This is a genomic window from Eubacterium ramulus ATCC 29099, assembly GCF_000469345.1.
Taxonomy (GTDB): domain Bacteria; phylum Bacillota; class Clostridia; order Lachnospirales; family Lachnospiraceae; genus Eubacterium_I; species Eubacterium_I ramulus.
In genome coordinates this window covers 103,798-146,950 of sequence record NZ_KI271108.1, presented here as the reverse complement: position 1 = coordinate 146,950, position 43,153 = coordinate 103,798, and the positions used below count along the sequence as shown (strand labels likewise).

Here is a 43,153-nt window from a genome sequence, read left to right as displayed (position 1 = left end):
GCGGTAACGAAAATCAACCTACCGTCTTGTCTCGGATTTCTGCTTCAGATTTGCTCCATTTACTTGACGGCACCGTATGCAACGCATGCCACAAGCTGATGACATAATATTCGTTATGTCGCATGCGCAAATTTATATAGAGTGAAGAATAACATACCTAATTGTAAATCTGCGCATGCAACACAATAGAGACTATGCTCTCAGCTTATATGCATGCGTGGCACGCAGTGCGTCGTGTGAATGGCTGATTATTTCACTGTGTAAATACAGAAAATGAAGCATCCTGTCAGGGAAAGCGATTAAGCAAACGACCGAGTTTCACGAGTTTTTGCGCGAGTGGAAACGACCTCTTTTTCAGGCGTGGGAACGAGCGCGATGAAAACGACGTGAAACGAGGGTAGTGAGCGTCTAGCGTCCTGACAGGATGCTTCGTTTTCGTATTAAAAATTAAATTTCAGCCAACAACAAGGCAAACAAGAATTTTATTTGCAGAGTTCTTCTGCCATAGCATCAAGTTCTTTCTCATTTTCTTCACTGAGAGAAGACATGATCTTCACAGAATGCTCAAGCCATGTAATATCTTTGCTCTTCTCGAACATACCGGTCATTACGCGGGCAGCTGTCGGAGCCCAGGAACCATTCTCGATGAGACCAAGCGTACGTTTCTGATAATTACGCTCGGTCAGATGCTCGATAAAAATCTTCATGAACGGGAATACATCTGCATTATAAGTTACACTTGCAAGAACCAGTTTTCCGTAACGGAATGCATCTTCTACTGCCTCTGCCATATCCTCACGGGCAAGATCACATACCACTACTTTCGGGCAGCCTTTTTCCTGCAATTTCTTAGCCAGAAGCTCTGCTGCTTTCTTTGTATTGCCATATACAGATGCATATGCGATCATAACACCTTCAGACTCCACACCATAAGAAGACCAGATATTGTACTTCTCGATATAATGTCCAAGATTCTCTGTAAGAACCGGTCCATGTAATGGGCAGATAATCTGAATATCCAGTGTTGCAGCTGCTTTCAGAAGATTCTGTACCTGTGCACCATATTTTCCGACAATTCCAATATAATAACGACGTGCTTCGCAATCCCAGTCTTCTTCCACATCCAATGCACCAAATTTTCCAAATCCATCTGCGGAAAACAGGACTTTATCTGAACTGTCGTATGTTACCATTACTTCCGGCCAGTGAACCATCGGAGCAAATACAAAGGTCAGCTCATGTTTTCCAAGATTTAATGTCTCACCATTTTTTACCTCTACGGTTTTTCCATCCAGCTCTAACCCATGGAAAAAGTTTTTCATCATGGTAAATGTCTTTGCATTGCCAACAATCTGGGCACTTGGATATTTTTCTGCAAACACCTGAATATTTGCTGCATGGTCCGGTTCCATATGCTGAACGATCAGATAATCCGGTGTTGCACCATCCAGCGCTTTCTCGATATTCGCCAGCCACTCTTCTGCAAACCTGCCATCTACGGTATCCATAACCGCGATTTTTTCATCACGGATCACATAAGAATTGTATGCCATGCCATTCGGAACAATATACTGCCCCTCAAACAGATCCACGTCATGATCATTTACGCCTACATAAATAATGTCCTCTGTAATTTTCATTGTAATACACTCCATATATCTTGTTCTTTTCGAACCGCTCACGTTCATCTCAGTTTTGTTATTCACCGCCTGTATAATATAAACAGGATTTCTCTCATATCTGGTGTACATGATTAGTTCTCACTACTACGGGTTGCTCCTCACATTATAGCCACAAATACTAATCATGGCAACCTCTTTTGTTCCATTCACGCTTCCTATTTTTCTATCCCAAAACGATATACGTTGCTTCAGGCATTCAACTCAAGTTCCGTAAAGAGTTGTCTGACCACCAGACGGTAATCACTCAGATGCTGCGCCTTCCGGATCTTTTTCTCATATTTCTCTGAATTTTCAAAGGACCATGCCAAATAAAACCAAAGTTCTTTCATTTTAAACAATACATTTCGTTCCCCGGACATTTCCTGGGAATAGTCTGCCAGCAACCGTTCATGAAACTCCCACAAACGCTCTTTGGTAAGTGCCTGGGTGCCCCGGATTTCACCAAACAGCGCCGGGTTTGCCAACACACCTCGTCCAAGCATGACTGCGGATAACTGCTTTCCTTTACCGGATTCCAGCACAGTATTCCGGTTGCTTTCCGGAAAAGATGTCTTAACTGCTTCCGTCCTATTTTCTGCATGAGTGACAGTGGTAGTGAAAATCTGTGCCAGCTTTTGTTTGTACAAATCTTCGGTAAAAATATCTCCGTTGTAAACCACCGGATTTTTAGATATTTCCAGTGCCTTGAGAAAATATTCCATGCGCGGTTTGTTTTTATAATAATCTGTCTGTACCCTTGGATGAATGATCAGCTCCGTCACCGGAAACTTATTGTATATCTCCAGCAGATGTTCGAATTCATCCTCATCTTCCATCCCAAGCCTTGTTTTCAGGGAAAGACGAATATTGATCCTACCATATACTTCTTCCAGGAACTGTTCCAGGGCATCCGGTTTTGCCAGAAAACCTGCCCCCCGGTACTTTGTCACCACCGTCCGGGACGGGCAGCCCAGATTCAGATTCACTTCCTGATATCCGAGCTGTTCCAGCTCCTGCACTGCCTTCAGAAACACTTCTGCATTATTCGCCATAATCTGTGGAACCAGATAGATTCCTTCATTATGTTCCGGTGCAATGTCCTTATACTCCTTCGGACTGATACTCCGGTTCTGGTTCGGTGCCAGAAACGGCGAAAAATATTTATCTGCTTTTTCAAAATAATCTGCCTGTGCATTTCGGTAAATATATCCGCCGATCCCCTCCAGCGGTGCAAAATATAAATTCATGCTATCGTTTTTCCTCTGTTGTCATATTTTTTATGATGATGCCAGGGGCAAAAGCCTGAAACCACGATGTGCTTGCACAGGAGTGGTTTTATGGCTTAATGACCCGCCCTGATATGAGCATAAAAGTGGAGCGTCAGCTTCACGATATGCGAATATTGGGTAGAATTGTGGGAGTACGAAGTACGGAACAATTCGTATGGCATCTTTTGACCCCGATATCTTATGATCGGAATGCTATATTCCATTTCAAGAATGCCGGAGGCTATATCAGATGGGAGTTGAATCCTGCCACTGATATAATCTTGTTGCTCACCACCTGCAGAGGTGGGAATCATCTCACATCTGATATACTTTTGTCTCATACGGTTCCAGTGTGATCATACCTTCACTGTATGATGTTGTATATAAATCAATCATACGTGTTTTCAATGTAATATCCTGTTTTTCACTGCTGTAATTCAGCACAAAAATGTATTTTGCATCATTTTTCTCACGAACAGCGATCTCACAGTCTGCCGGCAATTCGATCAATTCTTTCCACGGATCAATGATACCGGTATAAGTCAGAAATTCTGTTACGTTCTGACGGGTAAAGGTTCCGCCAAAATGCAGGGTATATCCCTGGTGTGTATTTGTGCGGATCAGTGCCGGACGGCCAGCATAATAGTTTGATGTGTATTTTGCAAGCACTTCCACATTCTCGCCGGCGGCGGCCAGAATATCATTAAAGATTCCGGTCTCGATTTCTTTACCATTCCAGTCCATAGATACCGGATCATCTGCCGGTCCCACAAATGTAAATTCTTTTACATCCGTATGGCTGACATTGGTCAGTAATCCCGGCATCGGTTCCATAACACAGTGACCATGTTTGTCTTTCTGTCCCGTCCGGGCACCGATGATGAGTTTTCCACCGGCCTTTACATACTCATTCAGCACTTTCGCACGTTTCTTGGTCAGGATCAGTGGATGCGGATAGATCAGAACCGGATATTTCTTCAGTTCTTCCACTTCCGTACTGTCTTTTAAATAAAATACATCCATCGGAGTGTGGCTGAGTTGAGCTGCCACAAAAATCTCTTTTTCGCTCTTTTTCATAAGGCGCTCATGCCATACATCCAGCTGCGCGTCCCACACATTATCATAATCTTTTACCAGTGCAAACGCAGCCTTATACTCTGCGCCGGTTACATTTTCAATGGCCTCTACCCGATGCCAGATACGGTTTACTTCTGCCAGCTTGCGGTTATAACGATTGTCGTAGTCCAGAATGCCATGCCAGTAAATTTCTGTTCCCACGGTAGCGGTACGCCAACGGAAAAAGCTGACATAATCAGCACCATGTGCGATGCTCTGCATTGTCCACAATGTCATCTGTCCCGGTTTTGGAGCCGGTGCTTCCATCCGTGTATTCCATCCGTTTGCGCCGGACTGCTGCTCCATAATGCCAAAATGCGGGCAGATGGAACGGACTTCCGTCAGATTTTTGCTCCATTTTCGATCATTGAGATCATCGGAATGTTTCGGGTCTTCGATCAGACAGTATGCAAAATTCGGATAGGAATCATATGTCAGCACATCCAGACACTCATCTTCCATCTTGTGATTGTCCACATTGCCAAAAATACCATTTGTTGTGATAAAATCCTCCGGCTTTTTATATTTGCGGATGATATCACTCTGCATCTTGCAGAAACGCAGTGTGCTATCGGAAATAAAACGATAGTAATCCAGTACCTGGTGCGGATTTGTGGAATCATGCACCGTTGTCCGTGGCACATAAATTTCTTTCCAGTTCGTGTAAGTCTGGTTCCATACAATAGTTCCCCAGGCCTCATTCAACGCATCCAGCGTTTTGTACTTTTTCTTCAGGAATTCGCGAAATGCAAGGGTATCACTCACAGAATAGAACTCATCCACTTCACAGTTTAACTCATTGTCAATCTGCCAGCCCACAATACATGGACGCTTTCCATAATGCTTTGCTACTTTTTTTACGATTCTTGCTGACAGTTCCTGATATATCGGAGAATTATAATTATAATGACGACGCATTCCATGATAAAATGGTGTACCATCCAGGCGGCAATTCAGCACTTCCGGATATTTCTCTGTCAGCCAGACCGGTGGTGTCGCAGTCGGCGTACCGAAGATGACTTTCATCTGTTCTTCTTCTGCCACATCCAGAAACTCATCAAAAAATTCGTACGTAAATTCCCCTTCGGCCGGCTCAATCTTATTCCATGCAAACTCCGCAATACGAACTGTAAAAATGCCATTTTCTTTCATCCGGCGAAGATCATCCCTCCAGAGGCTTTTGTCCCAGTGTTCCGGATAATAACAAGTACCCAATGAAAGTTTCTCCCATTTAAAATTCTGCTCCGCTCTCATAATAATAACGTCTCCTTTTTTATGCATTACAAATGTTTCCTGTACCCGCCTGTACCTTATTGTAACCATCACGGTCAGTTATTATCATAATAGCATTTCATTTTTTAGAATACAATAAAAAACCGGAACATCTGAATTTCTTCAAATGCTCCGGCGCCCCTGCCAAGAGTCGATGCGACAGGATTTGAACCTGCGACCTCTGCGTCCCGAACGCAGCGCTCTACCAAACTGAGCCACGCATCGATTTTTATTTTTCTTTCGTAGCACCGCCGCGCTACTTGACATATATTACAGGAAAAGGTGTTGTTTGTCAACACCTTTTTTCAACTTTTTTTATTTTCCTGTTTTCAACCGATTTTATCTTCCATAGTATGCATTGATTCCATGAAGTAAACCTTCTGCCTGTATGTTCAATGTTTCATCACTATGGTTGGAACATGCATTACCAAGTTCCATGTCAACGGATGGTATCGTACTATACGAAGTCTGTGTCAGATCAATGCTCATGCTTCCACCACCATTAATCTTGCAGCCCTGTGCACGCAGACCATCCACCAGAGATGCCCCCAGTGCATTATGCTGTGTCCAGTGGGACGCTACTGGTTCCATTCCTTTCACACCATCCGGTACTGAAATATAAAAGCTGCCTTTATCGTAATTCAGACCATCGCCATCCCAGTGTAATGAGATATGGCAATCTGCCACATTATTACAAATAACTGTTCTTGCCACATTATCCAACTGAACATCTGAGCCATCACGCACCATTAGTACATCATAACCTGCTGCCAGCAGTTTGTCTCTCAAAATCTGTGCCATGCGTAACGTCACACTACTCTCGGATGCACCATCCGCAAATGTCATTCCTCCGGAAACGGCAGTCGCTTTCGTGGCTCCTGCTGCTGTGCTGCCTCCGGTAGTTTTTGCAGAACCGTCCGGATGGCACAGTGTCTTTACACTGCTTCCCCCTGATGTCCCATGCCCCGCATTTACGCCAATCACGATGCCATTGCGGTTTTCGGATGCCTTACATTACTGCACATCCGGAATGGATTGCTGAATGATCTGCATATTGCCAGCTGCTATCCAGATATATTTCCTGACGATCTGCATAATTTACGGTTCCACGTTCAACAGTCTGTGACTGTTCCGACTGTTGATTACCTTCTGGCTGCGTAACGTTCTGTTCTGGTTGCGGTTCCTCAGTGCCATCCTGTATCTGTTCCACTGCCCCTGTTATTTCTTCGTCATCCTGCGGCAATTCAGGTTCCGCTTCTGATAATTCTTCCGGCTCCTGCGCAGACACACTGCTTTCCGCTGACACAACATGACTCCCCTCTATCTGATGTTTTGCTGCTTCCTGCGATTTTCCACATGCCGACATAGAAAATACCAGAATGCCTGCACATGCCAATAATATAACCCTTCTCACCATACAAACATTTCTCCTATTTTTCCTGACATCCCGGACACTGTCTTGACATATGTTCATCAATCAACTGTTTTAACGATACACTGTCTACATAATCAGAAATCACTTTGTACATTCCTTCCCAAAATCCTACTGTAGCACAATCATGATATCGTTCACATTCATTTTCCGGTGTTTCCAGGCAGGCAATTGGAGCAAAACTGCCCTCAATCGCACGCAGGATTTCCCCTGCGGTATACTTATCTGCTTTTCTGCTGAGGCGATATCCCCCCTGCGCACCACGCACACTGCGTACCAGTCCTGCACGATGCAGCGGCGTTACAATCTGTTCCAGATATTTAATAGAAATATTCTGTCTTGCAGAGATATCCTTCAGCGAAATATACTTATCTTCTCCACCATTCACACCCAGGTCAACCATAAGACGTAAAGCGTATCTTCCTTTTGTTGATACTTTCATATTATTCCCTCCTTGTAACATCTATGAACTATGAAAAACTCTTTTTGCAAGTTTCTCCGCAATTCCTATATATAATATAGTATTTTAATATAATTTCACATTTGTTGCAAGGCAGGATTGACGGAAAATATTCAGAACATTACCTGACCATTTTGCTTTTTAACACAAATTCCTCCGTGGCAAAGATCAGGCGATCTCCTTCCTGTAATGGCATCCGGGTATTCATTGGAATCAGATGACCATTCAGATAAGTTCCATTTGTAGAATTATGATCCTCCAGAAAAAGTGTATCATTTTCCTGTAAAATTCGTGCATGCACGCGACTTACCGTCTGTGCAAGCAAAATTCCATCTACCAGACTGCTGTTTTTTCCAATTATATATGGAAATCTATCTAATACCAGATTCTTTTCTATCCCATCCCCCATGTATACCAATTCCCAGATGCTATGAAAAGAAGATTCTGAAAAGCAGACAGTTTCTCCGGCATTAAAATCCGGCATAGATTCTGCTACCACAGCTGTTGCTTCTTCTTTTTCCGGACCATAATAATCCATATCCAATGTATGTTTCTTTCTCTTTCCCCTTCGTAAAAAAGAAGAACGCCACCCAGTTTCCTGTTTTTCCCTGCCCTCTTTTGTTTCCTTACTTTCTGCTTTCCTTTTATCTGTTCCAGCCTCTTTTCTTTTTGTATCAGTAATCTGTTCCGATGTCAGATACTCTCTGTTCCAGTTTATATCCCCCTTCTTCCAAGCATTTGGATGATTCTCTCTCTGATTATTCTGAGAATCCACGGATATCATAAATCTCTCGTTTTTATCTAAGTTTGCATTACAAACTGCATCTGTCTGATTGGCATTTCCATATAAAATTTCCAGATAATCTTCCAGAACCGGTTCAGCCAATGCACAGATTTCATATATTCCATATGTCATGCGCACAGCTTCCTGATCTGTATGATTCAACCGCTGCATCAGTTCTTCAAATAGTTTGCGGATCCCCGGATAATCTCCGCAATGATATCCCGGGATATAACAAAACTGAATCCGATTTCCGGTTCGGTTGCGAAAAATCATTCCCATGGTATACGGAATATCCTTGTCATCCAACAGATATTCCTCCAACTCCATCTTCACACTACAGATACTTTCCAGTAACAGTTTTATCATTTCCCGATCCGCATCAGCTACTGAAAGTTCCTGTTCCAATGTTTTCATACCAGTCACATCAAACCAATATTCCACTTTGCCATCTGCCACAAGTACCTGCATGGGAACCAGATTTTTCAGATCATTCTGCAATACCATTTCCAATTCATAAGATTCAAATTCAAAATCTGCATCCTTTACAATCATATAACTGTTTTTCGCTGTCCGCAGATACTCAGTTTTCATACACATTATCCTCCTGCAATCCCGCTTTCTCTTTTATTTCTTCCGTTACCCGTTGTGCTAAAACTATCTTCCAAAACATCTTTGATGTATCTGGTTCTTCCACAGATATGATTCCCTGTGCTGCCTGATCTGTCTGCTGATAATACGTAATCGTCTTCTGTAACAAAAACATCAGCAGAAAAATCAGTATCGGATATAAAAGAGCCGCCTCTACTGTAATAGAAGCCCGATATATCCGAAAAGGTTCACGCTTCCGGCTTTGCGCTTTTTCCATTCTATTTCTTTCCTTTTTCATTCCCAGTTGTCTCATATCTTTCTATTTATTCCAGTCGAATGCATGTGATACTTGTTGCGCCTTTTCATTCATTTCAGGTACAACAGCACGACTTCTGCTGCCAACACAAAAGGAGCCAGCGCAACATGATCTGTTTTCTGATACTTTTTCAGCAATACTCCGAGCAGGCAATAAATGCCACTCAAAAACATTGCAATGCACAATATCGCCAGATTTTGTCTGCCCCCCAAAAACAGCCCTGTCACCACAAACATCCATCCGTCTCCTTCCCCAAGCCAATCCGGACTACATCTGGAAACTAAGATTACCATGCCACCCAACCCTGCTCCTGCCATCATACTCTGCACAGACATCGTATCTGCTGCCAGCGTATAGACCAGTCCTGCACACCCAAATATCCCTATTTTATGTACCGTCAATGCCTTATATCTATAATCTTCCCGGCTGCACAGATATAGAAATATCAGGCATAAAATTTCACTCACATCGTATTTTGTCATTTTATGTTCCTTTTTTACGCAGGGATTTACACTCCTGTTCACATCATTTTGGGCAAACAGATTTCTACCATACGCCTGCTCTACTTCTCTATTCTCTGACACTCACATCATTATTTTGCATAAGTTGTACACTTATTGCACGGATGACGGGAACCAGTTTCTGACCTGAAAATTTTTGACACACTCCTCTTTAACCTGTAACATCCCGGATTTTCATGATAAAATGTCCCATAATCAGTCACATAAACGTTACTGTTTTTATGTTTCACACAGCTGCACGGATAGTAAATACCACCGTCTTTATTACGCAATGATTTCACCCCTGCCTCCGATACACTTTTGACAGACAGATCCAGATAAGGGCAGCTCAAACTGACATGATATGCGGTTCCATATGGTGTAACAAAGACATACTCACTATCTCCTGTTCCACTGCCATGCTCTTTTCTCCCTGTCCATTTTTTACATACCACCTGGTGTTTCACCGGCAGATGCCCCCATTGCCCAAAAGAAACCGGCATACAGATCTGATAAGAAACACATGCAATTATTTCGTCTCCGGAGAAATTACTGTCCCGAAAAGATATTTCTGATATCATTCCGGAATTTTCTTCCTCTTTCCATCCCATTCCGCGTAATTCTTTCTGCACCAGATAACGCAGGCGTATATGTGAAACGATGTTTGTATCCGCCGGCACATCATCTGATATGTTTTCTTTATGCTCAATTTCAGTTACTTCTGCAGCCATGATTCTTGCAGCATTATGCAACGCCGCTGACATATAAAGTTCTCCCCTGAGTACTGAAAATAAGCTGCATAATACGATAGCTGCCAGAATAATCCACGGAGCCACAAAGGCTGCTTCCACTGTCAGACTTCCCGGGAGACGGGCATATTGCAATGCTTTTGCGCAGTTTACTGATTCAGACTTATCGCTGGAATTTGCTGGAGACTCATGCCGCGATTTTAGATAGATGCCAGAGAGAGATTTGTAATTTTTTTTATTCTGTTTTTTTGGCAAAAGCACTGCAATATACCCTCCTCCCATACAACTTTTACAATCCAAACAGGATCTGGGCCTGATTGCTGAAATAATAAGATGTCAGTCTTCCATTCCCGATCTGTACAAAACTCCAAAACAGAGGTACTGCCTCATACTCATAAGAACAGGTCATCCGGCTCACCATATTGTCCATTCGGACGTCAAGATTTTTTTCAATCAGGTTCATAGCCCGCATGGTTATTTTTTCTTCTGAAACCGTCCAGAGCAGAATCTGCAGATAACTTTCATATCCAAGCCCTTCTCTGGAAGTTTCATCAGCAGAAGCATTCAGACAATCACCAACATGCTCCAGGCTGGTGCGCCACTGCGCTTCTGTCTTTATCAGGGAAACATGTCCCCCATCCAGCAAAATACGCACATCACTGACAGATTCTGCATATGCCCATGCCGCAAGAATGGCATGTTTCACCGGTTCTGCCAGTTCTGGATTTCCCACTGCAGATGTAACCCCAAGTGCCAGTGTCAATGCTTCCTGACTTTTCTGTACATCTGTTTCCAGATATGCCAGATTTATTCCTTCCCGTATCAAAAGCAATCGCCGAACCACCACTTTCAGATTCGCCACATCCGACGTTTTTCCCCCGATCAGATATTCCATCTCATAATTCAGTTTTTTCTCATTCCCATTTCGTGTCACATTGAAAAAATGTCCCTGACAGTACAAATGAAATAACATCCGTTCCACAGAACCGGAAGATGCCTGTTCTGTCCAGTTTCCACTTTGCAGCTGCCTGCTGTCCACGGCCTCTGACCAGTCTGTCTCTTTTTCAGAAATCTTATTTCCATCCATCACAAGATCCAGTATCCCTTTCTTTTGTACCTTTTTCATCCAGATCAGTGGATCCTCCTGTAAACCCGACAGCTCTGGTTGGGACGGAAGCTCTGCCTCCGGCGGATTCTGCTCTCCCGGTAAAGTTCCACTGGCTTCCGATTTACTGCCATATTGTTCCAGGACATCTTCCACTTCCTGTTCCTGCCTGATTCCGCTTTGTTCCAACTGTTCTGTTTCTGCATTTGTAACCACCTTCCATATCAGATCTATACTGTCTCCGGCAATCGTCTTTTTTACCCAATCCGCCGCCTGATTTCGAAATGCCAGACCACCGCTATCCGTAGCCAGCTGATACTGTTCTACCGTAATGGCGCGACTATGCACCGGAAGGAAGAAGAAATTATTATGCGATACATTCACCGCCTGATTTTTCTCAACCATATCTTTTTGCAGTTGATATAAATCTGCAAATCTATCCACATCTGTTCCGCTCTGCTGCCAGAACAGCAAGTGATAATCCTTCCATAATTCCGGCTGATAAGATGCCCTGACCGCATCAGCAGCCTGACCTGTGCACAAATGGGCCTCTGCTTTCAGACAGCTTACCCGCGCAGCTTCCAGAAAAGCAAACAGCACAGATGCAAGAAGTACCAGCAATAATACAAAAAATACGGTAACACTTCCGTTCTTCCTCATTTATAACGTTCCCGCTTTATCATTAATGTTGCTGAATGCCTTATTAACCAGACTGGTCAACTGCTTCTTAAATATGAGGATAAGCCCCACGATCACGACCAGCACAAGGATGATTTCCACTACACCAACACCGGATTCTTCTTCACAAAATCGTTTCATTTCCTGCAACCATTCTTTTTTCATCTTGCATCTCCTCTCGTATAATAAACCCTTTCTTTCATTTCCATTTTCTTTCCGTCTTATATCAGTTTAAGAATGTTATCAACATTCTTCTGTTCATCAGAACTTATTTATTGCCGGATACAGCAGTATTATCAAAATCAGTACGAAAAGCAGCAACATTGGAAACAGTAGCTTCATCCCTGCTTCTTCACCCAGTTTTTTTGCCTGAAATTTTCTGTTTTCCCAGGCCTCCTGTGATTCCGCCGAAAGCAGATCACACAGATTTCTTGTTCCCTTTTCCAGATTTCTTGCCAGCAGAGAAGAAAGCCTGCGGTATTCTGTCATCCCGATCCGCTGTCCAAACCGCTCATATGCCTCTTTCTCACCACACCCTTTCTGCATCTCCTGATAAGTAATCTGCATCTCCGCCTGAAACAAATGAGTCTGACTTCCACGTACTTTCTGCATTCTCTCTTCCATCCACAAAATACGTTCCCATGCCCGGCGGATTGTCATTCCTGATCCAATCAGCAAAGCCAGCTGTTCCACCAGCTGAGGATATTCCCTTTGCAGCTTTCTCTGACGCAGCTTTTCTGCCTGCCGCTTCCTCTCTTTCTTTCTCCACTCCAATACAAAGACAACGCATGTTCCTACCAACAACACCGCCATCCACTCCTTTGACTTCGGTTTCATCCAGGAAATCGTACTGCCCGCAATCTGTTCCGGCAGCTGGACCTCAGGCGCTTTCCGACTGCTCTGTTCGGCCTTTTCTATCGCCCGGGCAACCTGTACCTGAAACCATGCCCGGCTTCCTTTGGGCGGCAGAATCACCTGCAGAGAGCGGATTTCTGTCTGTATATACTTCTGGCAGGTAAATGTCGCCTGCAATTCCACCAGAATCCCTTCATCCGGAACCGATTCCAGTGAAACGCTTCCATCCTCATGTAAAATATCATACTCGCTGCTCTCATAAGAAACCGTTACCATTCCATCCATCATTGTATCCGGTAGTTTCAGTGCTTCGTATATCGCTTTCTCTGAATCATTCTCTCCCAAATACTCCTGTTCCCAGAGTGATACTGCCTGTCTCACATATTCCTCCGTTTCCTGTTCGGAATATTCCTGCGGATGTATTTCCAATTCCAGTTCCTGCGTCACACCATCCCCGGTCTGACAGATAATCTGTTCCTGTCTGACACTTCCCCCAGGTTTTTCCCGGGTAAGAATTTCCGTATGGCTGTCTGCCGACTGTCGCAGCCACATCAGTACAGCAAGCAGTACAAATACAACTGCCGTCAAAATACTTTTTCTATGCTCCTTTAATATCCGATCCAAAATGCCCCCTTTTCTTCAGACTGGAATATCTACAATCTTCTCTGCCCAAAACAAAGCTCCCAGATATCCTGCCAGACATCCGCTCATCACCAGAACCCCAGCCGGATTTCCATACAACGCACCCGTATATTCCGGCGAGCTCACCGTCAGGAACCACAGCATCAGCGGTAACAGGAGCATCATCATTTTCTGTTCCGCACGCTTTGCAGCCACATTTGCTGTAATTTCCCGCAAAACCTCATGCTTCTCCTGCATGCGACACACGGTTCTGTGAATAATTTCTGTCATATTTCCTCCGCTTCGCTTTGCATACAATAAAATTTCTGCAAAATGATAAATTTCTTCGTTGTCACATCGCTCTGCCAATTCGTATAACAGCTGCTCCATCGGTTCATGCATGAAAAGTTTCTGATTCAGCTGTCGTAATTCCCTGCTGAAAATACCCTGTATCCCATACATCTGCTCCGTTTCCTGCTGGGCATATTTCCAGGCAGATTCCAGAGAATAACCGGCCATCAATGCACCGGAAACAGATTCCATTGCCGTCAGAAACTCCTTTTGTATCTGTACTTCTCTTCTGGCAGCCTCCCTTTTTTGGCGAAACTTCAGGCACAATGGTGCAAAAACAAAAAATGTGCACATGCCCCATACCGAACGATAAAAAAGAAATGCCGTGATCATACTGATCCCAGCCGCTGCTGCCAGCGTCTGCACATATGCTTCTGAAACATATCTCCTACTTCTTTCTTTCGTCCCCCGTTTCCATTGTTTCATCCTGTACCGCCTGTCCGTCTTTTGTTTCAATACTTTCACTGACAAGTCCTTTTTCTTCCAGTTTTTTCCGGAACTGAAGGTCGCCTTCTTTCTTCCAGATACCATGTACACCCGCTCCTTTTCCTCCCGTTTCCGAAAACACAAACAACGGTTTCATCGCAATTTCCTCCTGATCCATTCCCAGAATTTCACTGATCTGAAGCACCTTCCTGGTTCCATCCCGCACCCTTCCAAGGTGCACCAGAATATCAATTGCAGAAGCAATCTGCCGTCGGATAGCAGCTATCGGAAGCTGCATGCTTCCCATCAACGCCATCGTTTCCAGGCGCAGCAGCATATCCCTGCTGCTATTTGCATGACCGGTGCTCAGACTTCCATCATGGCCGGTATTCATAGCCTGCAGCATATCCAGTGCCTCTGCTCCGCGGACTTCTCCCACAATAATGCGGTCCGGCCGCATACGCAGAGCCGTGCGGATCAGATCCCGGATACTAATTTCCTGTGCACCCTGTCCATTTGCCGGACGCGTCTCAAGCCGCACCAGATTTTTTATATTGTTCAACTGAAGTTCTGCAGAATCTTCTATGGTAATGACACGCTCCCCCTCTGGTATATATTCCGAAAGTGCATTGAGAAATGTCGTCTTTCCGGAACCTGTCCCTCCTGAAATAAAAATATTGTATCCCGCCTTTACCAGCAGTTTCAGCAGCTCCGCCGCTTCCTCTGATATAGCTTCTGACTGCACCAGATACGCAAGATTCATTGGTATTCCACAAAATTTTCGGATTGAAATACAGGAACCATCCAACGATACCGGTTGCAAAACAATATTGACACGGGAGCCATCCGGAAGTCTCGTATCCACAATTGGCTGTGCCTCATTGACAATGCGGTCTGCAGCACCCACCATCTGCTGTATCATATCCCGCAGCCGTTCTTCCGAAAGCTGCCCTTTTTCCCATGGATAAAGCACACCTTGTTTTTCATAAAAAATATGTGCTGCACCATTAACCATAATCTCAGTAACCTCCGGATCATCCAGCAGTTCCTGTAAGATATCCAGCTTCCGAAAAGAATTGAAAATCTGTTCTTCACAAGTTTCGCGCGCATGCAAGGACAGTAAGTGTACTTTGCCAAACTGCCGCACTTCCTCCGCGATCATCCGTTTCAGCTCTTTGTCCGATATTTCTCCGGACAGATCCATATTTTGAAAAACCCGATTTCGAATCTCCTGCCAGACTGCTTCCTTTTCCTGCATAATTTCCCCCTTTCTTCTGTAATATCACTCCCAGACAATGTACTCCCTCGCTTCAAGTGTATAGAGCACTAAGCGGTGGGTAAGGGGAATGTTTATGTTCCCTTTACTTCAATCCCCGGCTGAAATAAGTTCTGCTGCCAGCCGCCCAGGTTCCGTCTCACGCCATTCATATAACAACGTGACCCCAGTATGTTCACACTTCATCTCAGGAAGAACGATCCGCTTCATAACATCTTCTCTGCCTGGTGCGCATCTGCTGACAAACCGCTTCTTTTCCCGGCCTGCACACTGCTCCATCAGATGCATCCCGCACAAATGAATCCTCGATTCTGCCTGTAAAAAGATCTGTTCACAACCACACACCAGCGTTCCCAGAGTAAACACAACCAACTCATACTGATCTGCCTGTGCAATACTTACAAGTAAGCGGTTCATATCCGCTTCTGTCAGTTCTCTCAAAATCTGCGGATTATCTGCCGGAATCAGATATTCCAGTTCATCGATCCGCCCGGTATAGCATGCCAGGGAAGCTGCGGACTGCCTGCGCAGAGCAAGCAGAAAGTCACTGAAATCTTCCGGCTGTTCCACCAGTTCAAACAATTCCGTCATTCCACTGCATTCTGTAAAATTGACATACAACACTTTCTTTGTCTCTGATAGCATCCAGGCGTAAAACAACGAAAATGCCATAAGTACTCCACTCTGCCCCTCTCCGGTAAATACCATCCACCGCTGTCTACCGCCTTCCTGCTCCACTTTTTGTCTTCCTCCGACATTCATCGGACATTTTGAAACAATCTCACGATACAGACAGTCCCTGGGCTGATATTGATACACAACAGCCTTCTCCGTACCCTTCTCCGTACATTTCTGTGCTGTCACCGTCAAGGTATGATTTACCAGATGCTGTTCTGTCAGATAAGTAATAAATGCCTCTGAACCAATTCCCGTATCCCAGCATTTACTACCCTCCATGGGCCCTCCCACTGATTGTTTTTTCATTTCCCAAACTTCCGGTTGCTCTGGTATTTCCCAGTGTTCCAACAGTTCCACCCGGGCACTTTTCCCCAGTCGTTCATTGAGATACAACACCAGCTTTTGCATATAAGATTTTTCCAGACCACCAATTACAATGGTATAAATTTGCACAGATTCACCCCCAGAACTGCTGCATATCCCAAAAGGATAAATGCAGAAAAATGAATTTGATGTCCGGGCACTTTTCTTCCGTCATAAGAAACAATTTTTCCAAGTGCTGCAATTCGTCGAAAATATTGAATACAGCTTCGCATACTTGTCCGAAACTGCTTTCGATTCAGCAATCTGCCGAATGAGAATCCTGCTGCAAGCAGGAAAGAAATACAGATACAATAGATAATATCCCGACTGCCATTTAAGCAGCCAACTACACATAATAATTTAATATCACCGGCTCCCAAGCCCCGCATTCGAAACGGGATCCAACAGATAAGTACCGGCAATAACAGTCCTCCCAGTAATTCCGGAAAACCTGCCTCTTTCATTCCGGGAATCCAAAGCACCACGCCCAGTAGTATTCCCATCATCAACCATCGATTTCTGATCTTTCCCCGGGCAAAATCCATTTCCACTGCCCGAAGCAGCCAGACCGATGTCACACTAATCTGAATAAGTCTCACATACGTTCCGCCTCCTTTGTGAGACCGATTATAGGATGTTTTTTCCCTACTGTCTACCCCTCTTTTTTATGCCATTTTTCCCTTTGTGCAATATCACAACAATTGTAAAAATAAAATGCCATAAAGTGCTGCCATTCCACTGATACCAAGGGTTCCATATGTCAAAAAGCTGATAAGATTAATCCCTACCGCCACATCCAGCCCCCGTGCCAGAAAGAAGCTGTTCAGAAAGTGGGAACATAGAAAACACACCACCGTCCGAGCCGCGAAATTCAAGAGAACTTCGGCATTTTTCTTCAATACACCAATCAAGATCACCAGAATACAGACACTGGTTATGGCTGCAATTCCATACATTCGCTCCATACTGTCATATCCATGTTTTCTCTTGTTGTAATATATTATTTTTGTGGAATTTTATGCTATTTTTCATACAGTTTTCTTGTCACGCACTTACACTGTAACAAGTAAAACATTCCATGTTTACGATATGTACATTTGAAGAATACTGAACTACTAACAAATAAGAATCTTTTTTCATTTGACAAAAAATACCGCTGACGTATGAGATTTTCCACACGTCAGCGGCACTCTTCCGCTTTCAGGTACTTCTATTTTATTTCTTATACACTATCCTCTGCTGTTATTCAATGGTCAGAGGCTCCTGAGTCTGACTCTGCCCCAACCGCCATACATACAACAGATTATTTCCGATCACAACACCTTTATTTGCATCTGCACTCTGCACAGCCGCTGCCATATCGTCCGTTGCCAGCACCACTTTTCCCTTTGCATATACATAATAAGCACTGGAAGCATTCAGATTTTTTATTTCCAGCGTATTTGGCTCCTCGTTTTCGATCAATTTTGGAATCAGCGTTTTCGGTGTGTTGCCGGAAGTCTCCTCCAGAAGCTTCAGAACAACTTCCTTCTGTTTTACATCCGATACAACAGTATCGATATTCACCTGATCCTTCTCCTGCAGATCCCGGTTCATGATCGTATCTTCGGTAGTATCCACATAAATGTCACCATTTTTCATGACACGACTCAGGTAAATACTTCCGTCCTGAATCCGGATACCGGTCACATAAATACCTGGTGTCTCATAAGTCTTCATCACAGAATGTGCGCTGTCCGATGTATCCACAATAAGCACCTGGCTTAGTGCCAGTGTATCCGTCTGAGTCTGAGTACTGAAAATATCCGTACGGTAACCCCAGCCATAGATGCAGTCACTGCCCAGAAATCCCAGCGGTTTCAGCAACTGGTTCTCATTTGCATGAATATCAAAGGACTCTCCTTTTTCAAGATCTGTCACATGCATCGTTGTACCATCCTCAGACCAGGCGATATACCGCCCATCTTCAGAATTTACCAGCATATCGGATTTCAGACCGTCAATATACACTTCCGCCTTACGGCTGTCCATCTGGATCCTGTATACCTGATTGGAAACTGTCAGATAAAACACACCGCTGTCAGACACATACATCAACTTTCCAATCTGCTCTTTTACAATCTCATAAGACAGTGTCGTCGGTACAAACAGCATCTCTTCCACCGTGTTAGTTACTCCGTCATAATGGCAGACACTGACTCCCACCTGTCCTTCATGCTCACCACAGTTCATATAACCATATACGACAAAATCCAGACTTCCTCCCTCGTCTACCCGAAGGATACGAATATCATGTTCCTGATAATTTTCCCGGATATCCATGCCTTCCTGGCTCCGGAAACTAAAAACTCTCGTCAAATTGTTTTCAATCTGATTGTAGCTCCACAGTTCTCCCTGCTGCACAAAACAGATGACATTTCCTGTCTCATTTGTCTTATATGACACATTTTCAGATCGGATTCCCAGATCAATCATGTCCTTGCTGATCTGATCCCCCTCGCCACGGAAAATCTCTTCCATAGTACGCTCAAAGCTCAGCAGATAGATTTTTTCCGCGCCGACACGTACCCGGTAATATTCTTCCACATTATAATATTCAGAATTTCCACTGTCACCCACGGAAGACATAATGTATTCCAGCAGGATCACCTGATAATCATCATTCATTTCTTTAATGGAAACCACCGGTGTCGTCACTTCCGTTCCCACAAAATCTCCCCAGCATGCCTGAGACAGACTGTTATTGATCGTCACTTTCTGAAGTGTCGTATTATCTGCTGCGGAAGATGGTTCCATATAGGAACTCAGTTCAGACTGACGTTCCTTATTCATAGTAATGGCATGAAACTCCTCCACAAAATCCACGCATGCGTCAATCTGACTCTTTCCTGCTTCCATAATTCTCGTATAGTAATAGCTGGTCTGCTCTCCGGCTGTCACCTGCAGGATCAGCTGATATTCCGTCTGCTCTTCCAACAGATTTTCTACGCTGATGGTTCCAGTCACCGCCGTTTTGTCTCCGGACACCTGGACGTTTCCGTCCTGTACCAGCCGGTCTCCGTTCAGACTCCGGATCTGGAATGATACTTCTTTAATCTTATTATCATAAGGATCGATCCGCAGAGACAGTTTTCCGTTCTCCGGCAACGGTGTAATTGTATCCCGCATGGAAATGACTGACATTTCCTCCACATAACCATGCAGTTCATTCAACGGATGCCCATTATCCTCAAAATAAACCACCGGAAGCGTCGGTGCCGCCAGATCTGTGGTCAGATCCTTTGTCTCATGATTCGTCAGCTTTGAAAAAGTAAACAATGCTACAATAAAAACTGCCAGCAAAATCAAAATTTTCTGTATTCCTCTACGCATCTGCTGCATCCCTTTCTTCTCTCATCAGTGCCGCCAGTGTTGGGGAAACATGCAGTTCCTCCATCATCTTTGTCAGTTCCTCCGCCCGTTTCTGTCTGCCGGATTTCACTGCACGGAGCAGAATATTTTTCGGTGTATGTTCCATATCAATAAACTCCAGAACCTGCACCTGATATCCAGCCTCCTCCAACAAATTTGCCCGGATGGCATCTGTCAGCAGCGCAGACATCCGCTCTTTGATCAGCCCGTATTTCAACACCGGCTGCAGCAACTCATTTTCAATCTGACGATTTACCTCATGCTGACAACATGGTACAGACAAAATGACCTTTGCTCCCCAGCGCACTGCTTTATCCAGAGCATAATCGGTCGCCGTATCACAGGCATGCAGCGTCACCACCATGTCCACATGATCCACGCCGTCATAATCCGCGATATCACCAGTCAAAAATGTCAGCTTCTCATAGCCGTAATCCTCTGCCAGCTGCTGGCAGTGTACGATTACATCTGCCTTGAGATCCAGCCCGATGATCCTTACATCATAGTGTTTCAACTCATGCAGATAATAATACATGGCAAATGTCAGATAGGATTTTCCACATCCGAAATCTATAATAACAGATTCCCTGTCTTTTGGAAGCTCCGGAACAATATCTTCAATAAATTCTAAGAAACGGTTCATCTGGCGAAACTTATCATATCTGGAATGAACAATTTTCCCTTCTTTTGTCTGCACCCCAAGGTCATGCAGAAACGGTACCGGAATATCCGGATCCAAAATATATTTTTTCCGGCGGTTATGCTCCAGTGGGGCAGCAGGCACCGGGCAGCCGCTCTTAAGCTGGCGCACCGTCCGTTTACCTTTTTTACTGACCAGAACCTGCACCTGTTTTTTCGGATGAAGGACTTCCAATTGCCGAAATCCTTCCATCCAGCCCGCCACCTTTTCATACACTTCTTCCTCTGTCAGATTATAGTGCTGCACCTGTTTTTCCGTATAGGCACTTGCCTGAAACACCAACTGCTCCTTCAGCAGCACCGGACGGATTTCAATCTTTCTTACACTATCTTTTTTCCGCGGACCACTGATGATGATTTTTGCCAGATGTTGATCCATACAGTCCGCCAGTATCTCTTTCCATTCATTTATCATAATATATCTCTTTTCTATCGTTATTATCCATGGTATTCGCTACAAGAGTTTCTACTGTGCTAATTATAGGGTATCTTTTTGCGTCATACAAGCCCTAATACCATCTCCGACACCGATAATGCCTGCATCTTCTTCGATACATTTCCTGCATCAGCATCACCTGGATCAGATGAAAATAACGTTCCTCTACCTGAAGCCGTCCCTCCTCGTCTATATGATCCGGATTCAGCTCCCGGTATATTTTCCTGCAGAGCATTTCCAGCATCAGCCGGTCCGGATAACGATCATACATCATGCTGCCTTCATATTCCATCCGGTCACACTCCCGGTCTACCAGACTCTGAATCTGCCGCGCGTCCCTCGGATACAGTTCCTGCATCCGCCTGCAATCCTTCTCATATTCCGTCTCCTCAAATAGCGTATTCTGCATGGGATATGTCATATAAAAGGGCATTTTATCCCCAGTGTACGGATCCTGTTCCATCCATGAATATCTTTCCTGTCCGAAATTCATATTACACTCCAAAAGAAATCTATTTCTTATCACAACATATGCACAAAAAGAAAAATCTGTGTTCTTCCATCGAAAAACACAGACTCTTCATGTTTGTTTCACAAAAGAATTGAAAATAATCAGGCCTCCATACATCTTGGCTTTTTGCGGATCCGTTCTGCGATCAACAGATATTTGTTCATCACATGTGCATATCCTTCTCTGCAATGAGGAAGCGTGCAGTTGGAACAATTTTTAATACCATTTGGCAGATACTCAAAATTGCCTCCGCACTCATCGCCCAGCAGATACAGCGGACAATAACAGAACAGACAGTTAAAATCCTCATCTGCAACCCCTTTGTGACATGGGAAATACTCACATGCACGATTCTGAAAAAAATCAAATCCTTCTTTCTTCATAATAACCTCCTACATGATACTTAATAATGAAACTTATCTATTTTCCCACTCTTTTTCTATCAATTTAAATTCAAGTCAAACGAATCTGCTGCTTATACAAACCAGATCCGTCGCACGTTATTTTACTGCGGTTGCTTTCTGCTGAAATATCTGGGAAAAACTGTCCACATGACGATCCAGAATATCCACCACACTCTCCTTCTCCTCTGCTCCGTCATAAATACTGTAAAGCAGAAAAATCGGCCCGTAAAAGTCCAGTACAAGTTGTCGTGCCTTCTGGCTGTCTTTGGTCAGCTGCTCAAAAATCGGCTCCATATAAGACACCGGCCCTTTTGCCAGATATCTCTGATAGAGATTTGCCATCCGCGGATCGCGGTACTGCTCCAGCGTCAGCACTCTCCGGAAACAACTTGGGAATTCTTCGCTGGTCCAATAAGAAAATTGTTCCTTCGTATATGTCTTGATATCATCATAAGATACCTGTCTTTCACTTAGAAAATCCTCACCCTGTTGTTCCTCCGGCAGACCATACTCGGATGCTTTCTCGACAATGCTGTCCAGAATTTCCTGTTTACTCTTATAATGTTTGTACAATGCAGCTTTTGTCACTCCTAATTTTGCTGCAATGTCATTCATTGAGGTTCCGGTGTACCCATTCTGTGAAAAAAGCTGTAACGCTTCTTCCAGTATTCGTTCTTTCATTGGTTTTTCGTTTCGTTTCATACTTGCCCTCCTGACTAAAAATTCTTCTCCAGGAATTGAATTTTGCAAATAAAAACTGCGGCAAGCCATTTCAGACTGCCGCAGCCGATTTTCTGCAAAACATACATACTAAACCCATTCATTCCAATTCCGAAAATGAATAAGCATTTCCATTTAAGCAGGTCTCCTGACTTACATATCAACAGCGTCTCTGCATTGCCTTCTCAGGATTGTTCCCAATGACTGACTTTCGTCTCATGCAGCGCCTCCATGCATACAGTGGCGGTACCGTTCCGGATTCTGACCGGATTCACTATTCTTCACGTATTTCCGCTTCATTGCTTTGAACTGACTCATACCCACAGTTCTGTATCAATACAAAATACATGACACTTAAATGTTCTATTCAGATGCTTATAGTATACAGAATAGCTCATAAAAAGTCAATCCATGGTTGAAAAAAAGTTTCCGATTGGTTACTGTTACATCTGATGTTTTTCCAAAATACACAAAGAAGCCACCCTGACATGATAGTTGATGATATATTCAGAGTAGCTTCTTTTTAATTTTATTTTGGAGAGGGTTTGAAAGTTTTCACTTATTTTACTGTAATCAATGTTTTACACAAGCTTTTACAGCAGCACTGACAGCTTCTGCCACACGCTCATCGAAAGCTTCCGGCAAAATATTATCCTCGGAAAGATCTTCCTCTGCCACAAGTCCTGCCACCGCATTCGCTGCAATCAGCTTCATCTCATCTGTGATCTTTGTGGCCCGGCTTTCCAATGCACCTTTAAAGATCCCTGGAAAAACCACCACATTGTTTACCTGATTCGGGAAATCACTTCGTCCCGTTCCAACAACTCTTGCACCTGCCGCTTTTGCCACATCCGGCATAATTTCCGGTACCGGATTTGCCATGGCAAAAAGAATGGCATCTTTGTTCATACCTGCAACCATTTCTGCGGTCACAATGTTTGGTGCTGATACACCGACAAAGATATCCGCGCCTTTCAGTGCATCTGCCAGTGTACCCGTCCTATCTTCCAGATTCGTCACCTTCTGCATTTCTTTCTGCATCCAGTTCAGATTCGCAGAATGGCTGTTGATTATACCGTTAATATCACACATGGTGATCTCTGGAAAACCATAGAGCAACAGCAATTTTGTAATGGCAATACCTGCTGAACCTGCTCCGTTTACAACAATTTTACACTTCTCTTTCTGTTTTCCGACCACCTTTAGCGCATTAATGATACCTGCCAGCACCACAATCGCTGTTCCGTGCTGATCGTCATGAAATACCGGAATGTCCAGTTCCTGTTTCAGTCGTTCCTCAATTTCAAAACAACGCGGTGCGGAAATATCTTCCAGATTGATACCGCCAAATCCCGGTGAAAGTGCTTTTACAATACGGATGATTTCCTCTGTATCCTGTGTATCCAGACAGATTGGAATCGCATTTACACCACCAAATTCTTTAAACAATACTGCTTTTCCTTCCATTACCGGCATAGCTGCTTTTGCACCGATATTTCCAAGACCGAGCACCGCACTTCCATCTGATACAACTGCGATCGTATTGCCTTTCATCGTATAGCGGTATACTTCCTCTTCATTTTCTGCTATTTTTTTACAAGGTTCTGCTACACCCGGTGTATATGCAATTGCTAAATCTTCCCGTGTCTTTACCGGGGTTTTTGAACTGATTTCTAGTTTTCCTTTCCACTCTTCATGTAATTTGAGTGCTTTTTCATTGATCGTCATATCTGTGTTCCTTTTTTTACCACCAGCAATCCTACATTATATTCTGCGGTGTTCCATTCAAATATTTCACTACATTGTCAAATACAATTATTGCCCGTTTCACCATAGCTTCCTTACTTGCAAAAGCCACATGTGGTGTCAAAATGGTATGTTTTGCATTCACAAGCGGATGTGTCTTTGCAATTGGCGGTTCTGTCTCAAACACATCAATGCAAGCGCCTGCAATCTTGTCATTATTTAATGCATCTGCCAGTGCCTGACTGTCGAGAACCGGTCCTCTCGCTGTATTGATCAGTACAGCATTGGGTTTCATCAGGGCAATCTTCTCTGCACTGATCAGACCTTTTGTCTCTGCATTTGACGGCACATGTAAGGAGATGATATCACTCTCTGCCATCAGCTCATCCAGTGACACATAGCGGACATTGTCCATCTCCTTCTTTGTCCGGCTGTACGCAAGCACCTCACAGCCAAAAGCTGCCGCAATTCTTGCTACGTTCATTCCAATAGCGCCGGTTCCTACAACACCGAACTTCTTGCCCTCCAGTTCACAGCCGATCAGACCGTCTTTCGTACCTTCCCGTCTGGTTGCAGCATCACAGGCCGCCAAATTACGGTAAAACATAATCAACATGCCAAATACAAGATCCGAAACTGCTGCAGTGGAATATCCTGCACAGTTGCATACAATGACACCATTTGCCTTGCATGCATCCATGGCAATATGATCGATACCGGTAAATGCAACCGATAATAATTTTAATTTTTTACATCCATTGATAACTTCCGCATTCAGGGGATTATTTGCTACCACGATAATCTCCGCATCTTTTCCGCGTTCTATCAGTTCCTGTGTATCTGTTGTTTTTGTATCGTAATAAATAATCTCCACAGAATCCTTTAATGCATTCCGGGCTATAGACAAAAGTTTGTCTTTCTCCACTCCAAGAGGCTCAATAATTACTAATTTCATATCACTTTTCTCGCTTTCCGGCTTTTCTTCTGCCTAATATCTCTGCTTCATATCAATTTCGTTCAACAGCGGTTTTCCTGCCTCATACAATTTCAGGTTTTCACAGAACTGGGCAATGGCTCTGTCAATATATAACTTGCTGTCTGCTGCACAATGCGGTGTGATAATCACATTATCCATATCCCACAACGGACTGTCGCTGCTCAATGGTTCTTCCTCTACTGCATCCAGTGCTGCGCCGCCGATTTCACCAGTCTGAAGAGCCCGAATCAGATCATCTTCCTTTACAACCGGTCCCCTGGCGATATTGATCACCACTGCTGTCTTTTTCATTATACGGAACTTATCCATGTTGAACATGTGTCTCGTCGCATCGGTCAACGGTGTTACAATCACCACAAAATCGCATAACGGCAATACCTTGTCCAAATCATCATCAGAATATACCTCATCAAAATATTCCAGCGGTGTCACGCGGCGCTTTACCCCAAGCACCGTCATTCCCAGAGCCTTAGATAACCGTGCCACTTCACATCCGATTGCACCGGCTCCGATGATTCCCACAGTCATTCCCTCTGCTTCTAACGGCTGGCATTCAAATTTCTTATCCCATACATGTTTTAACTGTCTGCGATACAGCTCGGATGAGTTTCTCATAAAGCTGATCATATAGCCTGCAGTTGTCAGAGCCATCGTTTTTCCATGAATACCTTTTGCATTTGTCAGTCTCACCGGAAGTTCACTGATAGAACCATCCATGATCGGATTCACACCAGCTGAAAAAGAATTGATCCATTTCAGCCTTTTGGACTGTTTACAGTATGTCTCCGGCATTTTCCCGCTGCCACCCCATATAAACAGTATCTCTGCATCGTATCCTTTCTCCAGTGCTTCCTCCTCACTTCCACACCAGTATACCTTACCAGAAATACATTTTTCAATCTCCTCTATATGTTTTTCTGTTACCACCATCGGGATCATATCACTTTTTTTATACATTACCAATACATCTGCCATGACTTTCTCCCCTTATTTTGCAATCCATAGTGTAAGTTGTGGTATAAATGTAATTAACAACAATACCACCAGCATGGATATAATAAATGGTAAAATTGCTTTTACCAGCTTCTGCATGGATACTCCGGATACGGACATTCCGGTAAACAGGCAGGTACCAAATGGCGGCGTTACAAATCCAATACAAACTGCGGTACACATCACAATACCAAACTGCAGTGTACTGATTCCAAGCTGCTGGATCACCGGAAGAAACATCGGAATCGTAATCAGAAGAATCGGTGTTGCATCCATAATGCATCCCATGATCAGTAAGATTACCAGAATAATAAACAAAATGACATATTTATTATCGGAAATACCAAGCAGACCATGTACCAGCATCTGTGGCAGCTGTGCATAAGATACGACGAAAGCAAATAAAGCTGCACCGGCTACAATAAACATGATATTTGCGGTTCCTTTTGCGGAGTTAAATAAAATCTGTGGGATATCTTTAATACTGATTTCTTTATATACAAAGATTCCGATGATCAATGAGTATAACACAGCCAGTACAGCTGATTCTGTCGGTGTACAGATTCCGGAATAAATGGAGCCCAGAATGATAACCGGGGAACCGATAGCCGGAATTGCTTTTAACAATGCTTTCAAAAACGCACCGAGATGAAATTTTTCCTGGGAACCGTTTTCTCCACGCCCCACACCTTTCCAGCCGTTTTTCCTGCAGACAAACCATGCCACGATACCAAGTCCGATTGCCATATAGATTCCTGCCGGAACTCCCATCAGATACAGATCTGTCAGAGATACGTTTGTATTTACTGCGTAAATAATCATTGCCGTCGATGGCGGAATGATCGGTCCTAAAACCGCGCCTGCGGAAAATACAGCAGTAGAAAACTCTCTGCTGTAACCGGCTTCCAGCATGTAAGGAAGCATAATGGCACCGATGGTTACACAACAAGCCATTGCGGATCCGGTCATTGCCGCAAAGATTGCACATACTACGATGGTTACAAGAGCAAGTCCGCCGGTCACATTACCGATTGCCATATTACATACATTTACCAGACGCTTTGCAATACCGCCTTTGGCCATCAGATCTCCTGCCAGAATAAAAAATGGAATACACATCAGTGCTGCCACATCGCATCCGGAGAACAGGCGCTGAACAACGGTCATGGCCGGAATGCCTTCCAATACAAAAAACAGAATGGATGAAAGTCCCAGAGTTGCTGCCACCGGTACACCGATCAGCAGCAGCACAATGGCTACAATCAGAAAAATAATTATATGTCCGGTCACTGTCCCTCTCCTCCTTCCGTCTGATCTTTCTTTGTCAGTTTCACAATATCATCCAATGCCCGATAAAAATACGCATAACTTAACAATGCAAAGGCCACCGGAAATACCAGATATGGAAACATCATGCTGAGTCCCGTATTTGCTGATTTTGATAACTTTGCAATTGTCATCTGCATAAATCCATATTTTAATACGATTACTACAAATATAAATCCTGCAATATGCTGTACCAGTTCCAGAATCTGTTTATGTTTCTGTTTTTTCATCAGATCCTCAATAATGGAAACTTTCACATGTTCCAGATTAAGTGCGATATAGGCCGCACCGAGAAAGACGGCCCATATCATGATGTAACGTGCAGTTTCTTCTGTCCACGAAAAACCTTTATGGAACAGATAACGTCCGAATACCTGCAGTGACAGCACTACTGTCATGTAAGTAAAACACGCGATCAAAGCAACTTTCAGGATCTGTGAAATATACTTGTTAATTTTTTGCAAAACCTGCATAATTACACCTCTCACTTCTGACAGTCCTATTTTGCTGTTAATGCTGTGATTGCCTCATAGTATTTTGCACCCTGCTCATTGTTGGAAAGGAACTTATCATAAACACTCTGTGCCGCTTCTTTGAATGCCGCTTTGTCCACGTTATCTGTCTTCTCTGCACCACCTGCAACCATCTCTTCCAGCTGCTCAGCATTTTTCGTTTCAAGTTTCTTTGTACAATCAAGTGCCGCTTTTTTTGCAGCCTTTGTGATTACATCCTGAAGCTCCGGTGTCAGAGATTCAAATTTTTTCTCGTTCATTGTAATGCCGTTAAAGTGTGTTGCATACTCCATCACAGAAATATATTTTGCATACTGCTGATAACCGTCCGCAATACACACGTTATTTACATTATCACAGGCATCAATGGTTCCCTGCTGTAATGCGGTCAATACTTCGTTACCTGGCATCGTCTGTGCACTTGCACCCCATGTGTTCCACGTATTGATATATACATCAGAACCTGTTACACGAACTTTTAACCCTTTCAGATCAGATGGTTTCTCTACAAAACCTTTGGAGGATTCCAGGTTACGGAAACCTACACATTGCAGATTCAGAATTTTTGCACCCGTAGATGAGAAAGCATCCAGCATTTCCTGACATACATCAGAATCCAGGAATGTGTAAATATCATCGTAATTTTCAAACAGGTATGGAAGATCCAGTACAGATAATCCGGCGTCATATCCGCTCATGATCGGTGTATTATTTACTGCACAATCCAGTGTTCCCGCAATAACAGAGTCCAGTGATTCCTGATCATTACCGAGTGTTCCCCCACCATATACGGTTACTTTTACGGCTCCACCGGATTCCTGCGATACATAATCTGCAAATGTATTTGCCAGAATTGCCAGCTGATTTTCTTCACTGGCTGCGAAATGGCTTAATTTTAACTCCAACGGATGATCTGCAGAATATTCTCCAAAATCTTTTCCGGATGTATCTGCTTTTGCTTCTGTCCCAACAGATGCATTAGTATCTCCGCCTGCGTTTGCATCTGTTTTCTCATTTCCGCATCCCACCAGCAAAGCAGCTCCCAGACAACCGATCAATAACATGCTTACGACTCTTTTTTTCATGATTTTTCTCCTTCTCTAGTATAAATGTACCCTCAATATTTTCTGATACTAAATTAAATTCTCTTGTAGTACGTTTTGTTTTTATATCACATAAATCTGTCGCGGTGTTGTCTCTACTCTGACTGCACCGTCTTTTGTGACCAGATACTGATCACAATAATTACCAAATGCTTTTCCGGTATTGATTTCAGGATGGATCGCAAAGAACATATTTTCTTTAACTTTCATTGTCTCACCCTTGAAGAAAGCCGGTCTCTCCACCAGATCATAGCCCTGTCCATGTGCAAACAATCGTGTCTCTGGTTGTAATCCATAGGAAACCAGTTTATTGTTATAAATTTCCAGCATTTCTGCACAATCGGAACCAGGCTTTACCAGTTCTGCTGTAAAATCCTGCAGTTCTCTGGACAGATCCCACGCATACTGAAGTTCCTTGGATGGCTGATGTCCGATACAGAACCCCCTTACAATTTCTGCATAATAACCGCCACCACCGTTTGCTTCTATCATAAATACCAGATCATCGCCATCTTCGATACGACGGTTCTGATAAAAACTGTGTAATTTCGGTGTCGGTGTTCCCTGCGGTGCGGAACCCATCATAACCAGATTTTCCTCACTTCCTTTGCTGATCAGGAATTTGTTTACTTCTGCTCTCAGATCATATTCATACATACCCGGATGCAGAATACCCGGCACCATCTGCAGTACCTGATCATGCAGAGCTACCGTTCTTCGGATTGCCTGGATCTCATCTTCACTCTTTACCGCCTTAATTTCATCGATCAACTCTGTCGCATCAATAAATGTCACATCCGGCAACGCCGTTTTGAGATAATTTACCAGTTTATAATTCAGCAAAGAGGGTGCGATCAGTCCGACAGTCTTACATTTATGATCACAGATATATGCCTCCATCAGTTTCGCATCATACAGATCTGTATAACGGAAAGTTCTGAAATACGGTGCACCAAGTCTGTTCCCGATTCCACGCCGGAACCATGCCGGTGGCAGTGGATTATACGGTGAAGAGCTTGTAATTGTCGTCATCTCTCCTTTAGCCGGGAACAAAACACTCATCGGATATGCCTGTTCTGTCGGCAGATCTGTAAAATACCTGAAATATCCGCCCAGATACTGATCTGCATTCTGTGCTATCAGCACATCAATTCCCTGCTCCTGCATAACAGTCTGCACTGTGGACCAGCGGCGCTTCATCTCCCGGTCGCTCATCGGGAAACGAATTCTTGTCTTAAATTCTTCCGGAACCCCTGTTACCCATTCCATCTGTTCTTCCTCCTTCTGACCCTACTTCAGGCTTGCTTTCAGTGCATCTTTTTTCATTACTTCTTCTGCCCGCTCAAGAACGTTTTTCGCATTGATGTAAACCGGAGTATCTACCATCTGTCCGTCTACCGGAACGGATGCTGATCCTTTTGCGATTCCTTCTTCCTCAAACGCTTTTGTTACTTTTCTCGCCCATGCTACACGTTCCGGATCCGGAGAATATACACGCTCTGCGATCGGGATCTGGCTCGGATGAATGATCTGTCTGCCTTCAAAGCCAAGCTGTGCTCCGGTCTTTGTGTTGTATTCAAATGCTGCGTCATCTTTGTAGGATGGGAACGGTGCATCTTCTGCTACCAGACCTGCTGCTCTGGCTGCCACACCGATTTTTGCACGCGCATAAATCTGCTCCTCTGCTGTATCCGTTCTTGTTACACGCATATCTCTTGTATAATCTACGGCACCAAAGATAACGGCTACAAGACGGTCGCTGGCAAATACTGCTTCATCTACATTCATAACACCGATGGCTGTCTCAATGAGAATTGCCAGTTTGATTTTTCCAACCGGAAGTCCTCTTTTTTCCTCCAGATCTGTTACGATAAAGTCCAGACGTTTTACATCATCTGCACCTGAGCATTTCGGAAGTGTGATGCCATCCAGTCCATCGATCACAACTGCATTCAGGTCATCCATAGTAAGTCCTGTATCCCATGCATTGATTCTTACCCATGCCTCAGACCCATGAACACTCATTGCTTTGATATGCTGACGTACCATTTTTCTGGCCGTCTCTTTCTCTGCCGGTGGTACTGCATCTTCCATATCCAATGTGATGACATCTGCCCCGAGTGTTGGTGCCTTCAGGATAAATTTTTCTGAATTTGCCGGTAAATATAAGTCTGTTCTTCTCACTGCCATTTTGCTTCCTCCCAAGTTCATGTTTTATTGTTATAGTTTTTATTGTCAGATATATACATCATCATTGCTGACATTCTGCTTAAAATTTTTAAAACTCCTGTATGGGTTTTTTCACCACATCAATAACGGAACCATCCCGATATTCTACAATTCCTACAATTTTATCTGTAAATTGCGGTTTTACGATTTTTGTTGCTTTCTGATCTCCAATAGCCTTCAGTTCATGAATATTCATAACCGGAAGTTGAGAATGTTTCAGCAGCTTCATCAGATCTGTACGGTTTGGATTAACTGCGATACCATATTCTGTCACCAGTACATCTACGGTTTCTCCCGGTGTCACCACCGTTGTCACCCGTTCCCGCAGAATACACATATCCCGTTTCACCAGGTTTGTGACAACCACTGCAATCTTTGCACCGGCTGCACAGTCATTGTTTCCACCGGAAGAGCTTAAAATCACTCCATTTGATCCGGTTACAACATTGACATTAAAATCCACATCAATTTCTGTCGCTCCAAGGATCATGATATCAAGTTGGTTTACCAGACAGCCCTTTGTATTTGGATTGGCATATTGTGAAGCGCTCATGGGCATATGCCTCGGATTATCCCGGCAGGATTCAATGGCCACAGAATCAAAACACTGTACATCCAGCAGCCCCTGAAACAAATCTTCTTTTAACATTTCAACAAAATAAGAAGTAATTCCGCCGGATGCAAAAGATCCTCTGATCTTCTTTTCTTTCATAATCTGTCCCACTGCGGCTGCTACTGCAATCGAAGTCCCTCCGGCTCCGGTCTGCATCGACATTCCATTTTTAATATATCCTGTCTCATTTAAAAGCTGAGCTGTCATATCCGCGATTTTGAGATTTTCCGGATCCGTGGTCGGCTTGGTTGGTCCGAAAGATATTCCTTCCGGATTTCCGATACTTTCTACCTGTACCACGTAATCAACTTTTTCCTGTGATATCTCAATGGGGCACGCTGGAAATTCCACCAGATTATCCGTCACAGCGACCACCTGATCCGCATACTGTGCATCCGCATATGCATAAGATAAAACTCCACAGGCTGATTTTCCGTATGCACCATTCATGTTGCCATATGCATCACAGCAGGGTGCTGATATAAATGCTACATCAATATGTAATTCTCCTGCCTCGATTGCTCTTGGTCTTCCGCCATGACTCATAAACACAGCCGGATGTTTCAGTTTTCCATTTGTAATCGCCTTTGCCAGAGGCCCTGGTGAAATAGTACTTACGGTGATTCCGGTCACCACATCCTCTTCCATTAGTTTCACCAGTGGCTCATGACATTGAAACAATCCCGATGCCGCGATATGTATATCCTTAATCCCTTTTTTAGCAATAGCTTCCATGACCAGATTCACAACCTCATCACCATTTCTCATATGATGGTGAAAAGAAATTGTCATACCATCTTTAATTCCTGTTTTTTCAATTACATCTTCGATAGAAACAAGCAGTTTTGATTCAGCTGGTTTGCCTTTTTCAATTGCAGCACATCTGCTTTTTGCAGTTGTTCTTATTACCACATCTTTTTTTTGGGAATAGGCTCCTGTAAAAACTGGTTTCTTCATCTTTCGAAGTATTTCATCCGGGATTTCACGCCCGACTGCATTTATCATCTATATCCCTCCTCCCGGTTACTATCACTCACTTGATGTCTCGATGATACCATCCGTATATTTATTTTTCTGTATCATAGGTTACATGTTCCAATTTCTGTATCACCCGATACATTTTTTTATACATTATGACCATTATTTTTTAGTTTTCATTCGTTTTACGTTGTGCTATATTTATAAATAGAGACATGATTTTACGCACAAAATTGGACGATAAATATCGGTTTATCTGATAAAATAACAGACGATATTTATCCTGGTATAAGAGGGAAATATGGGAAAAGAACAATCATTTAACATCACAAACATGAGAAATTTTTTTGCAAAGGAAAATATGGAAAAGCTGTTTGCTGACTGCCCTACGATTACATTAAAGAAAAACGAATGTATCTATGCCACCGAGCAGATATTAACCGATGTTTTCTGGGTTTCGCAGGGAATGGTTGAAGTCTTTATTACGAATGAACAGGGACATAAACAGGTCGTCGCATTTCACTATCCGGACAGTATTGTAGGAGAAATTGAAGCGCTATACGGTGACCCATGCGGTCTGACCTGTATCGCACTAAAGAATAATACTGTTGTACATAAGTGCAACATTGAAGTATTTTTTAACAGAGTGTTAGAACTTGGATTGATGCGCCAGTATGTCAGCATGCTGGCCGGAAAAACTCATACAAATGTACTTCAGCTGGCTACGGTCGCCCTGGATGACTGTGAGGGACGTGTCCGCACTTACTATAACAGTGAACTCACACACCAGCAGATGGCGGAACTGATCGGATGCTCCAGAGTGCAGGTGACGCGGGTTCTGAACAATCCTAATTTTTATAATTCAGAAAAAGATCACTGAGAAAAACATTTAAGATATGGAAAAAGATTTAACAAAAGGACCTATCCTAAAAACACTTCTGCTGTTTGCGCTCCCGATGATGCTCGGAAACCTGCTGCAGCAGATTTATAATATTACAGATACAATTATCGTCGGTCGTGTGCTCGGTTCCGGCGCCCTGGCTGCCGTTGGCAGCACTTACACACTGATGACATTTCTGACTTCCGTCATGATCGGGCTCTGCATGGGATGCGGCGCGTTGTTTTCCATGCATTATGGTGCTGGTCATCAGAACAAAATGAAAGAATGCATGTGGATCTCCTTCTGGCTGATCCTGCTGGTGACCGTCATTATGTACCTGATCGTATTTCCCGGCACAGACGGCATTCTGAATCTCCTGCAGACTCCGGCAGACATTTACCGTCTGATGCGGACATATTCCCGCATTATATTCCTTGGCATTGGCTTTACGTTTTTGTACAATTACTTTGCATTTGTCCTGCGGGCGGTGGGAAATTCCGTCCTTCCACTGATTTTTCTTGCAATCTCCAGTCTTTTAAACATTGCACTGGATCTCTGGTTTGTCATCGGACTGCATTTCGGTGTAGGAGGTGCGGCAGGTGCCACGGTAATTGCCCAGGCGGTATCCGGCATCGGTATTACGATTGCTGTACTCTGGAAAAACCCACAGCTGTTTCCGTCAAAAGAACAGCGTATTTTTCAAAAAAGTACACTTTCTGAAGTAAGCCGTTATGCATTTTTTACCTGCCTGCAGCAATCCGTTATGAACTTTGGAATTTTAATGATCCAGGGACTGGTAAACAGTTTCGGTACTGCTATTATGGCCGCCTTTGCCGCTGCGGTAAAAATCGACACACTGGCTTATATGCCGGTACAGGAATTCGGCAATGCATTTTCGCTGTTTATCTCACAAAATCATGGTGCAAAACACCAGGATCGGGTTAGAGTTGGAATTCACACCGCCGTTCAGGTATCCATTACTTTCTGCATTGTCATTTCTGCCATCATCTGGATTTTTGCCCGCCCGCTGATGCAGATTTTTGTGGATGCAGATGAAACATCCATCATCGCAGAAGGTGTCCATTATCTGCACATTGAAGGCACTTTTTACTGGGGAATCGGCTGTCTGTTTCTGCTGTATGGACTTTATCGTGCCATTGAACGCCCTGCCATGTCACTGGTGCTCACCATCGTGTCACTAGGCACCCGGGTGGCTCTGGCCTATGCTCTGGCACCAACGACTCCGCTGGGTATCACTGCTATCTGGTGGGCAATTCCGATCGGATGGATTCTGGCCGATTTAACAGGATTTCTCTACTATAAAAAGTTGCATATAGCAGACCAATCGTTACATTAACATTATTAAGACTTCCCATATCAAAAATGGGAGCTCTTAGCAACATCATTGGTTCCAAAAAAGCTGTGAGAAATGTGTTATCCACTCTCACAGCTTTTATATTCCTACGTTTCTCTTGCATTACAATCCATTCAAGTCGAACGCACGTGAGACTTGGTGCGTGAATCTGGTCAGCGAAAGCTGACATATTCTTCTCAGAATCACTGCACATCCCCGCGGAGCGTTTATCTCAGTTGGAGATTGTACTCCCACTGAGAAAGACTTGTTATTACTCACCACTTGCAGAAGTGGGAGTCTTCTCGACTGAGATAAATACTAACGTTTTTTCAGATTTTTCTACTTTTCTATATCAGTCATCCAGCAGCATATGATAAAAATCCAGATATTTTGTATCATGATTTTTTGTTGCTGCAATGGCAGTTCTCGGATGCTGATCCGTCAGACCGGTCAGCAGATACGGGATATTATAGCCCCATACTGCACCATCCTCAATAAGCTTCAACATATGTTTCTCAATAAAAGAAAGAACCGGTGCGATCTCATATTTCGGATTTTTCAGGAAACCAAGCAGACCTTCCAGCGAACTATTTCCTGCACCACGCCCCATTCCCATGACGGTTCCGTCCACCATACTTGCACCGATCGACAGCGCCTCAATGGTGTTTGCAAAAGCACACTGCTGATTATTATGTGCATGGATTCCCACCAGTTTTTCACTCTCCGCCATCGCTTTCAGATACATATCCGTGATCTCTCGGATCTGGATCGGATACAGGGAACCATAACTGTCTACCACATAGACACCTTTGACAGAAGATTTTGCCAGCATCTCCAATGCTGTCTGGATATCACGCTCCTGACATTTGGAAATTGCCATAATGTTGCAGGTTGTCTCATAACCTTTCGCCGCTGCATCTTCGATCATTGCGATCGCCTCAGGCATCGTGTTGATATAAGTAGCCACACGGATCAGATCTACCGGGCTGTCCGCACGGTCTCTGATACTGTGTTTGTAATCGCAGCGTCCCACATCCGCCATAATGGAAATCTTCATATCCGTATCATTATCCCCAACGATTGCACGGATATCCTCATCCTCTGCGAATTTCCATTTTCCGAATTTATTTACATCAAACTGCTTTTTGTCCGCACGGTATCCAAACTCCATATAATCCACACCGGCCGCCAGATTTGCTTTATATAAATCGTACACAAAGTCATCCGTAAAATAAAAATCATTCACCAGACCTCCATCACGCAGCGTTGCGTCCAGTACACGGACATCTTCACGTACTGACATCATGTTTCCTTTGATTTCCATCATTGTCTTCTGTCTCCTTTATTTCAAAATCACTTCTGTCATTTTATCCTACTTTATACCAAAAATCAACAAAAATATTTTATCGCTTTAAAGCGTTAATTTGACTTTTTTACAAACAATTCACATATTTTTCATTTTTTTTGTGAAATATCTCTGGATTTTGCCGGGCAAGGTGTTATAATGGAAACAGGCTATGTGGACGTATGACGTTGTCAACAGAGCAAAATTATTATTATGTAATTAATAGGAGGGAAAGAAATGGCTAGAACAAAAGTTATTTCTGCAAAAGAAGCTGCCGCACTGATCAAAGATGGCGATACTGTATTAGTCGGCGGATTCATGACAAATGGAACAGCAAAATCTATCGTAAATGAAGTAACAGCAAAAGACCTTACTGTTGTATGTAACGACGCAGGATTCGAGAATGAAGGAACAGGTCGTTTACTTCACAACGGTCTGATCAAAAGACTGATCGCTACACATGTAGGTCTGAACAAAGAAGTTGCTGCAAAATTCAACGCAGGCGAAATTGAGTTAAAACTTCAGCCACAGGGTACACTTGCTGAGCAGGTACGTGCAGGCGGAGCTGGTCTTGCAGGTTTCCTTACACCAACAGGTATCGGTACTATCGTTGCTGACAGTACTTCACCGACAACTCTGGAAGGCAAACAGGTCATCGAATTAGATGGTAAAGAGTACCTTCTCGAGAAAGCAATCCGCGGTAATGTTGCAATCATCCAGGGATATATTGCTGATGAATCCGGAAATATCCGTTACAAAGGATCTACCCGTAACTTCAACCCAATGATGGCTTCTGCAGCTGATATCGTTATTGCCGAAGTTGAGAAAATCGTTCCGGCTGGCGAAATCGGTCCAAACTATGTGGAAACTCCACACATTTATGTTGATTATTTAGTTGTAAAGGAGGAAGCATAAGATGGAAAGAAGTGAAATCAAACCATATATCGCGAAACGTGTTGCAAAAGAATTACATGATGGTGATGTTGTAAATCTCGGTATCGGACTTCCTACTATGGTTCCGGATTACCTTGATCCATCTGTTAAACTTACATTACAGTCTGAGAACGGATTCATCGGTCTTGCAGCTGTTGATCCGGAAGATCCGGATGCTGCATACATCGTAAATGCAGGCGGACAGCCGGCTGGTATCGAGAAAGACGGTATGTTCTTTGACAGTGCTACATCTTTCTCCATCATCCGTGGTGGACATGTAGATGCTACAATCCTTGGTTCTCTTCAGGTAGATGAGAAAGGTAACATCGCAAACTGGATCATTCCTGGAAAAATGGTTCCTGGAATGGGTGGCGCTATGGACCTTGTAGTAGGTGCTAAACGAGTTATCGTTGCTATGGAGCACACACAGAAAGGTGCACCAAAGATCTTAAAAGAGTGTACTTTACCGCTGACAGCAGAAGCTCAGGTAAACCTGATCGTTACAGAGATGGGTGTTATGGAGGTTACTCCGGAAGGAATCGTATTAAAAGAGTACAACCCGGAATTCACTGTTGAAGAGATCCAGGCTGCTACAGAAGCAAAACTGATCATCGCTGATGATCTGAAACCAATCGAGTAATGTAGCGTGCAGTGATTCTGAGAAGAATATATCAGCTTATGCTGACCAGAATCATGCATCAAATCTCACATATATTCGACTTGAATAAAATAAAAAACAATTTTATATTTTATTTAAAAAGGTGTGCTTTCCGGGAAGGCACACCTTTTATACATTTTCAATTGACTGTCTCAGATCCAGCATTCGCTGATCCATATTCCGCACATCAATGGCACAGGAAAACAGTTCTTTTTTCAACGCTTTTTCCTTTTTATGATGTTTCTTATACTGCAACTGATATTCCAGCACCGACCAGAAATCCATTCCAATCGTCCGCAGCTGAATTTCTACTTTTTTTCCATCTGTAAACTGCACGATTACGTGCAGACTCTGATAGCCACTGTTTTTCGGTTTTTTCACAAAATCCTTTTCTTTCACAATGGAAATCCCAGGTATCTGGTAAATAAAATCCCGCACACGATAAATATCATCGAGAAACAGGCAAATTACCCGAATTCCTGCCAGATCGTTGATGTATGTAAACACATTTTCCTCTGTGAGTTCTCTCTTCTTTTTTACCATTTTTGCAATGATACTTTCCCGGTCTTTTAATCGGTACTTTGTATGACTGATAATGCTCCGTCCGATTTCTTCCTCCTGCTGAAATCCAAAATCTGTAATCTGCGTCAACAGATATTTCATACAATCCAGATATTCATTCCGCAGATTTGGTTCATCCAAAAGTACCAGATCTGCACCTAGCTGAGTGCTATCCTCTTCTGTGGTTTTCTTACCTTTCTCTTTTTTACCGTTCAGTTTATCTACCGTATCTGTTGCGTTTTCTGTCTGGTCTGTTGTATTCTCATTCTTATTTATTTCAGCAGCTATCTTAACTACTGTATCTCCATTTGCATTTTTTAAACTTTCCGCGTTTTGTTTTATCTCTTTCACCTTTTCTTCTTTCAAATATACATCTCTCCTTTCTTTGCACACTCTATAATATATGCACAATCGTTTGATTTATGACCACTTTTTTATATTTTTCCTGTCATTAATTGATGTTGGAATCAAAAGATGCCATACAAATTGTTCCGTACTTTGTACTCCCACAATTCTACCCAATATTCGCATACTTCTTTGCAACATTTTCAGCATATGATCATCTGGTAAAATCCAGAATCAGGTTCTTGTAAATTGTTGGTAAAATTTCAGAACATCATCAGCAGTTCACACACAACGATCGTAACAAATATTCCTTCTCATTCATTTTCAAAACTTATTGGATAATATTGTGACTTTTTTATGCTAAACTACATCTAATGGGTGTAATAGCTATTACAGAAACTATTTACAGTAACTGCTTCGATCATCCATTACAACGATTCCAAAAATGTCGGAGCAATTGAGATCAATCGAACAGGGAAAAGAAAACATAAACGAGGGAAGTTATGACAAAACAAGAATTAGGGGATTTAATCATTGCTTTCACAGATGACTTTTATCGCATTGCAAAGGCAATTCTGAAAGAAGATGCTGATTGTGAAGATGCCATGTCGTCTGCGATTGTAAAAGGGTTTAGCAAAATCTGCACATTAAAACAGAAAGAATATGCAAAAACATGGTTTTCACGCATACTGATCAATGAATGTCAGATGATCCTGCGGAAACGTAAAAGGGAAGTCGCTTATGAGGAACGTGTACTGACTGAAGAAGCCGCACAGCTGGATTACTCCGATCTGTATCAGAATCTGATGCAGCTGGATATCTCCTACCGACTGCCACTGGTCATGTATTATTTTGACGGATTTAAAATACGGGAAATTGCTGATATTCTGGAAATGAGTGAAAGTGCGATAAAAATGCGGTTAAATCGCGGAAAAATCCAACTGCGAACCATGTTTGAAAAGGAGGCTGCCATATGAACCATGATCCGAAATATAATGAGTTTGAATATGAAAAAGAAAATTATCCAAAAACACCGGAACATTTTAAACAATTTGTTGCAGCTCAGGTAACAAAAGAGTTAAGCAAGGCATCTATTGTAAAGCACAGAGCACGCAAAAAATATTTTCCTGCAAAAGTTGCCGCTGCCGTGATTGTCTGCGCTGCCGTAGGCACTACCGGCGCATATGCAGGAGTAAAACAGTATCAGGCAAGATCACAACAGTATTTGCAGGAAACAGGACGTATCACTGCTCCGGAAACTTCTTCCGAAGAAGAAACTCCTGCTATTTCCGACAACACAGATTCCGTATCACCAGCTACCATTGTATCTGAAGAAAACGGACTTATTACTACTTTTTCTGATACCTGGCCGGATGTTATGCTGGAAATGTATGATTATGACAGTGAGTACCAAAAACAGCCAAATCAATATATGAATGTTATGGATGCTTATTATGATGGTGGATTACTTTCCATCTACGGTGAAGCAACCCCATATGGTATCAAAACCTTGGGAGACTGGTTTCTTCCTGATCGTATTGTCATCAATGATACGGTTTATCTGGCTACCTGGAACATCAATGGTATCTATGGTGACGGATGTGACCCACAATATAAACGCGGTGCATTCCATGCTACGGTAGAACTTTCTGATGTAAATCTTCCAGATACATGCAAAGTGCAGGTTCCACTGACGACCGCCAGAGATCCGAAGACCGGATATTTCTATATGCAGACCATCAGTTTTGATATTTCCGGTAATGCTAATATCAAACCTTCCGTCACTGCTTCTTCCAAAAACGGTGCAACGGTAACGGTTGGAGAAAGTAAAGTTTCCGCTTCCGGAACCTATCTCAGTCTGACCTGGAATTTTGGCCAGGACAAAGCCTCCTATGAAAAGTTCCATAAAATCATCTCCGGTAATACGATTCATAACTGGATTTACTGCCGCATTACTGATTCCAATGGAAATACCTTTGATACAAAGACAGATTCAGAGACCTTCTCCTCCATCTACTTTGACTCAAACGACACCGGAGATGATCATTGGAACACTTCCGGAGAAAGTACCTATGTTGATGATGACGGAAATTATTGTTTCCACACGAATATTTTGCTTCCAGCATTAACACAGGACTTCACCGCTTTGGAAGTCACACCATATCTCCATCTCGAGGATGGCACCGAAACTGATCTGGACTTTGCATCCTTCCGGGTGGATTATGAATAGTATAGTTTTAGCATGTTTTTCAGAAAGCCAGCAATTGCCGGCTTTCTGTTTTGAAGTAAAGCGGACATTCGCAATCCGCTTTTGCTACTTGCTCATGAACGCAGTCGCTTTGCTTATTCTGCTTTCATTTTCCACTTTATTGATTTGCTTTTTCCTTTTCCTCTTCAAGCTCACGAATACGCGCTAAAGCCGCCTGTAATTCCTGATTTTTTTCATTCAGTTCCTGATTCTTCTCATCCAATTCCTGATTCTTCTCATCCAATTCTTGATTCTTCTCACCTAATTTCTGATTTATAAGATCCAGTTCTTTTCCTTTTTGTTTCAAATCCTCCTGCATCTCATCAATCATCAACTGCACAGTATTCCGGTCAAGTTCCTGCAATTCTTTCGAAAACATCTCCATCACTCCTTCGATATTTCGACAGATGTCATAGATTTGTTCATAGTATGCTCTGAACTCTGGATACTGCTCAATAATCGCAATAATCATTTCCGGATCATCTATACAACAAAACGCAATCCATGCATCAAGTCGACTGTTTATCAGATACTTATTTTCTTTATTGTGCTGAATATTTTTAAAATTGTCAAGCGCTACAAATACATATTTTTGCAGCAGATTAAATTCCAATCCCGAATCTGATTTTTGCCCGAAAGAGTGAATATATACATCTGGAAATTTCTTAAATTCTGCCGGACTGTTCTCAAACAACACTATTGTATATACGTCTTTGATATCTTTATAGCTGAATTTTTTCTTTCGTTCACTTCTTACCCGCTTATATTGTCGTAACAACAAATCCGCTGAATAACAGGCACTTCTCTCTCCCGGAAACTTATATCCAATCTTTTGAATTTCCAGATTTGCAATACTTCCATCTGAAAGCTGCACTACAATATCCATAATAACAAGTGATGATTCATCTGCCAGTCGTGTTCCATCATTTGGTAAAACTTCCATCACATGAACCTCCTGCTTTAATAACAGAGACAATAACTCATCAATACGCTCTGGTATTGACTCTGGATTCAAAACCTCTTTACTCACAAAATCATACATCACTTTTACTCCCCGCGCTCCAGTGCAAAAATCAAGAAATTCCTCCTGCCGTTCTTCTTCCCACGAATAAAACGTACTCCACATCTTTTCGTTATTGTTAATCTCTTTCAAAATTGCTTCTCTGGTCTGCAGCATAGGAAAATAATCTCGTAACTTTTTTGTCATTACAAACAACCTCCTCCATACGAAATATTTACATATTTCAAGTTTCATTAGCTTTCTTCTTTTTCTATTTTCATAGTTTGACTAATACAATGTATCACTCTGTTTTTCTTGATATTTACCGAATCGGTGCAACAATATTTAGACTGCTCGTAAGCTATCACCCCTCTGATAACTATGCAATTTTATCTGAATCAGATTTGTTTGAAGAACAATAGCATGAATATATACCACTTTCCCTTGACCGTCAACCATAAATTTTTCCGCATTTCTTCCACTATACAAATTGCACAACACGCATTTTTTCCCACAAATCCTTTATTTTCAAGACATGCAAAAAACAGGAGCGGAAAATCTACGGATTTTCCACTCCTGTTTTTTACTCATTTTCGTCTATATTTATAAAATGTTAGGGGCAAAAGATGCCATACGAATTGTTCCGTACTTC

41 protein-coding genes, 1 tRNA gene and 1 riboswitch are annotated in these 43,153 nt (G+C 43.0%); of the genes, 6 read left to right on the top strand and 36 right to left on the bottom strand.

Annotated features, from left to right (window positions below; translation table 11 throughout):
- Positions 1 to 482: 482 nt before the first annotated feature.
- From HMPREF0373_RS05365 to citF, 33 genes are all read right to left on the bottom strand, one after another.
- Entirely contained in the window at positions 483 to 1,640 is a 1,158-nt protein-coding gene (locus HMPREF0373_RS05365; protein WP_044963101.1) for an FprA family A-type flavoprotein, read from the bottom strand.
- A 230-nt stretch (positions 1,641 to 1,870) separates the two neighbouring features.
- Positions 1,871 to 2,908: a tRNA dihydrouridine synthase gene (locus HMPREF0373_RS05360; RefSeq protein ID WP_021738615.1), complete on the bottom strand. Its 1,038-nt coding sequence runs from the start codon at positions 2,906 to 2,908 to the stop codon at positions 1,871 to 1,873.
- A gap of 336 nt (positions 2,909 to 3,244) precedes the next feature.
- Entirely contained in the window at positions 3,245 to 5,326 is a 2,082-nt protein-coding gene (locus HMPREF0373_RS05355; protein WP_242831188.1) for a beta-galactosidase, read from the bottom strand.
- Positions 5,327 to 5,468: 142 nt separating this feature from the next.
- Positions 5,469 to 5,542 (bottom strand) — tRNA-Pro (locus HMPREF0373_RS05350).
- A gap of 114 nt (positions 5,543 to 5,656) precedes the next feature.
- Positions 5,657 to 6,301 (bottom strand): N-acetylmuramoyl-L-alanine amidase family protein, encoded by a 645-nt coding sequence (locus tag HMPREF0373_RS17590; RefSeq protein WP_021738613.1) that lies wholly within the window; start codon positions 6,299 to 6,301, stop codon positions 5,657 to 5,659.
- Between the two features lie 25 nt (positions 6,302 to 6,326).
- Positions 6,327 to 6,734, bottom strand: coding sequence for a hypothetical protein (locus HMPREF0373_RS17585; RefSeq protein WP_021738612.1), 408 nt, complete (start codon positions 6,732 to 6,734; stop codon positions 6,327 to 6,329).
- 13 nt (positions 6,735 to 6,747) lie between these two features.
- Positions 6,748 to 7,191, bottom strand: coding sequence for an RrF2 family transcriptional regulator (locus HMPREF0373_RS05340; RefSeq protein WP_022035059.1), 444 nt, complete (start codon positions 7,189 to 7,191; stop codon positions 6,748 to 6,750).
- Between the two features lie 139 nt (positions 7,192 to 7,330).
- Positions 7,331 to 8,584, bottom strand: a complete 1,254-nt coding sequence (locus HMPREF0373_RS05335; protein WP_021738610.1) for a DUF6382 domain-containing protein — start codon at positions 8,582 to 8,584, stop codon at positions 7,331 to 7,333.
- The gene (locus HMPREF0373_RS05330; RefSeq protein WP_147597869.1) at positions 8,574 to 8,858 is read right to left on the bottom strand and encodes a hypothetical protein; all 285 of its coding nucleotides are present in this window, start codon (positions 8,856 to 8,858) and stop codon (positions 8,574 to 8,576) included. The genes HMPREF0373_RS05335 and HMPREF0373_RS05330 overlap by 11 nt, the downstream gene beginning before the upstream one ends.
- A gap of 89 nt (positions 8,859 to 8,947) precedes the next feature.
- Complete coding sequence (locus HMPREF0373_RS05325) at positions 8,948 to 9,379, bottom strand: prepilin peptidase (protein WP_044963005.1); 432 nt, start codon at positions 9,377 to 9,379, stop codon at positions 8,948 to 8,950.
- 110 nt (positions 9,380 to 9,489) lie between these two features.
- The gene (locus tag HMPREF0373_RS05320; RefSeq protein ID WP_044963002.1) at positions 9,490 to 10,407 is read right to left on the bottom strand and encodes a TadE/TadG family type IV pilus assembly protein; all 918 of its coding nucleotides are present in this window, start codon (positions 10,405 to 10,407) and stop codon (positions 9,490 to 9,492) included.
- A gap of 28 nt (positions 10,408 to 10,435) precedes the next feature.
- A complete protein-coding gene (locus tag HMPREF0373_RS05315; RefSeq protein WP_021738606.1) occupies positions 10,436 to 11,911 on the bottom strand; it encodes a DUF5702 domain-containing protein in 1,476 nt (491 codons plus the stop codon).
- Positions 11,912 to 12,094: a Flp1 family type IVb pilin gene (locus HMPREF0373_RS05310; protein ID WP_021738605.1), complete on the bottom strand. Its 183-nt coding sequence runs from the start codon at positions 12,092 to 12,094 to the stop codon at positions 11,912 to 11,914. It abuts the gene before it with no gap.
- A 96-nt stretch (positions 12,095 to 12,190) separates the two neighbouring features.
- Positions 12,191 to 13,408 carry a type II secretion system F family protein gene (locus HMPREF0373_RS05305; RefSeq protein WP_021738604.1) on the bottom strand — a complete coding sequence of 406 codons (1,218 nt, stop codon included), beginning with the start codon at positions 13,406 to 13,408 and terminating at the stop codon, positions 12,191 to 12,193.
- 15 nt (positions 13,409 to 13,423) lie between these two features.
- On the bottom strand, positions 13,424 to 14,182 hold the full coding sequence (locus HMPREF0373_RS05300) for a type II secretion system F family protein (RefSeq protein WP_021738603.1): 759 nt from the start codon (positions 14,180 to 14,182) through the stop codon (positions 13,424 to 13,426).
- Complete coding sequence (locus HMPREF0373_RS05295) at positions 14,145 to 15,440, bottom strand: CpaF family protein (RefSeq protein ID WP_021738602.1); 1,296 nt, start codon at positions 15,438 to 15,440, stop codon at positions 14,145 to 14,147. Before HMPREF0373_RS05295 ends, HMPREF0373_RS05300 begins: the two co-directional genes overlap by 38 nt.
- 108 nt (positions 15,441 to 15,548) lie before the next feature.
- Entirely contained in the window at positions 15,549 to 16,589 is a 1,041-nt protein-coding gene (locus HMPREF0373_RS05290; RefSeq protein WP_021738601.1) for a P-loop NTPase family protein, read from the bottom strand.
- Positions 16,568 to 17,098 carry a prepilin peptidase gene (locus HMPREF0373_RS15990; protein WP_021738600.1) on the bottom strand — a complete coding sequence of 177 codons (531 nt, stop codon included), beginning with the start codon at positions 17,096 to 17,098 and terminating at the stop codon, positions 16,568 to 16,570. Before HMPREF0373_RS15990 ends, HMPREF0373_RS05290 begins: the two co-directional genes overlap by 22 nt.
- Positions 17,099 to 17,191: 93 nt before the next feature.
- A complete protein-coding gene (locus HMPREF0373_RS05280; protein WP_021738599.1) occupies positions 17,192 to 17,464 on the bottom strand; it encodes a pro-sigmaK processing inhibitor BofA family protein in 273 nt (90 codons plus the stop codon).
- Between the two features lie 277 nt (positions 17,465 to 17,741).
- Positions 17,742 to 19,871 carry a hypothetical protein gene (locus HMPREF0373_RS05275; protein ID WP_147597867.1) on the bottom strand — a complete coding sequence of 710 codons (2,130 nt, stop codon included), beginning with the start codon at positions 19,869 to 19,871 and terminating at the stop codon, positions 17,742 to 17,744.
- A complete protein-coding gene (locus HMPREF0373_RS05270; protein ID WP_021738596.1) occupies positions 19,864 to 21,024 on the bottom strand; it encodes a class I SAM-dependent methyltransferase in 1,161 nt (386 codons plus the stop codon). The genes HMPREF0373_RS05275 and HMPREF0373_RS05270 overlap by 8 nt, the downstream gene beginning before the upstream one ends.
- Before the next feature lie 94 nt (positions 21,025 to 21,118).
- Complete coding sequence (locus HMPREF0373_RS05265; protein WP_021738595.1) at positions 21,119 to 21,538, bottom strand: hypothetical protein; 420 nt, start codon at positions 21,536 to 21,538, stop codon at positions 21,119 to 21,121.
- Between the two features lie 119 nt (positions 21,539 to 21,657).
- On the bottom strand, positions 21,658 to 21,939 hold the full coding sequence (locus tag HMPREF0373_RS05260; protein ID WP_021738593.1) for a cysteine-rich small domain-containing protein: 282 nt from the start codon (positions 21,937 to 21,939) through the stop codon (positions 21,658 to 21,660).
- Between the two features lie 117 nt (positions 21,940 to 22,056).
- Entirely contained in the window at positions 22,057 to 22,662 is a 606-nt protein-coding gene (locus tag HMPREF0373_RS05255) for a TetR/AcrR family transcriptional regulator (RefSeq protein ID WP_022035047.1), read from the bottom strand.
- A gap of 139 nt (positions 22,663 to 22,801) precedes the next feature.
- A riboswitch (cobalamin riboswitch) is annotated at positions 22,802 to 23,013 on the bottom strand.
- Positions 23,014 to 23,253: 240 nt separating this feature from the next.
- The gene (locus tag HMPREF0373_RS05250) at positions 23,254 to 24,408 is read right to left on the bottom strand and encodes an NAD(P)-dependent malic enzyme (protein WP_021738591.1); all 1,155 of its coding nucleotides are present in this window, start codon (positions 24,406 to 24,408) and stop codon (positions 23,254 to 23,256) included.
- Between the two features lie 31 nt (positions 24,409 to 24,439).
- The gene (locus HMPREF0373_RS05245; RefSeq protein ID WP_021738590.1) at positions 24,440 to 25,381 is read right to left on the bottom strand and encodes a 2-hydroxyacid dehydrogenase; all 942 of its coding nucleotides are present in this window, start codon (positions 25,379 to 25,381) and stop codon (positions 24,440 to 24,442) included.
- Between the two features lie 33 nt (positions 25,382 to 25,414).
- Positions 25,415 to 26,398 (bottom strand): D-2-hydroxyacid dehydrogenase, encoded by a 984-nt coding sequence (locus HMPREF0373_RS05240; protein ID WP_021738589.1) that lies wholly within the window; start codon positions 26,396 to 26,398, stop codon positions 25,415 to 25,417.
- A 12-nt stretch (positions 26,399 to 26,410) separates the two neighbouring features.
- Complete coding sequence (locus HMPREF0373_RS05235) at positions 26,411 to 27,706, bottom strand: TRAP transporter large permease (protein WP_021738588.1); 1,296 nt, start codon at positions 27,704 to 27,706, stop codon at positions 26,411 to 26,413.
- The gene (locus HMPREF0373_RS05230; RefSeq protein WP_021738587.1) at positions 27,703 to 28,215 is read right to left on the bottom strand and encodes a TRAP transporter small permease; all 513 of its coding nucleotides are present in this window, start codon (positions 28,213 to 28,215) and stop codon (positions 27,703 to 27,705) included. The genes HMPREF0373_RS05235 and HMPREF0373_RS05230 overlap by 4 nt, the downstream gene beginning before the upstream one ends.
- A gap of 26 nt (positions 28,216 to 28,241) precedes the next feature.
- Entirely contained in the window at positions 28,242 to 29,339 is a 1,098-nt protein-coding gene (locus HMPREF0373_RS05225; RefSeq protein WP_021738586.1) for a TRAP transporter substrate-binding protein, read from the bottom strand.
- Between the two features lie 81 nt (positions 29,340 to 29,420).
- Entirely contained in the window at positions 29,421 to 30,626 is a 1,206-nt protein-coding gene (locus HMPREF0373_RS05220) for a M24 family metallopeptidase (RefSeq protein ID WP_021738585.1), read from the bottom strand.
- Positions 30,627 to 30,647: 21 nt separating this feature from the next.
- On the bottom strand, positions 30,648 to 31,547 hold the full coding sequence (locus HMPREF0373_RS05215) for an HpcH/HpaI aldolase/citrate lyase family protein (protein WP_022035045.1): 900 nt from the start codon (positions 31,545 to 31,547) through the stop codon (positions 30,648 to 30,650).
- An 88-nt stretch (positions 31,548 to 31,635) separates the two neighbouring features.
- Positions 31,636 to 33,204, bottom strand: a complete 1,569-nt coding sequence (gene citF, locus HMPREF0373_RS05210) for a citrate lyase subunit alpha (protein ID WP_021738583.1) — start codon at positions 33,202 to 33,204, stop codon at positions 31,636 to 31,638.
- A 274-nt stretch (positions 33,205 to 33,478) separates the two neighbouring features.
- Here citF and HMPREF0373_RS05205 point away from each other — a divergent pair, with 274 nt between their 5' ends.
- Together HMPREF0373_RS05205 and HMPREF0373_RS05200 are read left to right on the top strand one after the other, a co-directional pair.
- Complete coding sequence (locus HMPREF0373_RS05205; protein ID WP_021738582.1) at positions 33,479 to 34,057, top strand: Crp/Fnr family transcriptional regulator; 579 nt, start codon at positions 33,479 to 33,481, stop codon at positions 34,055 to 34,057.
- A 16-nt stretch (positions 34,058 to 34,073) separates the two neighbouring features.
- Positions 34,074 to 35,414 (top strand): MATE family efflux transporter, encoded by a 1,341-nt coding sequence (locus HMPREF0373_RS05200; protein ID WP_021738581.1) that lies wholly within the window; start codon positions 34,074 to 34,076, stop codon positions 35,412 to 35,414.
- A 349-nt stretch (positions 35,415 to 35,763) separates the two neighbouring features.
- Here the strand turns inward: HMPREF0373_RS05200 and HMPREF0373_RS05195 are convergent, their stop codons facing one another.
- Positions 35,764 to 36,738 carry an aldolase catalytic domain-containing protein gene (locus tag HMPREF0373_RS05195; protein WP_021738580.1) on the bottom strand — a complete coding sequence of 325 codons (975 nt, stop codon included), beginning with the start codon at positions 36,736 to 36,738 and terminating at the stop codon, positions 35,764 to 35,766.
- Between the two features lie 255 nt (positions 36,739 to 36,993).
- Here HMPREF0373_RS05195 and HMPREF0373_RS05190 point away from each other — a divergent pair, with 255 nt between their 5' ends.
- Positions 36,994 to 37,671: a CoA transferase subunit A gene (locus HMPREF0373_RS05190; protein ID WP_021738579.1), complete on the top strand. Its 678-nt coding sequence runs from the start codon at positions 36,994 to 36,996 to the stop codon at positions 37,669 to 37,671.
- Position 37,672: 1 nt separating this feature from the next.
- Entirely contained in the window at positions 37,673 to 38,329 is a 657-nt protein-coding gene (locus HMPREF0373_RS05185; RefSeq protein ID WP_021738578.1) for a 3-oxoacid CoA-transferase subunit B, read from the top strand.
- A gap of 147 nt (positions 38,330 to 38,476) precedes the next feature.
- Here the strand turns inward: HMPREF0373_RS05185 and HMPREF0373_RS15985 are convergent, their stop codons facing one another.
- Positions 38,477 to 39,274 carry a GTP pyrophosphokinase gene (locus HMPREF0373_RS15985; protein ID WP_022035044.1) on the bottom strand — a complete coding sequence of 266 codons (798 nt, stop codon included), beginning with the start codon at positions 39,272 to 39,274 and terminating at the stop codon, positions 38,477 to 38,479.
- Positions 39,275 to 39,756: 482 nt separating this feature from the next.
- Here HMPREF0373_RS15985 and HMPREF0373_RS05175 point away from each other — a divergent pair, with 482 nt between their 5' ends.
- Entirely contained in the window at positions 39,757 to 40,230 is a 474-nt protein-coding gene (locus HMPREF0373_RS05175) for an RNA polymerase sigma factor (protein WP_021738575.1), read from the top strand.
- Positions 40,227 to 41,483: a hypothetical protein gene (locus tag HMPREF0373_RS05170; protein WP_021738574.1), complete on the top strand. Its 1,257-nt coding sequence runs from the start codon at positions 40,227 to 40,229 to the stop codon at positions 41,481 to 41,483. Before HMPREF0373_RS05175 ends, HMPREF0373_RS05170 begins: the two co-directional genes overlap by 4 nt.
- A gap of 136 nt (positions 41,484 to 41,619) precedes the next feature.
- Here HMPREF0373_RS05170 and HMPREF0373_RS05165 read toward each other — a convergent pair whose 3' ends face one another.
- On the bottom strand, positions 41,620 to 42,708 hold the full coding sequence (locus tag HMPREF0373_RS05165; RefSeq protein WP_044962997.1) for a PD-(D/E)XK nuclease family transposase: 1,089 nt from the start codon (positions 42,706 to 42,708) through the stop codon (positions 41,620 to 41,622).
- Positions 42,709 to 43,153 lie beyond the last annotated feature (445 nt).

Bases quoted from the DNA above. Each gene is read 5' to 3' on its own strand.
- HMPREF0373_RS17585 (WP_021738612.1), bottom strand. From the start codon at position 6,734: ATGGTGAGAAGGGTTATATTATTGGCATGTGCAGGCATTCTGGTATTT.
- HMPREF0373_RS05295 (WP_021738602.1), bottom strand. From the start codon at position 15,440: ATGCAGGAAAAGGAAGCAGTCTGGCAGGAGATTCGAAATCGGGTTTTT.
- HMPREF0373_RS05170 (WP_021738574.1), top strand. From the start codon at position 40,227: ATGAACCATGATCCGAAATATAATGAGTTTGAATATGAAAAAGAAAAT.
- HMPREF0373_RS05360 (WP_021738615.1), bottom strand. From the start codon at position 2,908: ATGAATTTATATTTTGCACCGCTGGAGGGGATCGGCGGATATATTTAC.
- HMPREF0373_RS05165 (WP_044962997.1), bottom strand. From the start codon at position 42,708: ATGACAAAAAAGTTACGAGATTATTTTCCTATGCTGCAGACCAGAGAA.
- HMPREF0373_RS05330 (WP_147597869.1), bottom strand. From the start codon at position 8,858: ATGGAAAAAGCGCAAAGCCGGAAGCGTGAACCTTTTCGGATATATCGG.
- HMPREF0373_RS05250 (WP_021738591.1), bottom strand. From the start codon at position 24,408: ATGACGATCAATGAAAAAGCACTCAAATTACATGAAGAGTGGAAAGGA.
- HMPREF0373_RS05190 (WP_021738579.1), top strand. From the start codon at position 36,994: ATGGCTAGAACAAAAGTTATTTCTGCAAAAGAAGCTGCCGCACTGATC.
- HMPREF0373_RS05280 (WP_021738599.1), bottom strand. From the start codon at position 17,464: ATGGAGCGAATGTATGGAATTGCAGCCATAACCAGTGTCTGTATTCTG.
- HMPREF0373_RS05195 (WP_021738580.1), bottom strand. From the start codon at position 36,738: ATGATGGAAATCAAAGGAAACATGATGTCAGTACGTGAAGATGTCCGT.
- HMPREF0373_RS05215 (WP_022035045.1), bottom strand. From the start codon at position 31,547: ATGGCAGTGAGAAGAACAGACTTATATTTACCGGCAAATTCAGAAAAA.
- HMPREF0373_RS05185 (WP_021738578.1), top strand. From the start codon at position 37,673: ATGGAAAGAAGTGAAATCAAACCATATATCGCGAAACGTGTTGCAAAA.
- HMPREF0373_RS05265 (WP_021738595.1), bottom strand. From the start codon at position 21,538: ATGAATTTCGGACAGGAAAGATATTCATGGATGGAACAGGATCCGTAC.
- HMPREF0373_RS05175 (WP_021738575.1), top strand. From the start codon at position 39,757: ATGACAAAACAAGAATTAGGGGATTTAATCATTGCTTTCACAGATGAC.
- HMPREF0373_RS05275 (WP_147597867.1), bottom strand. From the start codon at position 19,871: ATGCGTAGAGGAATACAGAAAATTTTGATTTTGCTGGCAGTTTTTATT.
- HMPREF0373_RS05300 (WP_021738603.1), bottom strand. From the start codon at position 14,182: ATGAAACAATGGAAACGGGGGACGAAAGAAAGAAGTAGGAGATATGTT.
- HMPREF0373_RS05245 (WP_021738590.1), bottom strand. From the start codon at position 25,381: ATGAAATTAGTAATTATTGAGCCTCTTGGAGTGGAGAAAGACAAACTT.
- citF (WP_021738583.1), bottom strand. From the start codon at position 33,204: ATGATAAATGCAGTCGGGCGTGAAATCCCGGATGAAATACTTCGAAAG.
- HMPREF0373_RS05255 (WP_022035047.1), bottom strand. From the start codon at position 22,662: ATGAAACGAAACGAAAAACCAATGAAAGAACGAATACTGGAAGAAGCG.
- HMPREF0373_RS05355 (WP_242831188.1), bottom strand. From the start codon at position 5,326: ATGCATAAAAAAGGAGACGTTATTATTATGAGAGCGGAGCAGAATTTT.
- HMPREF0373_RS05260 (WP_021738593.1), bottom strand. From the start codon at position 21,939: ATGAAGAAAGAAGGATTTGATTTTTTTCAGAATCGTGCATGTGAGTAT.
- HMPREF0373_RS05200 (WP_021738581.1), top strand. From the start codon at position 34,074: ATGGAAAAAGATTTAACAAAAGGACCTATCCTAAAAACACTTCTGCTG.
- HMPREF0373_RS05240 (WP_021738589.1), bottom strand. From the start codon at position 26,398: ATGGCAGATGTATTGGTAATGTATAAAAAAAGTGATATGATCCCGATG.
- HMPREF0373_RS05335 (WP_021738610.1), bottom strand. From the start codon at position 8,584: ATGAAAACTGAGTATCTGCGGACAGCGAAAAACAGTTATATGATTGTA.
- HMPREF0373_RS05230 (WP_021738587.1), bottom strand. From the start codon at position 28,215: ATGCAGGTTTTGCAAAAAATTAACAAGTATATTTCACAGATCCTGAAA.
- HMPREF0373_RS05365 (WP_044963101.1), bottom strand. From the start codon at position 1,640: ATGAAAATTACAGAGGACATTATTTATGTAGGCGTAAATGATCATGAC.
- HMPREF0373_RS05340 (WP_022035059.1), bottom strand. From the start codon at position 7,191: ATGAAAGTATCAACAAAAGGAAGATACGCTTTACGTCTTATGGTTGAC.
- HMPREF0373_RS05270 (WP_021738596.1), bottom strand. From the start codon at position 21,024: ATGATAAATGAATGGAAAGAGATACTGGCGGACTGTATGGATCAACAT.
- HMPREF0373_RS05315 (WP_021738606.1), bottom strand. From the start codon at position 11,911: ATGAGGAAGAACGGAAGTGTTACCGTATTTTTTGTATTATTGCTGGTA.
- HMPREF0373_RS05325 (WP_044963005.1), bottom strand. From the start codon at position 9,379: ATGACAAAATACGATGTGAGTGAAATTTTATGCCTGATATTTCTATAT.
- HMPREF0373_RS05225 (WP_021738586.1), bottom strand. From the start codon at position 29,339: ATGAAAAAAAGAGTCGTAAGCATGTTATTGATCGGTTGTCTGGGAGCT.
- HMPREF0373_RS05310 (WP_021738605.1), bottom strand. From the start codon at position 12,094: ATGAAAAAAGAATGGTTGCAGGAAATGAAACGATTTTGTGAAGAAGAA.
- HMPREF0373_RS05220 (WP_021738585.1), bottom strand. From the start codon at position 30,626: ATGGAATGGGTAACAGGGGTTCCGGAAGAATTTAAGACAAGAATTCGT.
- HMPREF0373_RS05205 (WP_021738582.1), top strand. From the start codon at position 33,479: ATGGGAAAAGAACAATCATTTAACATCACAAACATGAGAAATTTTTTT.